Consider the following 52,131-nt stretch of genomic DNA (forward strand, 5'->3'; position numbering starts at 1 on the left):
TACGTAATGACATGGCAGATCTCTCATTCCACGGCATAAGCAGCTCCACTCAGAAGTACTCATACCTATGTTGTAAGTGTCTACCATGTCCCCGAACAAGTGTTCATGATGTCCTCGGTCTGTACACTCCCAAAGGGAGAGGGGACCGATCGAGTTCGTTGATTTCTCTGTGTAATACCCTGTCTTTACGTCACTTTCCGAAGCGGTACGAGCTAATCAAGGGCTCAGGGCAGCCCCCTCGCCCTTTGGGAGAGGGTTGGGGTGAGGGGAAACAGACGACTTTAGAGCTGGCCTTACAAGGGAATGATCAGAAGGAAGCAGAGATAAGCGCTGGAAAAATGGCAGAGTGCAAAATGGAGGATAAACAGCGCAACGACTTCTGGAGCATATCGGCATCATGCCGTTCTTGCCCCAGATAACCGTCGTTTTATTTCAGGCAGGCGTTACGACGGCAATCAGAGATTGATCGTGCCGAATGAGAAGTCTACGTTATTGAAAGCGGTGATGATTTTGTTGATCAGTTTCATAGTGGCAGTCCCCAGAGAGTCATTGATAGTGTGATTCATGTCACACAAATAGGCTACACTCGGCCGCCAAATCGATCAAGTATTTTGTGATGTATCTCACAAAAATATTAAACCAACGTTTTATTTTAACGTGAGTCGTTTTATCGAGCGGTTTTATCTTGGCAAACCCTACGAAATTTCAACCTGTCTCCTTTTGTCCTTTATGGGCATGCCTGTTGTCGTCAGTTTGAGACATTTAACCTGATGATTTTAATCAATAAAAAAGACTTCTCATTAACCCGTCGTTTTAAGGCGACAGGATCCGTAGAGGGGCAAATCGCAGCGAACAGGAGGGAAAAATCAGAGGGTTAATAGAGATAATTTTAAATCGTTTAAATTCAAAATGATGAGTTAAATTTTTGCCGGTTGACACTGAGGAATCAAAAGTTGGCACGCCAAGTGCAATATCTCTATCGTAGATGCTCATTCCACTTCTTATGTTCGCCTTAGGCCTCATAAACCCAGGAATGATGCAGAGCCGATTTTAGGGTGCCTATTGCCCACCTGAACGATGAAAGGGTTGCTTGCAACGGCTTCATCACACTCCGGGCAAAACGTTGAGTGAGGCACCACCCCAGTTGTCCTAGACCTGATTGCTTCTTTTATACACTTGTCTCGCGGCAAGTGTTTTTTTTTGCCCCAAGGAAAGTTTCAGGAAAAAAAAGGGCCCAGCACGGCATGCTGAGCCCTGACAAGCCAACCGGGGAAGTTACTCGCCGTTTTGCTTGAGCGTTAACATCAGCCCTTCACGGCGCATCTGTGTGGCTTCGTCGCTGCGGTGCAGCTTATCCAACGCATCTGCCAGCCAGGCGTAGTCATAGGCATCTGGCCGCTGTTGCAGTGCTGCATGGAACGCATCACTGGCTTGCTGCCATTCACCGTGCTTCATCAGTAACTGACCCAGTGTGCTGTTAAGCAACGGCGTCGCGCCATGCTGCTTGATCTGTTGGCGTAACGCTTTCTCCAACTGCTCCGGGTTGCCAGACTTGATACGTGGGATCAACAACACCAACCGCTCGTCGTATTGGCGCTTCAGACCGTCCAGCACAATGCTTTGTGCCAGTTCATGGTCATTACACTCAATAAGATGTTCCACCATCGCGACCTGTAGCGGGATTTCGTGGCGAATTTTACGGCTTTGATCTTTCCACCAGCGCTTCAACCCTTCACTGCCTTCATCGGCCATGGCCTGATTCATCAGGCCGATATAGGCCTGCTGCTGTAAAGCTTGTAGCTCTTCTTCGCTGTGCAGGTTGATTTTGCTCATCGAAGGCAGAATTTCCAGCAGTGAGGCATAAGCTCCGGTGCGCAGATAAGCCTGCTCCGCCAACCGCAGCACTTCCGGATGACGTGGTGCCTGGTTCAGCAAGCGATCGACGCCGTGCCGTGCCGCATGGGCTTCACCCTGCGCCAACTGAATACGCACGCGGGTAATGTCTACCGGCAACTGATCGGTATCGGCAGCTTCGGCGGCACGCTCCAGATACTGGTTGGTGCGGAAGCCATCGCCACGTTGCTGTGCAGCTTCCGCTGCCAGCAGGTAGTTCACCACCGGTTGCTCGGCATGATCGGCATTGCGGGTCAGCAGTTTCTCTACCTGCTTGTAATCCCCTTCCGCCAGTTTGATCAGCGCCTCTTTGGTTTGCTTACGGGCGCGGCTACGTTTGCGGCCAAGGAACCAGCCACGGGTGCGCGCGCCAGTGCGGAAGACGCGGCGCAGGATCCATTCGATGACAAACAGCACCAGGAACAGCAGTACTGCCATAATCACCAGACCGGTCACGCTGGTTTCGACGTTGTAATTGTCGGTCTGGATCAGCACATAGCCTTGGTGCCCGGCCAGCATCGGCCCCAGCACCAGGCTGGCAATCAGCACCAGAAACAGGAATAACACGCGTAACATGGCTTATCCCTCCTGGTGAGTGGCAGGGGCCTGGGCCAACAGATTACGTACCCGGGTCTGCATCAGTTTTTCCAGCATCGGCTGGCTTTTCAGCTGGCCCGGCACGTCCATGGAGATCGATTGCTGGCTCAGGTTGTCCAACTCTTCCAGGAATGCCTTGGTAGCCGGATCGGTGGTATCGAAGTAGGCGCGTACCCAGGTCGATACCGTTTCCAGCGACTGTTTATACACTTCGTTCTGATGACGAGGGATCGCCTGTGCGGCAACCAGCAGGCGCGAACGGATATTCTCACGCAGGTAGACATCCTGATTCGGCGCCAGCAGCGGTTCGGCACTGCTATCGCGACGGCGGACGGTAATAAAGTCCGCCATAAAGTTGTGCCAGCTCTTGGTCAGGTTTTGACGCCATTCGCTCAACGAACTGGACAGCTCGCCGTCGTCTTCATCCATTGGCCGTTCGTCACGGTTGTTATCCGCCAGACGCAGGTCGTCGACCTGGTTGGACAGTTGGTTGACCTTCAGGATGATGCCGTCAAAATCGATCTGCGCCACGGCGGAAAGGGTGCCGACATCTTCGGTGATGGCGCGGCGAATATCGATCAGGCTCGGATCGTTCATCTCTGCCAGGCTGGCGTCGGCGCTTTTCAGCAGCGCAGCCGCGGTGGTGACATCCTGATCGCTCCACAGCTTGCGGCCTGCCATTTTCACCAGAAAGTCCGCCTGTGCCAGCAGCCAGGTTTTGGCATCGCTGCCGGAAATGGTGGCAACCTTATCTTGCAGTTCATTGAGCTGACGCACCAGCGAGGTTTGCTCGCGATCGGTGGCCTCCAGCGTTTTCCCCTGCTGTTGCAGCAAGCCTTCCAGCGCGCTCTTTTCCTGCTGCTGGCTCTGCTTAAGCTCTGCCAACTGTTGCTGCAAGGCCTGGTTGGCGGCGATCAATGTCTGAGCCTGCTGGTGCGTGTGATAATAGCCGCCAGCACCCAGAGCGATGACCAGCACGATGGCAATCGCACCCAATACCGGGCCGGTGTTCTTACCTTTCCGGTGGTCAGCGGCTGGCTGCTGGGGGCTCTCAACCGCTGGGTTTGATTCTTCAACCGCGGCGGATGGAGTGTTTTGTTCCGTCATAGTGGCACATCCCATAGTCAGGTTATTGTAGCGCGCGGATCAGCGCGTCATTATCTGCGTTTTCAGCTACCCGAATCGTGCTCCAACCCAGCTCCTGGGCAAGGGTAGCAAGACGTTCACTGACGACTATCAGGCGGCAACGTAACAGCCACGAAGAGCGATAGTAATCAGGAACTAAAGTATAGAGCTGTTGTAACATTTCGCCGCTGGTCACTACCAGCGTATTGATACCGGCACGTTGCCAGTGGGCGCTTTGCTCACTGCCATCATAGTGCACCGGGCTGCGTTGATAACATTCATAATAGCTTACCACTGCACCCCGCTCAGCCAGCGTCTCGCCTAGCAGTTCGCGGCCGCCGTTGCCCCGCATGATCAACGCCCGTTTACCGGTGAGCTGTTGCAACGCGGGCAGCAGCAACAGCATTTCGCTGATTTCACGTTCACGCGGATAGTCTACCGGCAGGCTGCTGATGCGATGCATTGCCAGTGCGGTGGTGCGGCCAATAGCATAATAGGACAACTGGCCAGGCCATTGAAGCCCGGCACGATTGATGACCGAACTGGCATAGCTGACGGCGTGCTGCGATAGGGCAAACACCAAATCGCCCGCCTGCAACTCTGCCAGCCCCTGAGGTAAGCGGACAAGATCGTTACCGGGGGCGAAGTCGATCAGCGGCGCGTGAAAGGCAACCCGGCCAAGTGCGCGCAGGCGGCTCACCAGTTGTTCCCCGGCGGGAGAAGGGCGGGTTACCAGAATAGTCATGCAGGAGGATTTCCCTGATAAACGTCATGCAGGATCTCACGGGCACCGGCAGCCAACAGTTCTTCTGCCAGTTCTACACCCATTTGCTCAGCCTGTGCCGACGGGCCACGGCGTTCACCGCAGACCATCTGACTACCATCAGGGGCACCGACCAGCGCACGTAACCACAGTTCATCGCCTGTCAGCTCGGCATAGCTGCCGATGGGAACCTGGCAGCCCCCTTCCAGCCGGGTGTTCATCGCCCGTTCGGCGCGGACACGGATTTCTGTTTCGCGATGGTTGAGAGGGGCCAGCAAAGCGCGGGTGACGTCATCGTCAAGGCGGCATTCGATACCGACCGCACCCTGGCCGACGGCAGGCAAGGATTCTTCCGCGCTCAGTGGGCAGCGGATACGCTGTTCCAGGCCCAGACGTTTTAACCCGGCCACGGCCAGAATAATGGCGTCGTAATCGCCGTTATCCAGCTTACCCAACCTTGTGCCGACGTTGCCCCGTAGATCGCGCACGATCAGATCCGGGCGACGGCGACGCAGCTGGCATTGACGGCGCAGGCTGGAGGTACCTACCACGCTGCCTAGCGGCAGTTGATCGAGCGAGGCAAAGTTATTGGAGACGAAAGCGTCACGCGGGTCGTCACGTTCACAGATGGTGACCAGCCCCAAGCTGGCGGGGAAGTCGACGGGGACGTCTTTCATTGAGTGCACGGCAATGTCTGCCCGGCCTTCCAGCAGAGCCAGCTCAAGTTCTTTGACGAACAGGCCCTTACCGCCAACCTTGGCCAGCGGCGTATCCAGAATGATGTCGCCGCGCGTGACCATAGGCACCAGTTCCACCTGCAGGCCCGGATGGCTAGCCATCAGGCGCTGCTGAACATAGTGTGCTTGCCATAGGGCAAGTGGGCTCTGACGGGTGGCAATTCGAATAATTTTGTCTAACATGCTGGTTACCGTTTTTATAATTCGCCGTCCATCCTACCACTGAGGATCAAAACTGTCAGTGCAAGAAGCCACAGGCGGAGAAAGGACAACGGAATCAAAGGGGCGTGAGGGGAAGTTGGCGGCAGTTCACACTGCGGGTAAATCATTTATAGAAGCGCTAGGATAAGTGTGTCGCTTTACCTCCTTTACGGTCAATCAGCAAGGTGTTAGATTGATCACGTTTCCAGCAATAAGTCGTCAAAAATTCTTCTAAACTAAAGACGCAGCGGGAATACGGGTTTTTTTCAAGCATCGGGATAATCAGGCGAGACGTCTTGTACCTCTACATCGAGACACTGAAACAAAGACTGGATGCGATCAACCAACTACGTGTCGATCGTGCCCTGGCGGCCATGAAGCCCGCGTTCCAACGGGTCTACAGTCTGCTGCCTACCTTATTGCACCACCATCACCCACTGATGCCGGGCTACCTCAACGGTAACGTTCCCCATGGCATCTGTATCTACACGCCTGATGAAACCCAACAAACTTATCTCAATGATCTAGAAGACAAATGGGGCAGCCCGTTTGAAAAAATGGCCACGGGCGAACTGCCGATTACGGCGCTTTATTCCATGGGCAGCACCTCCTCGATCGGCCAGAGCTGCACCTCGGATCTGGATATCTGGGTCTGCCACCAATCCTGGCTAGACAACGAGGAACGCAGCCGCCTGCAGCAAAAATGCAGCCTGCTGGAGAAATGGGCGGCCTCGATGGGGGTGGAAGTCAGCTTCTTCCTGATCGACGAAAACCGCTTCCGCCACAACGAAAGCGGCAGCCTGGGCGGTGAAGACTGCGGCTCAACCCAACATATTCTGTTGCTCGATGAGTTCTACCGCACAGCCGTACGCCTGGCAGGGAAACGTATCCTGTGGAACATGGTGCCGGGCGAAGAGGAAGCGCATTACGATGAATATGTGCTTTCGCTCTATTCCCAGGGGGTATTAACCCCGAATGAGTGGCTGGATCTTGGCGGATTGAGCACGCTCTCTGCCGAAGAGTACTTCGGTGCCAGCCTGTGGCAGCTGTATAAGAGCATCGATTCGCCCTACAAGGCGGTGCTGAAAACCTTGCTGCTCGAAGCCTATTCATGGGAATACCCGAAAACGCAGTTGCTGGCGATGGGGATCAAGCATCGTCTGCACCAGGGGGAGATCGTCTGCTTCGGCCTCGATGCCTATTGCATGATGCTGGAGCGCGTCACCCACTACCTGACTGAAATCAACGACACCACCCGCCTTGACCTAGTTCGCCGCTGCTTCTATCTGAAGGTCTGCGAGAAGCTGTCGCAATCCAACAACGCCACCATCGGTTGGCGGCGGGAAATCCTCAGCCAACTGGTCAGTGAGTGGGGCTGGGACGAAGAGCGGTTGGAGATCCTCGATAACCGGGCTAACTGGAAGATCGAACGGGTGCGCGAAGCCCATAACGAACTGCTGGATGCGATGATGCAAAGCTATCGCAACCTGATCCGTTTCGCTCGCCGCAACAATCTCAGCGTCAGTGCCAGCCCGCAGGATATCGGAGTGTTGACCCGTAAACTGTACGCGGCCTTTGAGGCACTGCCGGGTAAGGTGACGCTGGTGAACCCGCAAATTTCACCAGACCTGTCAGAAAACGACCTGACCTTTATTCACGTGCCGATTGGCCGCGCCAACCGCACCGGCTGGTACCTGTACAATCAGGCACCGGAGATGAGCTCGATCGTCAGCCATCAGCCGCTGGAATATAACCGCTATCTCAACAAGTTGGTGGCCTGGGCTTACTTCAACGGCCTGCTCACCTCACGCACCCGTTTGCATATCAAGAGCGGTAATATCTGCGACACCGCCAAACTGCAGGAACTGGTTACCGACGTGTCGCACCATTTCCCGCTGCGCTTGGCCGCTCCGACGCCGAAAGCGCTCTACAGCCCGTGCGAAATCCGCCATCTGGCGATTATCGTCAACCTGGAAAACGACCCGACGGCGGCCTTCCGTAATCAGGTGGTGCATTTCGATTTCCGCAAGCTGGACGTGTTCAGCTTTGGCCAACAGCAGCAATGCTTGGTTGGCAGTATCGATCTGCTGTACCGCAACTCATGGAACGAAGTGCGTACCCTGCATTTCAGCGGTGAGCAGTCGGTGCTTGAAGCGTTGAAGACCATTCTGGGCAAGATGCATCAGGATGCTGCACCGCCGGAATCGGTGGAGGTATTCTGCTATAGCCAGCACCTGCGTGGCCTGATCCGTACCCGCATTCAACAACTGGTTTCCGAGTGTATCGAGCTGCGTCTTTCCAGCACTCGCCTGGAGCCGGGCCGGTTTAAAGCGGTGCGTGTGGCCGGGCAAACCTGGGGCCTGTTCTTCGAACGCCTGAGCGTGTCGGTGCAGAAGCTGGAAAACGCCGTGGAGTTCTATGGGGCTATCTCCAACAACAAACTGCATGGTCTGTCGATCAAGGTAGAAACCGATCAGGTGCATTTGCCACCGGTAGTCGATGGTTTTGCCAGTGAGGGGATTATCCAGTTCTTCTTTGAAGACACCACGGATGATAAAGGCTTCAACATTTACATTCTGGATGAGTCGAACCGGGTTGAGGTGTATCACCATTGTGAAGGGAGCAAAGAGGAGTTGGTGCGCGATGTCAGCCGCTTCTATTCCTCCTCACACGATCGCTTTACCTACGGCTCCAGCTTTATCAACTTCAACCTGCCGCAGTTTTATCAGATAGTCCATCTCGATGGGCGCACCCAGGTGATCCCATTCCGCAGCAATGCGTTGTCGAACCTGTGTATCACGGTCGCCGACGGCAATGTCGCACAGCCTCTGAAGCAACAGTTCCAACTGCATTAATGCTTGAGGGCGCAGTATTGCGCCCCATCAGCAGAACTCAGCTAAAGCTGACCGTCTCGCCGGACTGTGTGCTGGCCGCTTCACTCAGTAACTCATAAAATTCCCGGCCGCTGCGATCGCACTGCCAGCTCTCGTCACGATAGTTAAAGTGATAGCCTCCGGCCTTGGTGGCCAGCCACACCTGGTGCAACGGCTCCTGACGGTTGATCACAATCTTGCTGCCGTTTTCGAAGCTTAGCGTCATCACCCCGCCGTTGGTTTCGTAATCGATATCCGCATCACCATCAAAATCGTCCAGGGTCTGTTCAATATTCAGCATCAGTTGGTCGGCCAACTGGTGAAACTCGCTATCGTTCATATTCGATTCCTATTGCTTTTCATGATCCACCTGCGATTATAGTGAGCTTGGACGCATGAATTACAGGCATTAATGCAAATGAAAAAACAACTACGCTATGCGCTGATGGCCGTTTTGCTGGCCGGGCTCTCTGGCTGTGGCCTGAAGGGCCCGCTGTATTTTCCACCGAAGGACAAACCGGCAGAGCAACCGGTAACCAGTGCTGGTACCGTTAGCAAAAACCAACAAGAACCCGCTGGCACTCAGCAGCAACCGTCGATGATCAATCAGTAATGAGCCTTTATGGTGGTTGATGCCACCATAAGTATCAGACGGTACGTCGTCCAGATAGCGGAGTATGATATGCAGTTCTCCAAAATGCACGGTTTAGGCAACGACTTTATGGTGGTCGATGCCGTTACACAGAACGTCTACTTTTCACCTGAGCTGATCCGCCGTCTGGCCGACCGGCATCTGGGCGTGGGTTTTGACCAGATGCTGGTGGTAGAACCGCCGTACGATCCCGAACTCGATTTCCATTACCGTATTTTCAATGCTGACGGCAGTGAAGTGGCCCAGTGCGGTAACGGCGCCCGCTGCTTTGCCCGCTTTGTGCGCTTGAAAGGCTTGACCAACAAGCGTGATATCCGCGTCAGCACCCAGACCGGGCGCATGATCCTGAGCGTCACCGATGATGACCTGGTGTGCGTCAATATGGGCGAGCCGAATTTCGATCCGCAGATTGTACCGTTTCGCGCCACCAAAGCGGAAAAGACCTACATTATGCGCGCGGCGGAACATACGGTGCTGTGCGGCGTAGTCTCAATGGGTAACCCGCACTGTGTGTTGCAGGTGGACGACGTGAAAACTGCCAAGGTGGAGCTGTTGGGACCGGTGCTGGAAGGACACGATCGCTTCCCGGAACGTGCCAACATCGGCTTTATGCAGGTGGTGAGCCGTGAGCACATCAAACTGCGGGTTTATGAGCGCGGTGCCGGTGAAACTCAGGCCTGTGGCAGTGGTGCCTGTGCCGCCGTGGCGGTGGGCATTCAGCAAGAGCTGCTGGCGGAAGAGGTGCATGTCGAACTGCCCGGCGGTAGCCTGCATATCCGCTGGAAAGGGCCAGGAGAGCCGTTATTTATGACCGGCCCGGCCACCCATGTTTATGACGGATTTATTCACTTATGAAGCAGGTTGACGATCGAATAGCCACGGGCGTTGAGCTTGATGATGACTCGGTGATGCAATTTCTGATGCAGAATCCGGACTTCTTTATGCGCAATGCGCGGCTGGTTGAACAGATGCGAGTGCCTCACCCGGTGCGGGGCACGGTATCGTTGGTGGAGTGGCATCTGGCGCGTCAGCGCAACCAAATCACCCAGTTGGAAGAAGAGATCACCTTGCTGATGGAGCAGGCCAGCGCTAACGAATCGCTGTTTGGCAGCCTGCTGCATCTACAGGCCGACCTGGCCACCGCCAGCAGCCTGCAGGATATGCTCAACCGCTTACAGCGTTGGGCGCGCGGGTTTGGGTTGGCAGGGGCGAATATCCGCCTGTTTGCCGATCGCTGGAATATTGGCGCACCGTCGGACTTCACCCATCTTGGCCTGGCGCGCTCGGCGTTTGAGCCGCTGCGAATTCAACGCCTGGGGGATCGCTATCACTACCTCGGCAACCTTAATGGCCCCGAACTGCTGCTGTTGTTGCCGCAGGCCAAACAGGTTGGCTCCGTGGCGCTGTCGTTGTTGGGGGAGCAGGGCGATCTCGGCATGGTGATCTTCAGCAGCCGCGATACTCAACATTATCAACAGGGGATGGGCACCGTGATGCTCGGCCAACTGGCGCGTATGTTGCCAAAACTGTTGGAACGCTGGATAGAACGCGCATGACCGGCGTAGCGGCCAACCTGCAACCGCTGGTGGACGCTTTCCTGCGTTATTTAAAGGTGGAGAGGCAACTCAGCCCACTGACTCAGATCAGCTATTCGCGCCAGTTGCAGGCATTGATCGCCATGGCAGGCGAACTGGGCATCAGTGAATGGCCGATGCTGGATGCCGCCAGAGTGCGTCAGTTGGCAGCCCGCAGTAAGCGCGCCGGGTTACAGTCTTCAAGCCTGGCGTTGCGCCTTTCTGCATTACGCAGTTTTCTGGACTGGCTGGTCGGCCAGGGCGTGATAAGCGCCAACCCTGCCAAAGGCATCCGCACACCGCGCAGTGGCCGTCATTTGCCGAAGAATATCGACGTCGATGAAATGAACCAGCTGCTGAACATCGATCTTAACGATCCGCTGGCGGTTCGCGATCGCGCAATGCTGGAAGTGATGTACGGGGCCGGGCTGCGTCTGGCCGAGCTGGTGGGGCTGGATTGCCGCCATGTCGATCTGGGCGGCGGTGAGATCTGGGTGCTGGGGAAAGGCAGCAAAGAACGCAAATTGCCGATAGGCCGTACGGCGGTCACCTGGCTGGAACACTGGCTGGCGCTGCGCGATCTGTTCGCGCCGCAGGATGATGCCATGTTCCTCTCCAATCAGGGCAAGCGCATCTCGGCGCGCAACGTACAGAAACGTTTTGCCGAGTGGGGCGTCAAGCAGGGCGTCAACAGCCATATCCATCCGCACAAGCTGCGCCACTCCTTTGCCACCCATATGCTGGAATCGAGCGGCGATCTGCGCGCGGTGCAGGAGTTGCTGGGGCACGCCAACCTGACCACCACGCAAATTTATACCCACCTCGACTTTCAACATCTGGCGAACGTGTACGATGCCGCGCATCCACGCGCCAAACGAGGGAAATCCTGATGCACTTTTACCGTCCGTTACGCCCGCTGGCCGCACTGACTTTCGATCTGGACGATACGCTGTATGACAACCGTCCGGTGATCAAGCAGACCGAGCATGAGTCGGTGGCCTTTTTGCAGAACTACCATCCGGGATTGAGCCACTTCCAGTCGGCGGACTTCCACCGTTTACGGCAGGAACTGCGTGAACAGGATCCGGAGATTTACCACGACGTTACTCAATGGCGCTGGCGGGCGGTCCACCTGGCGTTGAGCCGTCAGGGGCTGCGCGATGCTGAAGCGTCCATCGGTGCGGATGCCGCCATGCAGAACTTTGCCCTTTGGCGTAGCCGGATCGATGTTCCGGAAGCCACTCACGCTACCTTGCGGGCGCTGGGGCAACGTTATCCGCTGGTGGCGATCACCAATGGCAATGCCGATCCGGCCCAGTGCGGCTTGGAGCAATACTTCGAGTTTGTACTGCGCTCCGGGCCAGATGGGCGCGCCAAGCCGTATCAGGATATGTATCAACTGGCGGTCGAAAGGTTGGGCGTGGCGCCAGAACACATTCTGCACGTCGGGGATGACCTGACCACCGACGTTGCTGGGGCGCTGCGTTCGGGCCTGCAAGCCTGCTGGATCAACGACCGTCAGCGCAGCCTGATGCAGGTGGCTGACAGCCGTCTGCTACCACATATTGAGATTTCGCAGTTGGCATCGCTGACAGCATTGTTATAATCCCAGCAGAACTCTGTATAAATTCCCAGTGGAAAGCGCGTGGAAGCGGGTTTTCCCTTTACCAATCAATGGTGCCTATGGACGTTTCCGACCTGCTCGACAGCATGAATGATAAACAACGCGAAGCCGTGGCTGCGCCACGCAGCAACCTGTTGGTGCTGGCCGGTGCAGGCAGCGGCAAGACCCGGGTGCTGGTGCATCGCATTGCCTGGCTACTGGCGGTGGAGAACTGCTCGCCGTACTCCATCATGGCGGTGACTTTCACCAACAAGGCGGCAGCAGAGATGCGCCACCGTATCGAACACCTGATTGGCACCAGCCAGGGCGGCATGTGGATCGGCACCTTCCACGGCTTGGCACACCGCCTGCTGCGCGCTCATCATATGGACGCCAACCTGCCGCAGGACTTCCAGATCCTGGATAGTGAAGATCAGCTGCGCCTGCTGAAACGCATCGTGCGGGCGCTGAACATTGACGAGAAGCAATGGCCGCCGCGCCAGGCGATGTGGTACATCAACGGCAAGAAGGACGACGGCCTGCGCCCGCAGCATATCGAAAGCTACGGTAACCCGGTGGAAGCCACCTGGCTGCGGATCTATCAGGCTTATCAAGAGGCTTGCGATCGTGCAGGGCTGGTCGATTTTGCCGAATTGCTGTTGCGCGCCCATGAGCTGTGGCTGAACAAGCCGCATATCCTCAATCATTATCGTGAGCGCTTCACCAATATCCTGGTGGACGAATTCCAGGACACCAACCGCATCCAGTACGCCTGGATCCACATGCTGGCCGGGGGCAAGGCCAACGTGATGATCGTGGGGGATGATGACCAGTCGATCTACGGCTGGCGTGGTGCACAGGTGGAAAACATCCAGCGTTTCCTGAAGGATTTCCCCGGTGCGGAAACGGTGCGTCTGGAGCAGAACTACCGCTCGACCAGCACCATCCTGAAGGCTGCCAACACCCTGATCGCCAATAACGACGGGCGCATGGGCAAAAACCTGTGGACCGAAGGGGCCGAAGGCGAGCCGATCTCGATTTACTGCGCATTCAACGAACTGGATGAAGCCCGCTTTGTGGTTAACCGCATCAAGGCCTGGCAGGACAACGGCGGCGCGCTGAACGACTGTGCCATCCTGTATCGCAGCAACGCCCAATCGCGCGTGCTGGAAGAGGCATTGTTGCAAACTGCCATGCCATACCGCATTTACGGTGGCATGCGCTTCTTCGAACGTCAGGAGATCAAGGATGCTCTGGCCTATCTGCGGCTGATCGCCAACCGTAACGATGATGCAGCCTTTGAGCGCGTCGTGAATACCCCAACGCGTGGCATTGGCGATCGTACCCTAGACGTAGTGCGCCAGGCGGCACGAGACCGCCAGCTGACGCTGTGGCAGGCTACGCGTGCGCTGCTGCAAGATAAGGTGCTGGCGGGCCGTGCAGCGTCCTCCCTGCAGCGTTTTCTGGAGTTGGTGGACTCATTGGCCCACGAAACCGCCGAAATGCCGTTGCATGTGCAAACCGACCGGGTGATCCGCGATTCCGGGCTGTTCATCATGTATGAGCAGGAAAAGGGCGAGAAGGGTCAGGCGCGTATCGAAAACCTTGAGGAACTGGTCACGGCCACGCGCCAATACAGCTACCAGGATGAAGATCAGGATCTGATGCCGTTGCAGGCCTTCCTGTCCCATGCCGCGCTGGAAGCGGGAGAAGGGCAGGCAGATGCTTATCAGGACGCGGTTCAACTGATGACCCTGCACTCGGCCAAAGGGTTGGAGTTCCGCCAGGTATTTATCGTCGGCATGGAAGAGGGCATGTTCCCAAGCCAGATGTCGCTGGATGAAGGTGGCCGCCTGGAAGAGGAACGCCGTCTGGCCTATGTTGGCCTGACCCGTGCGATGCAAAAGCTGACGCTGACCTATGCGGAAACCCGCCGCCTGTATGGTAAAGAGGTGTATCACCGGCCATCACGCTTTATCGGTGAGATCCCGGAAGACTGCGTGGAAGAGGTGCGCCTGCGGGCTAGCGTTTCCCGCTCGGTAAGCCACCGCCGGATGGGGACGCCGATCAGTGAAAACGACACTGGTTACAAGCTTGGGCAGCGCGTGCGCCATGCCAAGTTTGGCGAGGGCACCATCGTCAACCTGGAAGGCAGCGGTGAACACAGCCGGTTGCAGATCGCGTTTCAGGGTGAAGGCATCAAGTGGCTGGTAGCAGCTTACGCCAAGCTGGAAACGGTATAACATCCCCTCACCCCAACCCTCTTCCACAGGGAGAGGGCGCTCAAAGTCCCTGCTCTGTTGGAAGCAAGAAGATAATCTCAGCAAAAATTGAGTTTATCTTCACCTGAGGTGAGTCAACAAAAGTACATGATGTATCACCGTTTTTTTAGGCCAACTCGATCGGTCCCCTGTGGGAGAAGGTGAGGGGGCGATATTTAGTGAGCGAAACGGTCACCCACCTTTGCAGTGGCATACCAGCGCATCACCGCTTCGATCCCCTCGCCACCTTCCGGTGGAGCCCAATGCATACAATCGTCTTCACCGAGCGCCTGATAAGGGCCCTGCTTCACTTCAAACACCACGCCACCCGGATCGACAGATAGCACGGCATGCCAGGTAAACGCCGGCATCTCCAGCACCTTGGTTTCTTCGCCTAGCAGGGTGCGTTGGGTGACCACGCCTTCGTCATTGAACTGCAGCACCACGAAACGGCCACGCAGCGGGGTGAGTAACTCCCAGGTCTGCGGGTGGCGGTGTGGGCGAATATAGGTGCCGGGCTCCATGGCAATGGCCAGGCGTTGCACTGGATCGCTCAGCTCTTCATGTAAGGTACGGTGGGCACGCAGGCGTGGAAGTGTAGCTGCCTGTTCACTCATGGTCGTCAGGTCGTGGGCGGTAATCTGTTTCATGTCGTCAATCCGCAATATTTCTGTGCGCTAATCTTAGCAAGATTCGTGGCTGCGGTCAGAGATCGCGACGCGGTTTTCCATCAGGCATGGTCAAGGTTGCGGGAGTGTTACAAACTGGCCGCGAGCGTGCTGAATTGTTGCGCGATTATCCACCCTAACCGGTTGACAGGCTTTTTCTTCTCGGCGTAACATGCGCGCACGAATATCAATGAGGACACACGCCTTGGACACACCCAGTAGATACTGGCTCACAGACCTGGACACCAGGTACAACTTCTAAGGCTATCCCATTGCGCTGATACCCTTCGTGGTTGTCGGCGACCCTCCCCAGCGTCGCTCCGAGTCAGATCTCTTCATGGTCTGGAACGAGCCGGTATTGCATACTTCCCTCGCTTTCTGTGCTTCAATGCGTTGTCTACCCCGTTACCATTAGGGAGTTTTGGCACATGCTAAGCGCTTTTAAATTAGATAACAGCCGCTTATCCCGTCTGGAGTTGGATGACTCAGATGATTTGACCTCGTCGCTGTGGGTTGACCTGGTCGAGCCGGAGGAGGGCGAACGCGAGCGCGTGCAAAATGAGTTGGGCCAAAGCCTGGCGACACGCCCCGAACTGGATGATATCGAAGCCTCGGCCCGTTTCTTCGAAGACGATGACGGCCTGCATATCCACTCCTTTTTTTACTACGAAGACGCCGAGGATCACGCGGGCAACTCTACCGTGGCTTTCACCATCCGCGATGGCCGCCTGTATACCCTGCGTGAACGCGAACTGCCCGCTTTCCGGCTTTATCGGATGCGTGCGCGCAGCATAAGAATGGTGGACGGCAACGCCTACGAGCTGCTGCTGGATCTGTTTGAAACCAAAATTGAGCAGTTGGCCGACGAGATAGAAAACGTCTACAGCGATCTGGAAAAGCTCAGCCGGGTGATTATGGAAGGGCACCAGGGCGACGAATATGATGAAGCGCTGTCCACGCTGGCGGAGCTGGAAGATATTGGCTGGAAGGTACGCCTGTGTCTGATGGATACCCAACGCGCGCTGAATTTCCTGGTGCGCAAGGCGCGTTTGCCAACCAGCCAGTTGGAACAGGCGCGGGAAGTGCTGCGCGATATCGAATCCCTGCTGCCGCATAACGAATCGCTGTTCCAGAAGGTCAACTTCCTGATGCAGGCGGCGATGGGCTTTATCAATATTGAACAGAACCGCATCATCAAGATCTTCTCGGTGGTATCGGTGGTGTTCCTGCCACCGACGCTGGTGGCCTCAAGCTATGGGATGAACTTTGAGTTTATGCCTGAGCTGCGTTGGTCGTTCGGCTACCCGGGGGCGATTGCACTGATGATCGTGGCGGGGCTGGCACCTTATCTCTACTTCAAACGCAAGAACTGGCTTTAAATCCGGCTCTCGTACGCTTCGGGTGGTGGCCTACACCACCGCCCCATTTTATCTTCAATGATCCCCTCTTTCGCCCGTTAAACCGGGGTAGAATATCCCCACTGCTTATCGGCTCGTAAGGCATGCGTCTTAATGGAGAAGTTCCCGCGCGTCATTCAATGGCTGATCCTGCTGCTGGCTTCGCTGGTGTTGGGGTTTGGTCTACAGGCCTTCCATATTCCTGCCGCCTTGCTGCTGGGGCCGATGATTGTCGGCGTCGCGATGGGGCTGCTCGGCGCTTCGGTGCGCATCCCTGGCCCCTTATTTATTGCGGCACAGGCAATCTTGGGCTGCATGATTGCCCAAAGCCTTTCGCCCAATATTCTTACCCCCTTGTTGGATGACTGGCCGCTGGTGCTGTTGGTGCTGATCGCGACGCTGTTGGCGAGCGGCGTTTCCGGCTGGTGCCTGGTGCGTTTCAGTGGTCTGCCCGGCCCTACCGGTGCCTGGGGATCTTCCCCTGGCGGCGCATCGGCGATGGTAGCGATGGCGGGAGATTTCGGTGCAGATGTGCGGCTGGTGGCGTTTATGCAGTATCTTCGCGTGCTGTTTGTCGCGACGGCAGCAGCGGTCGTGGCGCGTATCGGCCTGGGAGATGAAGCTGGGCATGGGAGCGCCGCTCTGGAGTGGTTCCCCGCCCTCGACTGGCGCTTTGCCGGTACTTTGGCCGTAGCCGTTATTGGCTCCTGGTTAGGACCACGCCTGCGCATTCCTTCCGGTGCGCTAATGTTGCCAATGATCGCGGGGGCGGCATTACATTCTACCGGCACCATGACGTTACAGGTGCCCGAATGGCTGCTGGCGCTGGCCTACACGCTGATTGGCTGGAGCGTCGGGCTGCGTTTTACCCGGGCCATCTTCCTGCTGGCGTTGCGCACCTTGCCGCAGATGGTGGTATCGATTGTCGCGCTGATGCTGTTTTGCGGTGGGCTGGGGTGGATGTTGACCCAGTTCCTGCCGGTCGATCTGCTGACGGCCTATCTGGCCACCAGCCCAGGTGGATTGGATACCGTGGCGATCATCGCCGCAGGCAGCCGGGTTGATATGACCTTTGTGATGGCGATGCAGACGCTGCGGCTGTTTACTATTTTGCTGACCGGCCCGGCGATGGCCAGATTCATCTCTAACCACGCCCAGCCAGTGCAATCAACGTAGCTTTCGTTGCTGGTATAAGGCATCCAACAGGAACAACACCAACGCCGCCCAGATGAAGCCAAAGGTCACCAGCTTATCCTGGCCGATGGTCTCACCGTAGAAGGTGACCGCCAGCAGGAACATCAGCGTTGGCCCCAGATATTGGAAGAACCCGAGCGTAGACAGGCGCAGGCGGGTGGCCGCTGCGGTAAAGAACAGCAGTGGAACGGTGGTGACCACTCCGGCGGCAACCAGCAGTAAATTCAGCGACCAGGGGTTGGCACTCAGATGGCTGGTTGGGCTATCGGCAATCAGGAATAGGTAGATGGCGGCCACCGGTAGCAGCCACAGGGTTTCGATCAGCATGCCGGTTTGTGCATCAATGGCAATCTTCTTGCGCAGCAGGCCGTAGAAGGCAAAGCTGAAGGCCAGGCCAAGCCCGATGATCGGCAGCGAACCAAACTGCCACAGCTGCACCAGCACTCCGGTAAAGGCCAAGGCTACGGCCACCCATTGCATACGGCGGAAACGCTCTCCCAGGAACAGCATCCCCAGCAGCACGTTCACCAGCGGATTGATGAAATAGCCCAGGCTGGCCTCCAGCATATGGTGGTTATTCACCGCCCAGATAAACAGCAGCCAGTTCCCTCCCACCAGCAGCGCGGTAACGGCCAGCAGCAGTAGCCGCTTGCGGTTTTTACAGGCGGCCCGCACCTGCGGCCAGTTGCGGCCCAATGACACCAGCCCCAGCATAAAGAAGAACGACCAGATCACCCGGTGGGTGAGGATTTCATCGGCAGGGACTTGTTGGATCAGCTTGAAATAGGCGGGGGCGATACCCCAAATAAAATAGGCGGCCAGAGCAAAGAAAATGCCCTGCCGCGTTTGTTGTGCGTCCATGACGGTTACCGGGTGGGAAAGGGAGATGCGGTGATTTTACTGAAGATAACCGGCCGTGTCCCACAATTGTGTGGTTTATAGATCACAACCGGCTGGCACCGTTAGCCCACCAGGTAGGTGGCAGTGGCGCTGGCGATATGTAAGCCATCGTGGTTGTGCAGCTCAACGCGGGCTACCGCCACTTTATTACCGCTGCGCAGTACGCTGGCGGACGCAACAAAATGCTCACCACGGCCTGGGCGCAGATAGTCGACGCGCAGATCGATCGTCCCCATGCGCGATAGACGGGCCGCCAGCTCTTCTTCAATCAGCGGATCCTGGCGCATCAGCACGCTGCCCACGCACGCTAGCCCGGCGGCAACATCCAGTACGGATGCGATCACGCCGCCATGCAGGATTTTCTGGGCGGCATTGCCCACCAGTTTAGGCTGGTTGGTAAAGCTCAGTTCAACGAAGTCGTCCTCAAAGCGGCGTAGCTCCAGCCCCAACTCACGGTTAAACGGCATGTGGTAGACGAAGATTTCGCCTATTTTCTGGCGGGCGGCCTCGAGGGTCAAAGTTGTGTGTGACATAGTTCCTTTCTTCATGTGAGTTTTGCCAGCCGATGTACTGGTCAGTCCAGGTTAATGACTTGTGGATTTTATGCTTATCTTTTGTTGCTTTCCAGGCCTGACAGATAAATGTATTCACTAGTGCGGTAAATCCTGCAATGTGTGTAAAATGACCTGCTTTTATTTCTGGGTTTTTCCTTATCTTTCGAGAGTGAACTAAATTATGCGCGTTCTGTCTGGGATTGTGATGGCGATGCTGTTTACGCCAGTAGTGGTGCAGGCCGATGAGGCCACCGAGCAAAAAAATCTGAATAAACCGGCGGTTCGTGGCAGCATCATCGGCAACATGCTGCAACACTATGATAATCCGTTCACTCTGTATCCTTATGAAACGAACTACCTGATCTATACCGACACCAGCGATCTGAACAAAGAAGCGATCGAATCCTATAGCTGGGCGGAAAATGCCCGCAAGGATGAGGTGAAGTTCCAGCTCAGCCTGGCTTTCCCGATCTGGCGTGGCATTGCTGGCGAAAACTCGGTCCTGGGGGCGTCTTACACCCAGCGGTCCTGGTGGCAGCTTTCCAACCATGACGAATCCTCACCGTTTCGTGAAACCAACTACGAACCGCAAATTTTTGTCGGCTGGGCCACGGCGTATAAGTTTGCCGGCTGGACGCTGCGTGATATCGAAGTGGGGCTGAACCATGAGTCCAATGGCCGTGAAGATCCTACCTCACGTAGCTGGAACCGTGGTTATGCACGCCTGATGGCGCAGAACGGCGACTGGCAGGTCGAGGTCAAACCCTGGTTCCGCTTCTCGGAAAGAGACAGCAGCGACGATAACCCGGATATCACCAAGTATATGGGCTATTACCGCCTGACGGTGGGTTATGCCTTGGGGGAAAGCGTGTTCAGTGCAGAAGGCCAATACAACTGGAATAGCGGATATGGCGGCGCGCAGTTGGGCTGGAGCTACCCAATTACCAGCCATGTGCGTTTCTACACCCAGGTGTTCAGCGGCTATGGCGAATCGATGATTGATTACAACTTCAAGCAGACACGGCTGGGTGTTGGTGTCATGCTTAACGATATTATGTAGTTTAGGTAATAACGGTGTCAGTCAGGCACCGTGATAGCGATAAATGGGGAAGTGTGTGTCAACCGCAGCAGTGATAAACAGAGAGTTGCTGGCAGAGCAGGTATTACGCGATACCTTCGGCTACCAGCAGTTCCGTCCGGGTCAACAAACGATTATCAACGCAATTATCGGCGGCCAGGATTGCCTGGTGGTGATGCCGACCGGCGGAGGTAAATCGCTGTGCTATCAAATCCCGGCGCTGGTGATGGATGGACTGACGCTGGTGGTATCCCCACTGATTTCCTTGATGAAAGATCAGGTCGATCAGCTCTTGGCCTATGGTGTTTCCGCCGCCTGCTATAACTCGACGCAAACGCGGGAGCAGCAGTTGGAGGTGATGGCGGGCTGTCGCAGCGGCCAGATCAAGATGCTGTATATCGCCCCCGAACGGCTGATGATGGACAGCTTCCTCGAACTGTTGGATCACTGTCCGCCGGTGATGCTCGCGGTGGATGAGGCACACTGTATTTCCCAGTGGGGCCACGACTTCCGCCCGGAATACCGTGCACTGGGCCAACTGAAGCAACGTTTCCCGACCATGCCGGTAGTGGCATTGACGGCCACGGCCGATGAAGCCACGCGGGGAGATATTGTGCGTTTGTTGGCGCTAGACGAGCCGCTGATCCAGATCAGCAGCTTCGACCGGCCCAATATCCGCTACACGCTGGTGGAGAAGTTTAAACCGCTCGACCAACTTTGGCGCTTCGTGCAGGACCAGCGCGGTAAAAGCGGCATTATTTACTGCAATAGCCGCGCCAAGGTGGAAGACACCACCGCGCGTCTGCAAAGCCGTGGATTGAGCGTTGGGGCCTATCACGCAGGGCTGGACAACGAACGTCGCTCCCAGGTGCAGGAAGCTTTCCAGCGTGATGATTTACAGGTGGTGGTCGCCACCGTAGCCTTCGGCATGGGCATCAACAAACCCAACGTGCGTTTTGTGGTGCACTTCGATATTCCGCGCAACATCGAGTCCTATTATCAGGAGACTGGCCGCGCAGGGCGTGATGGCCTGCCAGCGGAAGCGATCCTGCTGTATGACCCGGCGGATATGGCCTGGTTACGCCGTTGCCTGGAAGAGAAACCGGCGGGGCAGCAGTTGGATATCGAACGCCATAAGCTCAACGCGATGGGAGCATTTGCCGAAGCGCAAACCTGTCGCCGCCTGGTGCTGTTGAACTACTTCGGTGAAGGCAAGCAGCAGGCCTGTGGCAACTGCGATATCTGCCTTGACCCGCCCAAGCGTTATGACGGCCTGGAGGATGCCCGCAAGGCACTGTCGGCGATTGGCCGCGTTGGGCAACGTTTCGGCATTGGCTATGTGGTGGAGGTGCTACGCGGCTCCAATAACCAGCGTATCCGGGAGTTTGGTCACGAAAAGCTGCCGGTGTACGGCATTGGCCGCGATCAGACCACCGAACACTGGACCAGCGTGCTGCGCCAACTGATCCATCTGGGCTTTATCACCCAGAACATTGCGATGCATTCGGCGCTGCAACTGACCGAGGCCGCGCGCCCGGTGCTGCGTGGCGAAGTGGTGCTACAGCTGGCGGTGCCGCGTATCCAGAGCTTCAAGGTACGCAGCAGCGCCAATCAGAAATCCTACGGCGGCAATTACGATCGCAAGCTGTTTGCCAAACTGCGCAAGCTGCGTAAATCGATTGCCGACGAAGAGAACATCCCACCGTACGTGGTGTTCAACGACGCAACCCTGCTGGAGATGGCCGAACAGATGCCGATCAGGGCCAGCGAGTTGTTGAGCGTCAACGGCGTGGGGCAGCGTAAGCTGGAACGTTTTGGTGCGCCATTTATGGCGATGATCCGCGCTCACCTCGACGGTGACGACGAATAAGGATAATCAATCATGCTGATGTTGTTTTTAACGGTGGCGATGGTGCATTTGATTGCGCTGATGAGCCCAGGGCCGGACTTCTTTTTTGTATCGCAAACCGCAGCCAGCCGTTCCCGTCGCGAGGCGATGATGGGCGTGGTGGGGATCTCCCTTGGCGTCATGGTCTGGGCCGGTGTGGCGCTGCTGGGGCTGAACCTGATCCTGCAAAAGATGGCCTGGCTGCACCAGATCATCATGGTGGGCGGTGGCCTGTATCTGTGCTGGATGGGCTGGCAACTGCTGCGTTCCGCCCGTAGCCAGAATGCGCAAACTGCTCCGGCAGAAGAGGTGAAGGTGGCGTTACCCAAGCCGGGCCGCAGCTTTATCCGTGGCTTGCTCACCAACCTTTCCAATCCCAAGGCCGTTATCTACTTTGGTAGTGTGTTCTCGCTGTTTGTCGGTGAGGATGTTGGTGCCGGAGCGCGCTGGGGATTGTTTGCTTTGATCACGGGTGAAACCTTTATCTGGTTTACCCTGGTGGCGATCATCTTCGCGTTACCCGCCATGCGCCGGGGCTATCAGCGGATGGCGAAATGGATCGACGGCTTGGCCGGGGTGTTGTTCACCGGTTTTGGCCTGCACCTGATTTTTACCCGTTAATAATCGTCGGGCCGAACGCTTCGGCCCAATCGTTCATGCCTTTCTTGCCGTTGCCAGTAATCCCGCCACCAGAATAAACAGCGAGCCAAAAATCCGGTTCAGCAGCTGCATTTGGCGCGGGGTCTTTAACCAACCGGCAATGCGCGTGGCCAGCGTGGCGTAACCAATCATCACCAGGATATCGATCACCACCGTGGTGACGCCGAGAATGACATACTGCTCGGCCTGGGGCTGGTTGGGCATGATGAACTGCGGGAACAGAGCTGCCAGAAACACGATGCTCTTGGGGTTGGTCAGATTTACCAGGACGGCGCGGCGAAACAGGCGGCGGCGTGGCATGGTGCCTGCCAGAGTGTGCAGATCCAACGCGCCTGCGGCGCGCCACTGCTGGATACCCAGCCACACCAGATAGGCCGCACCAAACCATTTCAGTAGTTCAAAGGCCAGCAGCGACTGGGAAACCACTGCGCCGAGGCCAATCCCCACCAGCACGATATGGATACTCAGGCCTACCTGTAGACCCGCAATCGACGCTGCCGCTCCGCGATAGCCGTGGCTGATGCCGGTACTCATGGTGTTGATGGCACCGGAACCGGGGGAAAGACTGAGAATAAGGGTTGTCAGCAGATAGGTTAACCACCAGTCTAAGGTCATCGCAATGCTCCCTGAATACACCAATTTGTCACCAATTTGTGCCACAATACGCTAGTATGATTTCCCGTGCCAGAGATCACATTTACCTCTCTGAACATCCCGTTAAAAGGTAGGCCATGTCGTCATTCACCCTTGATCCCGCGCAATGGTTAAACCGTGAAAAGCAGTTCTCTGCCTTCGCGACTGGGCCACTGCTGGATTTTTGGCGGCGACGTGAGGAAGGGGAGTTCACCGGCGTCGGGGGCGTACCGATCCGCTTTGTGCGTTTTGCTTCCCCGCTGCACCAGCGGGTAGTGGTGATCAGCCCGGGGCGCATCGAAAGCTATATCAAGTACCCGGAAGTGGCGTACGATCTGTTTCACAGCGGTTATGACGTGATGATCATCGATCATCGTGGTCAAGGGTTGTCCGGGCGGATGCTGGCAGATACGCACCGGGGGCATGTGGTAAACTTTGCCGACTACGTGGACGATTTTGCCCAGTTTTACCATCAGCAGGTCAAACCCTTGGGTTACCGGCAGCACGTCGCGCTGGCACACTCGATGGGGGGCGCGATACTGGCGCAGTTCCTGGCGCGTGAGCCACAGGCGTTTTCCGCCGTTGCACTCTGCGCACCGATGTTGGGCATTTATCTGCCGATGCCGGGCTGGATGGCCAACGGTATTTTGAACTGGACGGAAAAGCGCCCAGGGCTGCGTGACTATTACGCAGTTGGTACCGGGCATTGGCGGCCCTTGCCCTTTGTGGTCAATACGCTGACCCACAGCCGCGAGCGTTATCGCCGCAACCTGCGTTATTACGCCGATCATCCCGAGCTGCGGGTAGGTGGGCCAACCTATCACTGGGTCAAGGAAAGTATTCAGGCCGGGCAGCAGATCATTGCCCAGGCTGCTAACATCACTACGCCGATTTTATTATTGCAGGCCGGTGAGGATCGGGTGGTAGACAACCGTTCCCAGCGCGCTTTTTGTCAGGCACTGTCAGACGCGGGGCACCCTTGTGAAGGGGGAAAACCGTGGGTTATCAAAGGCGCTCGCCATGAGATCCTGTTCGAACGGGACGCGATGCGCGCCGAGGCACTGAACGCAATCCTGCGATTCTTTGCTCAGCACTTAGGCGGTACTGCTGCCGCCGAAAATTCCACTAGAGGTTAGAACATATCGCTATGTATCACGTCGTTGCTTCCGATTTAGATGGCACTCTGCTGTCCCCTGAGCACACCCTGACACCGTACGCCAAAGAAACGCTGCAGCTGCTGACGCAGCAGGGCGTGCACTTTGTTTTTGCTACCGGCCGCCACCATATCGACGTTTCCCAGATCCGCGATAATCTCGGCATCAGTGCTTTTATGATCACCTCCAACGGTGCGCGGGTACATAACACCGCCGGTGAGCTGATCTTCAGCCACAACCTGGATGAAGATATCGCCCGCGATCTGTACAACATGATGCACGATAACCAGGAAATCCTGACCAACGTCTACCGCAACGACGACTGGTTCATGAACCGTGAAAGCCCGGAGCAGGAAGAATTTTTCCAGGAATCGATCTTTAAATATGAGCTGTTTGAGCCGGGCTTGCTGGAAACCGATGGCGTGTGCAAGGTGTACTTCACCTGCGACGATCATGAAAAACTGCTGCCGCTGGAAGATGCCATCAACGCGCGCTGGGGCGATCGGGTCAACGTCAGCTTCTCGTTCCCAACCTGCCTGGAGGTGATGGCCGGTGGCGTCTCGAAAGGTCATGCGTTGGAAGAAGTCGCCAAGATCATCGGCTATTCGCTTAAAGAGTGCATCGCCTTTGGCGACGGCATGAACGATCTGGAAATGCTGTCGATGGCGGGGAAAGGCTGCATCATGCAGGATGCCCAGCAACGTCTGAAAGACAAGTTGCCGGAGCTCGAAGTGATTGGCTCCAACGTTGACGACGCCGTGCCTCATTACCTGCGTAAAATGTACTCGATTTAACTGATTGGGGCGCAGTCTTCACCGGCTGCGCCACCGAGCGACCTGGCTCACAATTCATCAATAGTAGGCATTCCGTGCCACACCATGATTTATCGTTGGGTTCCGTGCTATGCACCTGAGATGGAAAAACGTCTGCGTTGGTACGGGCGTCAGCCGACAGATCTGTGCTGGCTGTTGATAGCCACGGCACATCATTACAGATAAAGCATGGCCTATGGCAGAGCACTCGCGTTATTGAACCAGGAAGGCAAATGCCCGCCAGACGTAGTGCACCGTCAGGTGAACGACGTCTTCAGTCTCTAAGGGGGTAGCCTAAGGGAACTGTTTTTCCTAACCCGAATTAAATCATCTGGCTGAAGTTCATTTGAGCCATCAGTTTGTAATTGTCAGCATAATCTACCGGGATTGCCACTACCACCGGCCCCTGAATTTCCATAGCCTTACGCAACATAGGCCGCAACTCCTCCACTGATTGCACCGCAAACCCGACCGCACCGCATGCCTCTGCATAGGCTTTGAAATCAATCGGGCCAAACTCTACACCAGACTTGCGTTGATATTTACTCACCTCCTGCATTTCCACCATGTTGTAGGCATTATCCACCCAAATCACATGCACAATATTGGCTTTCAGCCGCACCGCAGTTTCCAACTCCATGCTCGACTGCATAAATCCCCCATCGCCGGAGATGGATAACACTTTGTCTCCCGGCCGGACCAGCGCCGCACCAATGGCCCACGGCAGGGCAACCCCCATGGTCTGCTGGCCATTGGAGATCAGGAGTTGGCGGGCGCGGAAGCTATACAGATAGCGAGCGATCCAGATATGGAAGCTCCCCATATCCACACATAGCGTCACGTCATCGCTGACGATATCCTGCAGTTCCTTGACGATGCGCAACGGATGAATCGGCATACCGCCACGGCGTGCAGCACGCTCTGCCAGCTCCGCGCGCTGCAGGCCGAGATCGGATAAGATCAGTTCCACCTCGGCAGGCATACCGATCACATTGCTGAAACCTTCGGTCAGCAAATTGATAGTGGCGTTGATATTACCGACCAGCTCCACATCTGGGCGGTAACAGGTATCAATTTCGGCCGGTTGTACATCGATATGTACCAGCATCAACCGCCTTTGGCTGTTCCACATGCAGGGGTCGTATTCGATCGGGCTATAACCCACACTGACCACCAGATCGGCTTTTTGCAACAGTTGGTCGGCAGGCTGATTGTTGAATAATCCGACACGGCCAGCAAAGCGGGAAAAATCATTAGCATCAATCACTCCCGCGGCCTGATAGGTTCCTACCACCGGCATATGCGTACGCTGTAACAAATGGCGTATTGCGGCACTGTTTTCCGGGCGGCTGGCTTGCAGCCCCAGCAACAGTACCGGACATTTCGCCTGCTGGATAAGTTTAAGCGCTTCGTGAATGTCCTCAGTTGAAGCGGCCCCCAGACGGAGGGAGCGGCCTCCGGTCAGCACCGGTGCCGTCACCGGTTCATTGATGATATCCATCGGCAAGCTGATAAACGCAGCCCCAGGACGGCCAAATTCAGCACTGCGGAACGCATTGGCCATCACTTCTGAAATGGCGGAACCGGTATGTACTTCGGCACAATATTTGGTTACTGGCCGGAACATGCTGACGGTATCCATGCTCTGGTGTGTTTGTTTAAGATTGTCAGCACGTTTCACCGCACCGCCCAAGGCCACCACCGCATCCCCTTCGGAGGTAGCGGTGGCCAGCCCGGTGATCAGGTTAGAACTGCCCGGCCCGGAGGTCACCAGTGCGACTCCTGCCTTGCCGGTCAAGCGGCCAACTGCCGCTGCCATAAATGCCGCGTTGGCTTCGTGACGTACTACCACGGTTTTTATCTCGGGTTCATCTTCCAACGCATCGAACACGCGATCTATTTTAGCCCCGGGAATACCAAATACCTGTTTCACGCCCTGCGCGTGCAGATTTTTAACCACCAAATCTGCACCACACCGCCAGTGATTGTCTGAACCAACCATAATCCACCTCCTGAAAAAACGACGCCGATTAACCCTCGGCAGAACGAATGGCGCAATCCAAATCCTCTGGACAGAGGTCGGCGCACAGGAAATCCGCATCGTGCGGCAATTGAAGATTGAGACGAGCGATCACGCCAAACTGCAGACGGCCATGATCGAGCTGATAATCCAGGACATGGCCCCCACCGATGCGATCGTCAGTGATAAAGTGTTCGTGGTAACCCGCAACACTGATGCCCTGCATATAATCAGGTGAGCGGAATCCCACCAATGTGCCGCTGCGTTGCTGAAATGCAAAGGTCGGCTGCGCTTCGATCGCTTCCAGCATCGGTTTGTAGGGCCGCTCTTGCCGCGGTACGGTCCGGGTTTCCACATGGCTGAACAGACCATCAACCCGTAACGCACAGAACAGATTAGGTGAAGCTACCTGCTGGTCGATGCACCGGTGCAGGTCGGCTTTGCAGATCGGTTTTTCAATCTTTAGCGTCACACTAGGCTGAAAAAAAGTGACCACCGCGAACGGCGTTCTTTGTTGCAGACTGGCCGCACGGGCGCTGCCATCTGCACGCAACTGATGAACTTCCCGATCAAAAGCGATCAGTTCTCCATCAAGATGGTTGAAGGTCCCCAAGCCGAAGTTACCGTGTTTGAGCAACTCGGCGATAGTGACATCCCCTTCGTAAACACCATCAAGCAAGGCGCTCATCAATGAGGTCTGATAAATTTCCCCCTGACCACAATCCAGCGCTTGCTTGGCAAAACCTTGCGCCAGCTGCTGCGCACATGAACAGCCATGATTTTCATTCATTACCACCTCCTCCACCCGCACGGCACCTAAGGTGCGATGCGTTTAAATGCTCAAGAACATGAGCAAACCTGCCGCTGCTAAAGTGCTCACTTAGAACCCCTCAGCTGGCAACGGCAAAAAACAGTGATACAAACAGGCAACGCGCCGGACTCAACCAGAGTCTAGGTAAAACAAAGGCCTGCTAATGATTTTAACCGCGCCACACCACGTTTACGATTAATGTGGTATTGATTTTAAAATGCATGAAGCAGATGAATTCACTATCTAATTTCAAATTTTAAGTTTTATAAAAATAAATTAAGGTTTTTTATATTGATAATTGAATATTATTAGCACGATATCGCTGATTCACTCTGGAAGTAGAGTAGCGCTAACTCAGTCGCTAGAGAACTGAGTATTCATAAGCAATGCTTTTGCATATAATGCAAAGATGAATGACGCACGCTATGCCGAACATTTGCCGATCTTTCTCGATGTTGCACAATTGGGTAGCTTCTCTGCTGCCGCACGCAAACTGGGTATGGTGCCTTCTTCATTGGTGCGGCATATCGATACGCTGGAAGGTGAACTTGGCGTCATGCTGTTTGTGCGCTCAACACGCGGCCTGGTGCTGACCGATGCTGGTGAAATACTGAGAAAGCGCGCCTCACTGTTGCTGACGCAAATCATCGACATCCGCGCCGAACTGGCAGCACAAAACGAGACTCCGCAAGGCGTGCTGCGTATCAGTTGCTTGCCCACCTTCGGCAAAACCTATCTGTTGCCGCTGTTACCGGTGCTAATCCAGCGTTATCCAAGGCTGGTAGTTGAGTTGGATCTCACCGAACGCCAGACCGATCCGAAACAAGAATTGCTGGACGCCGCCATCCGTATCGGCGAGCAGAAAGACAGTTCACTGTATGCAAACCGCATCGCCACACAGCGCTGGTTCATGTGTGCCAGCCCGGACTATATCGTTCACAATGGGATACCGGCCAACCTACAGGAGTTACGTGATCATCAGTTGATCGCCCGCTATCACAAACAGCAACCCGCTTGCTGGGCGCAAATCCTCAGTGAACCTCTGATGAATCAGTGCAAGATGGTGCTGCGCTGTGATGATTTCTCGGCACAGCGGCAAGCGGCATTACTCGGTTTAGGCATCACTTTCTTGCCTAACTGGGTGGTGGGGCCGGATATTCAGTCTGGAAGTTTGTTACCTCTGCTGGCAGATCCTCGTGGCGAGGAACAAGGGATCTATCTGTTGCGCCCAGTAGCCAGAATCTCGGCCAAATTGAGCGTTTTTATAAGTTTGCTTACTGAGCGTATTGGTCAGCCTCCAAGCTGGCAATGACGTGGCTCAATCGAGCTTTTCAATCCCGGTTCAGCCTCTGGCATAGGCATTTATGTGAGTGCTTTGCTGTTACGGCAGGCTTGGTTCTGATCCCCACCGGGGTAACCCGGTGGGGGAGTCGTCGTTACTTATGTTGCCCCTGCTTTTGCAGGAACTGTACGCCCTTGTCCGGGAAGTCGGTAAACACGCCGTCAACGCCCGCCTGATTGTAAATCGCGTCGAACAGTTGGTTCACGTCGGTGACGTATTTCGGCAGCTTATCGGCACGAATGGTGTAAGGGTGCACCGCCATATTGCTGGCATGAGCGTCCTTGACCATATCGGTCAACACGATCTGGTTCGGTTTGGATTTTTCTTCGACGATCAGCATGTGATAGTCAGGCCCGATGCCGTCGGCATACTGGGCGATCTTTTTCATCGCACCCGGTTTGAACATCCAGTCGTAGTCATAGTTGACCCACTTGCCGTCGGCCTTCTGCTCGTAGGTTTCGTTCCAGTCGGTGTAGGCAATCAGCTGCACCAGCTTCAGATCCATCCCCATCTTGGGTTCCAGCTGATCCTTGATGCGTTTCAGCTCGTTGGCATCAAAACACTGCAGATAGACGTTGTCGCTCTTGCTGGTGTAGCCGTATTGCTTAAGAACTTCCAGCACCCTGGTGGAGATGTCTTTTCCTTCCTGCTGATGGAACCAGGGGGCCTTGATTTCCGGGTAAAGACCGATGTTCTTGCCGGTTGAATGGTTGAGACCCTGTACGAACTCGATCTCTTCCTGGAAGGTGTGGACGCGGAAGTCGGATTTGCCCATCGGGAAGCGGCCAGGGTAGCTTTGCACCTGCTTACCATCTTTGATATCGAAGCCTTCGGTGAACTTCAGCGATTTGATCTCAGGCAGCGTAAAGTCGATGGCGTAGTAGCGGCCATCTTTACGCGCCCGGTCCGGGAAGCGCTCGGCAACGTCGGTGACGCGATCCAGATAGTGGTCGTGCAACACCACCAGCTCGTTGTCTTTGGTCATCACCAGATCTTGCTCAAGGAAGTCGGCACCCTGTGCGTAGGCCATCGCCTTGGCCGGTAACGTATGCTCCGGCAGATAGCCGCTGGCACCGCGGTGAGCGATAACCACTTTATCCGCAGCCTGGGCGGCACTGAGCATTGAAGTGGCAAGAATGATCCCTGTGAGCAGGGCTTTGGTTTGAGTCCGCATTCTGTGTTGCTCCATGTTGTAGAGGTAAGAAAAAGGCCGCAGCGCGGCCTTAGATTGACGATAAAGGGTAGGTAGGGGCGCTGCATGCTGCGCCCGCTTGGCTTTTAACCGCGTTTGGCCGCGATTTCTGCGTGGTGTTTCTTCTCGCTGATCATGGTCAGCACCAGCAGGATCACCGCACCGATGCTGCCGCCGATCATCACCATAAAGCCGCCGTCCCAACCGAAGTAGTCAACGGTATAGCCGACGATGGCGCTGGCTGCGACCGAACCGCCCAGGTAACCGAACAGGCCGGTAAAGCCTGCGGCGGTACCTGCCGCTTTCTTCGGTGCCAGTTCCAGCGCGTGCAGGCCGATCAGCATGACTGGGCCATAGATCAGGAAGCCGATGGTGATCATACAGGCCATATCGATGCCTGGGTTACCCACCGGGTTCAGCCAGTAAACGATGGTGGCGATGGTCACCAGAACCATGAAGAACACCCCAGTGGCGCCACGGTTGCCTTTAAACACCTTGTCCGACATCCAGCCGCACAGCAGGGTGCCTGGGATACCGGCGTATTCGTACAGGAAGTAGGCCCAGGAGGACTTATCCAGCGCGAAGTGTTTCACTTCTTTCAGGTAGGTTGGTGACCAGTCCAGGATGCCGTAGCGCAGCAGATACACGAACACGTTGGCGATCGCGATGTACCACAGCAGTTTGTTTGGCAGCACGTACTGCATGAAGATCTGCTTGGCTGTCAGCTCTTCTTCTGCTTCTTCGCTGTAATCATCCGGATAGTCGTTTTTGTATTCTTCAATCGGTGGCAAACCAACAGATTGCGGGGTGTCACGCATCAAGGCGAAGGCGATCAGAGCCACCAGGATCGCACCGAAGGCAGGCATATACAGCGCCGCATGCCAGTCGTTAAACCAGGCCATACCCAGTAGGAACAGCAGTGGAGGCAGGCCACCACCGACGTTGTGCGCACAGTTCCATACCGAAACAATACCGCCACGCTCTTTCTGTGACCACCAGTGCACCATGGTACGGCCACAAGGCGGCCAACCCATACCCTGGAACCAACCACACAGGAACAGCAGCACGAACATCACGGCAATGCTGGAGGTAGCCCAAGGCACAAAGCCCATAAACAGCATGACGGCAGCGGCCAGGATCAGGCCGGCGGGTAGGAATACACGCGGGTTGGAACGGTCAGAAACCGACCCCATGATGAACTTGGAGAAACCGTAAGCGATGGAAATCCCTGACAGCGCAAAGCCCAGGTCACCACGGCTGAAGCCCTGATCGATCAGATACGGCATCGCCAGGGTGAAGTTTTTACGCACCAGATAGTAGGCGGCGTAACCGAAAAAGATCCCCATAAAAATCTGCCAGCGCAGCTTACGGTAGAGCGGGTCTACCTTGTCGACTGGCACACGAGAAATGTGTGCAGCTGGCTTAAAAATACTCAACATGAGCGCCTCCGATGGCTTTATCTGTTTATTGCCTCAACAGGAAACGGCTGTCCTGAAGATGAGCTTGCGGATACCTGAAGTGTTGTTAAATGTTCCATAACGAGCGCAATGCTAGAGAAAACCCCCCGGTCACACCGTGATGGATGGCTCATTTGTTACACTTTTATGAAACTGTGGCGAATTTTGAGTGATCGGTTAACATTTTGGAATGACTAAATAGCACAAATACGTGATATTGGTCACATTCATGGCTTTTTATGGCCATATTATTTTCGTTTTCTGTTCGTTATTGTTCCTTATCAAACAAAAACCCTACTGACTGTGGCTAAATAAACGCATAACTACAGGCTCAGGGGGCGTGATGAGCAACAACTCACCAATCACCGAAACGGACGTGATCATCATTGGCGGCGGCGCTACCGGCGCGGGGATTGCCCGTGACTGCGCGCGGCGCGGTCTGCGTTGCGTTTTACTGGAAAGGCATGACATCGCCACTGGCGCGACTGGCCGCAACCACGGGTTGTTGCACAGCGGGGCGCGCTATTCGGTCACCGACGGCGAATCGGCACGCGAATGTATTGAAGAAAACCGCATCCTCAAGCGTATTGCCCACCACTGTATCGAACGTACCGACGGCCTGTTCATTACCTTGCCTCAGGACTCATTGGCCTTTCAGCAGCAGTTTATTACCGCCTGTCGCAGCGCTGGCATTGAGGCCGAAGCCATTGACCCCGCGCTGGCATTACGCCTGGAGCCTGCGGCTAACCCGGCGCTGATCGGCGCGGTGCGAGTGCCAGATGGCACCGTCGATCCTTTCCGCTTAACGGCGGCCAACATGCTTGATGCGCGTGAACATGGTGCACAAATCCTTACCTATCATCAGGTCACCGGTTTGTTGCGTACCGGCGATCGCGTGACGGGCGTGCGCGTTTTCGATCATCAGGCCGCACAGCAGTACGATATCCATGCTCAGGTGGTAGTCAACGCCGCCGGGATCTGGGGCCAGCAAATTGCCGAGTATGCCGATCTGCGCATCCGCATGTTCCCTGCCAAAGGGGCATTGCTGATCCTGGGCCATCGCATCAATAACATGGTGATTAACCGCTGCCGTAAACCGGCGGATGCCGACATTCTGGTACCTGGCGATACCATCTCGCTGATTGGTACCACCTCAACTCATATCGAGTATGACCAGATTGACAACATGGTGGTGACGCCACAGGAAGTGGATATATTAATCCGCGAAGGCACGCTGCTGGCCCCGAAACTGGCGCAAACGCGCATTCTGCGTGCCTATGCGGGCGTACGGCCGCTGGTTGCCAGCGACGACGATCCTTCTGGGCGCAACGTCAGCCGCGGCATCGTGCTGCTCGACCATGCGGCGCGTGACGGGTTGGAGGGCTTTATTACCATTACCGGCGGCAAGCTGATGACTTACCGGCTGATGGCTGAATGGACCACCGACCTGGTCTGCGCCAAGCTGGGCATCGACAGCCCTTGCACCACGGCGGAAGTGGCGTTGCCCGGCTCCCGCCAGAGCGCCGAAGAGACGGTGCGCAGCGTGGTTTCACTGCCTGCCAGCATCCGGGGCTCGGCGGTGTACCGTCATGGCGATCGTGCCAGCCTGGTCCCTTCTGGCAACCGGCTGGACAACAGCCTGGTGTGTGAGTGTGAAGCGGTGACCGCCGGTGAGGTACGTTACGCGGTGGATTCTCTGACCGTCAACAATCTGGTCGATCTGCGCCGCCGTACCCGCGTTGGTATGGGGACCTGCCAAGGGGAGCTGTGTGCCTGCCGTGCCGCAGGTTTGTTGACGCGGTTTAACGTGGTGACGCCGCAGCAATCCATCACCCAACTGTCCCATTTCCTCAATGAACGCTGGAAAGGCGTGCGGCCTATCGCCTGGGGCGATGCCCTGCGGGAGAGCGAATTCACCAGTTGGGTATATCAAGGGTTATGCGGGTTAGATGCGCAGGGTGACGCTAAGCAGGAGGCGGATGATGCAATTTGATGCGGTGGTGATTGGTGGTGGCTTGGCCGGGTTGAGCTGTGCTATCCGTTTAGCCGAGCATGGCAAACGCTGCGCAATAGTTAGTTCCGGCCAAAGCGCGCTCTATTTTTCTTCCGGCTCGCTCGATCTGCTGGCCCATCTGCCCGATGGTACGCCGGTGGCGTCGCCTCTGTCTGCCTTGCACGAACTGGCGCAACAGGCTCCACAGCATCCGTATAGCCTGATGGGGGCCACACAGGTGGCCGCGCTGGCAACGCAAGCCGAGCAATTGCTACAGCGTTGCGGGTGGCAGATGCAGGGCGATAGCAGCCAAAACCATCTACGCGTGACCCCCCTCGGGACCCGCCGTGCCACCTGGCTCAGCCCCCTGGCGATCCCTGTCTCTCCCTTGGATGGGAAGTTGCCGTGGCGGAATATCGCCGTACTGGGGATTGAAGGCTTTCTGGATTTCCAACCGCAGATGGCGGCCAGCTCATTGATTCAGGAGCAGGGCTTCAAGGCAGAAGTGGCATTCTTGCATCTGCCAGTGTTGGATCGCTTACGTAATAATCCTAGCGAGTTCCGCGCGGTGAATATCGCCCGCGTACTGGATCTGCCAGAACATCTAGCCCTGCTGGCGGAAGAGATCACACGCCAGGCAGGTGAGGCAGAGGCTATCTTGCTGCCAGCCTGCCTGGGGTTAGAGGATGATGAACCGTTGATGACGTTGCGCCGGTTGGTCGGTAAGCCCGTTTATCTGTTACCCACGCTGCCACCTTCCGTGCTCGGTATGCGGCTGCATCAAGCATTGCGCCAGCGCTTGCAGCAACTGGGTGGGGTGTTTATGCCGGGGGATAGCGTGTTGCGTGCCAGCTGCGACGGGCAGCGCGTCACCGGTCTGTATACCCGCAATCACACCGATATTCCGCTGCGGGCACAGCAGGTGATACTGGCCAGCGGCAGCTTCTTCAGCAACGGCCTGGTGGCCGCTTTTGACGGCATTCGTGAGCCGGTATTTGGCCTCGACGTGTACAGCAAAGCCGAACGCGCCGACTGGAGCGATGCCAATCTGTTTGCTCCGCAGCCGTACCTGCAATTTGGGGTTCAGACCGATACCGCGCTGCGGGCGTTAAAACAGGGGAAGGCGATGACCAATCTGTATGCTATCGGTGCCGTGGCTGGCGGTTACGATCCGTTGCAGCAGGGCTGTGGCGCTGGGGTTTCGCTGCTCGGTGCGCTGCACGTTGCCCAACAGATTTTGGCACAGGAGGTTTCAGCATGAGTCTGTTACCAGACAACAGCTTCGAGAGCTGCATCAAATGCACCGTCTGCACCACCTATTGTCCGGTCGCGAAGGCTAATCCGCTCTATCCAGGACCAAAACAGGCCGGGCCGGATGGGGAACGCCTGCGGCTGAAAGATCCGGCGCTTTACGACGAAGCACTGAAGTATTGTACTAACTGTAAGCGGTGCGAAGTGGCTTGCCCTTCAGACGTTAAAATCGGCGATATTATCCAACGTGCCCGGGCCAATTTCAGCCAAAGCAAACCTACGCTGCGCGATGCCATCCTCAGCCATACCGACATCATGGGCACCCTATCGACGCCGTTTGCGCCGATCGTTAACGCGACTACCGGCCTGAAGCCGGTGCGCAAGCTGTTGGATAAGGCGCTGAAGATCGACCATCGGCGTGAACTGCCGAAATACTCGTTTGGCACCTTCCGCCGTTGGTATCGCCAGCAGGCAGAGCAGCAACAGCGCTATGCCGAGCAGGTCGCGTTTTTCCACGGTTGCTTTGTTAACTACAACCATCCGCAGCTTGGCAAAGACCTGATCAAGGTGTTTAACGCCATGGATATCGGCGTGCAACTGCTCAAGCGTGAGAAATGCTGCGGCGTACCGCTGATCGCCAACGGCTTTATTGCGCAGGCGAAGAAGCAGGCCAAAGTGAATGCGGAATCACTGCATGATGCGGTCCTGACCAAAGGCATACCGGTGGTGGCTACTTCGTCGAGCTGCACGTTTACCCTGCGTGATGAGTACCCGCATTTGCTGGAGGTGGATACCTCGGCGGTGCGTGAACGGGTTGAGCTGGCTACGCGTTATCTCTATCGTCTGATCAGCCAAGGGCGCACCTTGCCGCTCAAACAGACGCCGCTGCGGGTGGCTTACCACACGCCGTGTCATATGGAGAAAATGGGCTGGACGGCCTATACGCTGGAGCTATTGCGGCAGATCCCAGGGCTGGAGCTGGTGGTGCTGGACTCGCAGTGCTGCGGTATCGCCGGGACTTACGGCTTCAAGTCGGAAAACTATGAAACCTCGCAAGGCATTGGCGCCTCGCTATTTCGCCAGATTGAAGCGAGCGGGGTGGACATGGTGATCACTGACTGCGAAACCTGCAAATGGCAGATCGAGATGTCCACCAGCAAGCGCTGTGAACATCCGATCACCCTGTTAGCACAGGCATTGGCGTAACGCATTAAATCGGGCCAGCATGCTGGCCCACTACGATTACTGCTTGATCTTCACCGTATTGAACACGCCAGCCGCTACGCTTTGAGACTGCTGCTGGTTATCCGCTGGCAGCGTGATTTGCAAGGTCAGTTGCTTACCGTCTGGCAGCATAGCGAGCAGTACGCCAGAGTAGGCTTTCTGGCCAGCCACGGTGATCACGGTATCCAGTTGGCGCATTGGCGTGCCGTTAATTTCAACCGCTTTATTGGTAATGACCTGCAGGTTGGCATCGCGGGAGCGTTGCTGCTCTTCCATGCGCTTGGCCAGAGTGTCCAGATCGCCCGCTGCCTTGTCAGCAACGATCACGATTACCGCACGCTGGTTGCTGCTGTCGGCATAAATGTGCACGTTAGTTGGCTGGTTGGTCAGCTTATCGCTCTGATCGGCCAAACCGTTAGGCAGGGTAAAGGTCAGCTTGCCATCCAATAAACTTACCTGTTGTCCGCTTGGGACGCTGGCTGCTGCGCTGCCTGCGGGGGCATTAGTGTCTTTGGTGGCGCTATCACAGGCCGCCAGGCCGAGCACTAGCAGGCCGATACCCATCAATTTTGTTACTTTACGCATCTGATGTTCCTTATTCCTTTGCAGATAGAGTTGGTTGACCGTATGGCTAGATGTCACAGGTTTTTTTAAGTAATAGACGATACTCGTCTACTTCGCCTTTCTTTTCTAGAGTGAAAATCTGATATTCGTGGCTAATGAGCATTATTAGCATGGCGAGTGGTTAAGCGCATGGGCAGCCCCCATCCATAACGTCAGGCTGCCCAGTATAAACCAGAAGGCGGGTTAACTCAGTTGCAACCGGCTGGTGGGTTGGCGCTCTGCCAGGCGTTTGAGCAGCATATTGAGCAGTACCCCGTACATCGGCAGGAAGAACACTAGGCAGATCAGCACTTTGAAGCTGTAGTCCACCAGCGCGATCTCCACCCAGTTGGCGGCCATAAAGGGGTCGCTGCTTTTGTAGAAGGCGATAAAGAAGAAGGCCAGGGTATCGCTGATATTGCCCAGGAACATGGCCGCGGCGGGAGCAACCCACCAGGCGCTGCGTTGGCGTAGGCGGTTGAATACCTGCACGTCCAGGATCTGGCCCAGCACGTAGGCCATAAAGCTGGCGGCGGCGATACGCGCCACAAACAGGTTGAAGCTGGTCAAGGCGGCAAAGCCCTGCCACTCACCCTGGAAAGTGACGGTGGAGATCACATAGGAGATAAACAACGCCGGGACCATCACGGCAAGGATAATCCTGCGTGCCAGTGGGGCACCGAAGATCCGCACGGTCAGGTCAGTGGCCAGGAAGATAAACGGAAAAGTGAAGGCACCCCAGGTGGTGTGAAAGCCGAAAATACTGATCGGCAACTGCACCAGGTAGTTGCTGGAAGTAATGATGGCGATGTGGAATAGCGATAGCCAAACCAACGCGATTAAGCGTTGTCGATCGGTAAACGAATACATAATGTAGCCTTTTTGAGTGTGGGGTGAGGGAACCCATTGTTAACTGCGCGGCGACATGGTACGCGTTTGGGCATTCAATGCAATGGTTAAATTTAACGCAAACGTTAACGTATCTTGCGCAGAAAAACTACCGGCGTAAACTAGCGGGTAATCAGATCCGGCGAGGGTTCGCCGATCGTTTTAGATCGAGAGAGATGTATGACTGACATTTTTGCCCAGGCAGACCAGACGCTAGACGCTCTGGGGCTGCGCTGTCCGGAACCGGTCATGATGGTGCGCAAAACCGTGCGCCATATGGATAACGGTAAAACCTTGCTGATTATCGCCGACGATCCGGCCACCACCCGCGACATCCCGGGTTTTTGCCGCTTTATGGAACATACGCTGGTGGCCCAGGAAACCGAGCAGGCCCCGTATCGCTATCTGCTGCGCAAAGGGCTCGAGAGTTAATCACCCAGCGGTTGCTTAACGTTTCTGCAGTGCGTCCTGTACGCTCGCGTGTAACGCCAACCCACTAAAATCCTCCGGGCGATAATAATGCGCCGGGGCTGGCAAGTTGTGCATGGAATCCCCAGGCCAGAGTTGCAGCTCCGCCAGTTTCGCCAGCGTTAATCCCTCAATCTGTAGCGGCAACGTCAGGCGTTGCGGAGCGGCATACTCGAAGGGGGGTTGATTGGGCAGACGATTGTTGCTGGTGGTGTAATCCCGTTTTAAGACTAAAAATTTCTCCGGTACTCGGCGGTGGCTGTCCCACCAGTCGCCGTCAATGCCGTCAAACTGCCGCTGGGTTTCGGCAATCGAAACTGCGCCAAGCTGGTGCAATGCCTCGGGTAGCAGCGTCTCCATTGCGCTGTTGTAACTGGCAACGGATATCGCGCGCCCTTGCAAGATAGCGTCGATCGCCAACCTTGCCCCTAGCAGGTTGGAATACAAATCCTCTGGCGTAAATGCAGAAATCTCTTCAGGAAATCCGGGCACCGATTGGTAGCCGTACCACTGTGCCACTTCATGCCATGCCGCCATCTGGAAGGCGAGCTCCCCGGCCAAGTAAGCCGCTAACGTATAGCGCTGAGCAGCCTCTTGCGGTGGGGTGAAGGCGTTCAGCTGTATACGACGCTTTGCTAATTCCGGGCCAAGATCGAGTGTCCATTGCTGGCCCAGCTTAGGCAACAGCTGGCTGAACAGGAACAGGGTGTTGTCGGCGGTATCACGAACGTGAGCGATGTCGATAAATCCCCCACGATAGGTGTAGACCAACCCCAATTGCTCACTGCCCAACCCCATCAAGTTGCCGACGGCATTGAAAGCGCTGTCATTATAGTGATGTGCGCCAAGCCGATCGGCGTCTACGACGTTACCCAATTGATAAAACGGCACCGGGATGCCTAACGCCTGTACTTTGAGGTTATAGCCAAAGGCACAGCAAGGGCGCAAACCATTCGGTGGCGAGAGTGGCTCAGTCACCGGCCAGGCAAGAGGGCTCTCACGGGTAGGTTGCGAGGTGATCAGCGTTTCCAGGGCCTTGGCGGGCAGTAAGGGGCTAAGCAGCAAAAATATCAGCGCAACAAAACGCATTAAAAAGCTTCTCCTACCTGAAAATAAAACCCGCTGCTTTCACGCCCGACCCCAAAATCGAGCCGTACGTTCATCCGCGGTTTGAATTCAAAACGGTAGCCAACCCCCACCGTCGGCAACCAAGGCCCTTGGCCCAGATCACCGGTTTTGCGGTTTAGGGTTCCGGCTCCAGCCCAGAGAACATAACCGTGCCGCCAGTTCAATTTGCGGCGATATTCAACCTGGCCGCTGAACGTATTCCTGTCGCGATAACGTCCTTGGTAATAGCCCCGCATCCGTTTGTCGTCGCCCAGTTCAGACAACCTGTCCCAGGGGACATCGCCAGTGGTCAGACGGCTGTAGACATCGAGTGCCAATACGCTCTTCTCACTCAGACTGTAATAGGCGTTGTATTGGCCTTCAAGGGTATTGAAGCGGCTATCGCCGCCCAATTCTGGCGCGAAATAGGTGTCGCTCAGGCTGAGAAACTGGCCACGGCTGGCATTAGAAACGAAATCACGCGTATCGTAGCTTAACGAGCCACTGATCCCTGAACTGATCGATGAGGTGCCAGCTGCTTGAGCTTTGAACAGGCTGCTATCTCCCCTGTCGGGATCGCTGGCGTGCGTCGAAGAAAAATCCCAGCCAGCTCCCGCGTAGGTGGCATTGGTAATACGATACAGCAGCTGTGGCGCTATCTGGAACGATTGCTGGGTGTATTTTTCCTTATTGCCGTCGTGACGCCCGGCTTGATAACCGGTGCCCCAGAAATAGGTGGGCATATTATTGAGGGAGCCGCTGGCAAAGAAGCGCCATTGGTCGTTAGCGAAAAAGCTGTAGTTTTCAAAGCCAACGCCGAAGGCACCGGTACTGCTGAAAAAGCCTTTTAGCGCCAGCGTCGAATTTTGGCTGACGCTATCAAGGCTGTCTGGCCGGTACATGCCCACGACAGCGGTGCCGATGCCAAGACCGAGTTCTGGGGTATAAAACGGGCCGGGCAACACACCCCAATCGATGGTTTTACTGCTGTCGAAATGATTGTCTGAACCCAGAGGGGCTAGCATCCCATCAACTTGCTGACGTGACAGCAAAGCGGCATGGGCACAGGACAGCAGAGCGAGCAGGGGCAACGTCAGGTAGCGGAGCGGCATCGCCATCAGAAGCGATATTCACCCGAGACCATAAAGCTGTTGCGTTGGCTAAAGCCAAATTCGGTCAACAGGTTGAAATGCCGCGTGATCTCATATTGTGCACCCAGCAGCACATTCCAAGGTGATTGCAGATGCTGCTTCACGTCGAAACGGCCTTCTCCTTTCTGATTGGCGATGGCGATCAGGGGCTGAAGCGCTGCGGGCATCTGCAAATCAGACAGGCTGCCTCTGAACTCCTGCTGCACATCCTGGTACATGCTGCCGACCCACAGGTTCAGATTGCTTTGGCCTTGGATACCGGGCACCTGGAAGCGGTAGCCGACACGGGGTGTCACCGTCAGCGCGGAAATTTGTCCGTCAAGGATATTGAAGCTGGTACGGGTATAGTTGGTATCGAGCGTAGTGAACCAGTTCTCATAGCCCCCGGCTAGCGTGACACCTGCGCCGTAAGTGGTGCCTTTGAAATCGAGCTTGAAGTCCAGATCGCGCAGTTGCCCGCTTTGGTTCAGACTGTGCACGGCAGACGCGATGATACGATCCAATCCTTTGTATTTACTGGGATCGGCGTCCACAGAGACCTGAGACAACGAGCTGCCTTTGGTATGGCCAACAATGCCGTAAACGTTGAGGAATGGGAGCAGCCAAGTGTCCAGACGCATGGTTTCCGTTTTGCTCTGTTCGCGGGTTTTGCCAACGCCGATGTTGAACAAATCCGACGGAATGGCGAGCGATCCCAAGCCTAGTCCGGAAAAATTAATACTGTCGACATTGATATTCTGCCGCATGTTCATGTAGTTGACGCCAATACCGAATGGCTCTGGCAGCTCATAGCCGCGGGCTCGAGCCTCATCCCCCCAAATTGGCAACATACGATGTTCTGGCTGAGGCGCTGTCGTTGGTGCGTTGTGTTGGACGGTTGGCATCGCCGCACCTTGGGTAAATGGTGGACGTTTTGCTTCATCAATGAGTTGTGCGGTAGCGGCGGCATCAGGCTGTTGCGCCAGAGCCAGGGAAGGAATGAAGGTAATAACGATCAGATTCAGGATGTTATAAGAATGCAGTGGTTTCATTAACTCGACCATTACCCTGATAAATTCATAGAATTTATAGGTATGTAGTGTAAAGGTGCTTGGAGAGTATATTAAAGTCCTGTGACTTATAGGGGCATTAAGTGCGTCTTGGTCGTGCTATTTTTCAGGTAAGGGCGTCAGGGCACAGTGGGTTGCGCCCTGACGATAGAATGGTATTACTGACGTTTTTTCAACAGCCGTAAGGCGTTGGCGGTCACCAGCGCGGTTGCCCCAGAGTCTGCCAATACGGCTAGCCACAGGCCAGTCATCCCCAGCAGGGTGGTGACCAGGAAAATCGCTTTCAGCCCAAGCGCAATGGTAATGTTCTGGCGAATATTGGCGTGTGTAGCGCGGGAGATGCGGATCATCTCGGCAACGCCGGTCAACCGGTTGTGCGTCAGCGCGGCATCGGCCGTTTCCAATGCCACGTCGGTACCGCTCCCCATCGCAATGCCAATGCTGGCGGCCTTCATCGCCGGGGCATCGTTGATACCATCGCCGATCATGGCGGTAGGTTGCAACTTGCTCAGCTCGGTTACTGCGTTCACTTTGTCTTCCGGCATTAACCCGGCGCGGTAATCGATCCCCAATTCATTGGCAATAGCGGCCGCAGCGCGCGGGTTATCACCGGTGAGCATCACGCCACGAACGCCTAACTGCGCCAACTCGGCAATCGCCTGTTTAGCGTCGCTACGCAAGGTGTCACGCAACGCCAGCAAACCGATAGGCTGCCCGTCCTCTAACACCACCACTGCGGTTTTACCCGCTGTTTCCAGCTTCTCTACCTGGCTGCGCCATTCGCTGCTCAACTGATTTTCCGTCAACTTGCCCGGTGCGCTGATCAGGATAGTTTTACCGTCAACCTTCCCCTCAACCCCAATACCCGCCAACGCACGGCGGTTCTCGGCCAGTGGCAACGCATCCCCGTTTTGTGCTGCGCGGTTGACGATAGCTTGCGCCAAGGGGTGGTGTGAGCCCGTCTCGACTGCTGCTGCGATGGCCAGCAGTTGCTGCTCGCTAAGCCCGTCTACAGGCAGCACGTCGGTCACAGTCGGTTTGCCTTCGGTCAGCGTGCCGGTTTTGTCGAACGCGATGGTTTGCACTTGGCCCAACTGTTCCAACGCTGCACCGCCTTTAATCAGTGCGCCCCGGCGTGTAGCCGCCGCAAGACCAGAGGTGATGGCCGCTGGTGTAGAGATGACCAAGGCACAAGGACAACCAATCAGCAGCAAGGTCAGACCCCGGTAGATCCACATCTCCCAAGGTTCGGCAAACAGCAGCGGTGGCACCAGGATCACCGCCACGGCCAGCAGCATGATCGCCGGAGTGTAGTAACGGCTGAAGCGATCGAGGAAGCGCTCAATTGGTGCGCGGCGCTCTTCGGCCTCTTCAATCAGTTGCAGGATACGGTCGATGGCATTTTTGCCTGGCTCGGAAGTGACTTTCATCTGCGCAGCCTGATCGACGGACAGGCTGCCAGCGGCCACTTTCTGACCTTGTTGGCGTTCTACCGGCACGGATTCACCGGTTAAAGCGCTTTCGTCAAAGCTGGCGAATGGGTTTAGCAACTCGGCATCGGCAGGCAAGCGGCCACCGGGCGCGATCTCTATCACGTCACCGGGGCGCAGGCTGGCCACCGGTACGCGTTTACGTACGCTGCCCTGGATAAGCAGAGCATCTTCCGGCACCAATTCCATCAATGCTTTCACGCCACGGCGTGCACGATTGGCCGCGTAGGATTCCAGCAGTTCCCCCACCATAAACAGCAACAGCACCATGGCCGCTTCGGCGGTGGCACCGATAAACAACGCACCGATGGCGGCAACGCTCATCAGGGTTTCTATGGCAAACGGTGTGCCTGAACGGATCAGGCGCACGGCTTTGCTGGCAATCGGCACCAAGCCGACCAAGGTGGTAGCGATAAAGGCAATTTCACCCAGACGTGGGTTGAAGAAATCGAGAACCCAACTGAGCACCATCAGCGCGGAGAGCAGCAGCAGGGGGCCGTACTCACCAAACCGCGAGGCTTTCGGTTCATCGCCAATTGCCGCCGGGGTAGTCCCCAGCAGGGTAAAGCCAGCCTGTTTTACCGCGTCCTGGATCCGCACGCTGACGTCGGATTGGGCATCCACCACCAGTTTTTCCGTGGCAAACAGCACGCGAGCGCTGTCGACGCCGGGGATCGACGTTACGGCATTTTCGATTTTCTTGGCACAGCTCGGGCAATCCATGCCGGTGACTTTCCAACTGAAACGCTGGCTGCCGGAAGGGGGAACGGCAGCCAGTCTGTCGCTTTCCTCATCCGGGTCTTCGGGGCCATCGCTACTGCAACAGCTGGCACCGTGCTCGTGGGCCGCTTGATGGTCATGGGCAGCGGTTGCTCCCACCGGGGTTTTTTCACTGCTACAGCCATGCTGGGTTTTGGCGTGGTCATGACTACAGCCGCAGCTGTGATCGTGATTATGTTCTTGATGCTGATGCTCTTGGTGATTATGTGGTTTATGAGTCTGCATAGCGCCCCCTTCAGGCAATCCAATATCATCTCAACAAGCACTCTACACCTTGGAGCTGACTCCAGAGTCAAGCGCGATATGAGAATTATTGTTAATTGCAGGGGTGCTACGGATCCGGTTGCCCGAACCCGTAGCCTGCCATTACAGATATAACGAGCGGACGATGAGGAAATGCCCGGAGAAGTAGCAGAAGGCAACCACGGCATCTGCCGCGCGGAAGGTAAAGCGGTAGCGGTTCAGCAGCCAGACGATATTCGCCAACAGCAGCAGCGAGGTACCCGCCAGCAATGAGAAGCCAAAGTCGGTACTGCGCAGGAAATATTGTTCCCCCGCCAGCCACACCATCAGCAGCGTCATGGCAACCAGTGTGGCGATTGGCCAGCGCATTTCTTCCAACCGGCTCCAGATGATGGCCAGCAGTAGCGCGCCAATCACCAGCAGCACCAGCGGCAAGGGCCAGAACAGGCTGAAGGTCATCTGGCTGGCAAAGCTCAGGGTATAAAGCAGGTGTGAGAGGAAGAAAGCCCCGATGGCGTACAGCACCCGCTCACGCGGCAACAGCAGCAAGGCATCACCCGCCAGCGTTGCCAACAGGCCCAAAACGATCAGGTAACCCGCGGGGCCCAATACCGGAGCCTGCCAGGCCAATAACAGCAACAGCAGCAAGGTGACCGGTTTAAACACCCAGCGCTGCCAGCGCGGGCCGCGATAGGAGGCATCAACGAACAACCAACCGGAAAAAAATACGGCAAGGAACGGCCAACTCATATGTCTTCCTTATTTATGATAGGAGCCGGGATAACCAACCCCAGGTTGTCACTTTCTCAGTGTAAGCAGCGCGCGTGGGTTCGACAATGCTTTCTTCTGAATGCTATGTTTACGCGGTTTTAGGCATGAATGAAATTCGCCGGGTAAAAAAAGGAAAACCGTCAATGAGTAAGCCACCGTTGTTCTTTGTTGCCGTGATCGCGCTGATTGCGGTGCTGGCGACCCGCCAATACCTCAACAAACGCCGCCAGGATGCGGATAATGACCGCCAGCCGGTGCGTACATTGCAGGTGGAAGTCAGTGCCAAGCGGGAGTTCCCCTCGCCGAATCGTCGTTCGCGGCAGCGGGAAAACATCGTGGTGGAAGATATGCGTTACGAAGTGTACTTCCGTCCGTTGACGGGCGGCAGCGAGATCAAAATACCGTTGCCGCAGCAGCAATATAATCAGATAGATAAAGGCGCGCAGGGTACGCTGAGCCTGCAGGGAACCCGCTTTATCTCCTTCACGGCGCAGAAATCGTAGGGGCGTTAATTGCTGGTTGCTGACAGCTTGCGTTGCACTGAGAGCAGAGTACGGCGTCTTATCCAGCCGCTAGCAGGCCGAATAAGCGCCCAGTAGCAGGCAAATAGCGCTTTGACCCGTGGCGTAGGGCACCAGACGAAGGTTTCTGTTCGCAGCCGGGTATGTCCAGCGTTGTCTTGTATGACCATAAAACGCAGCACCAGCTTGGCGGCCGCGGGATCGGTAAAATGGTGAAACTCGTCGGCACTTTCCAGCTTGTGCACGCCCAATTCCGGCCGCCAGAATCGACCAGCCAATCCAAAAGAAACGTCATGGCTATTTTGCTGCAGCAGGGTAAAGGTGTCGAAACCAAAGGCTGCCGGGGGAGTTTGCCTGGTGCCGAAGTAGCGTTGGCGTAACCTGCCGGGCAATTGACGCAGCATCAGCAAGCGTCGGATGAAGGGATCTTCCTCCATATCCAGAGCGAGCACCGCCTGGATAATGGCTTCAGGCGAGGCATCAATGGGATGAGACTGATGTTTCTCATAAAAGCTGAAGGCGGGAAGATAAGGGGGCGCGCCTTGCCAGCGCCGACACTCCTGTTCATTAACGAATCCCAATAATGCCATCATCCGTTCCTTAGGTTTAAAGGAATTCCCGGCTAGCAACGGGGCGCGGTAGGCTGCGCCCGCTAAAAGGCTATTTTTTCTTCAGCGGCGGCTGCTTTTTCTGCCAGTCCAACAGCTCAAACACGCCAAAAATAAAGATCTTGGTTTCCAGCCAGCGGCTGATGGGCTGATCTTTCGGCTGGGTGGATTTCAGTAGCACCAGCTGTAGCCCGTGCATCACCACCATAAAGAACAAGGCTACGTTGATGAAGTAGGTCAACGGCTTGGGGTACGGGTGAAACAGGTTGGTGAGCAGAAAGCCCCACACGCACAGCATCAGCAGACGGCCCAGATTAATCAGCATGTTCGGTTTTCTCTTCAAGGGTACGGAGGTAAAGGCGATAGGCTACCTGGCCGGCGACCTTCTCGCGGTGTAGTGTCCAGGTCGCAGGAACATCGGTGGCGGCGCTTTCGGCTTCGGCCTCAACGTAAATCCAGGCCTCGTTCGCTAACCAGCCCTGTTGTTCCAACAGCGTGATGGTTTCGGCCAGCAGCCCTTTGCGGAACGGGGGATCGAGAAACACCACGTCAAAAGGTTGCCCGTTGCCTGCCAACCAGGTCAACGCGTTGGTATTAACGACGTTGCCATTGCCTTGCAACAGCGCCAGGTTTTTCCCCAGCTGCTGGGCTACTGGCCGTTCGTATTCCAGCAGCGTGGCGCTTTCGGCATAGCGCGACAGCGCTTCCAACCCCAACGCACCGCTACCTGCGAAGCAGTCCAGACAGCGAGCGCCGCGGATCACCGGGGCTAACCAGTTGAACAAGGTTTCGCGTACGCGGTCGGTGGTTGGTCGCAGCCCTTCGCTGTTGGGCACCGGCAGTTTGCGCCCGCGCCATTGGCCGCCGATGATGCGGATCTGGCCAGCGGAGGCCGTCTGCGGCTTTTTGAGCGCGCCGCGCGGTGGTTGTTTTGCCATAAAGAGTCTTAATCAGTTGCGGGGTTAACGAAAAGTTACCGCTATTCTATACCCAATCGTTAATAAGTTGCAGCCCGGAGGCGATGGGGCGCAGTACAGGCAGGGGGGGCAGTAAAACTACCTCTATGAAAGCATTGCCGATGCGTGTTGCTGTGCCAGGGAAAGTGATAGACTCGGCGAATTAATTTTTCGCATTTGCAAGCCATTGGTACGGAGTAGGGTCAGAACATGGCAAAAGATAAAAAACGTGGGTTTTTCTCCTGGCTGGGCTTCGGCCAGAAGGAAGAAGAGCAGCAACAACCTGAATCTGCCGTAGAACAGGCGGAACAGCAGGCCGCAGAAACCCCGGCTGCCCCCAAACTGGACGATAAGCTTCCTACCCAGGAATCTGCTCCAGCCGCCACCAAAGATACCCCAGGGGAGTGGGATAGCAGCCTTAGCGGCGAGCCTATCACCGAAAATATCCTGCCGCTAGATGAACACCACGCTGAGCCGGTGGCGATCGAAGAAGTTACCGTAGCGCAACAGCCTGAGGCGCAAGTAGAAGAATCCGAGCTGATTGAAGCGCCTGCCGAGATTATTGAACCTGAGCCAGAGGTGATTGAAGCGGTTATCGAAGCGCCTGCCGAGATTATCGAGCCTGAGCCAGAGGTGATTGAAGCGGTTATCGAGGCGCCTGCTGAGATTATCGAACCTGAGCCAGAGCTGGTTGAAGCGGTTATCGAGGCGCCTGCCGAGATTATTGAACCTGAACCAGAGGTAATTGAAGCGGTTATCGAAGTGCCTGTTGAGATTATCGAGCCTGAGCCAGAGCTGATTGATGAGGTTATCGAGCCAGAACGGGAACCTGAACAGCCTGAACTGCTGGCTCCGGCGGTAACGCAAGAGCAAGAGCGTCCTAGCAAAGAAGGCTTCTTCGCCCGTCTTAAACGCAGCCTGCTGAAAACCAAGCAGAACCTTGGCTCCGGTTTTATCGGCCTGTTCCGCGGCAAGAAGATCGACGACGATCTCTTCGAAGAGCTGGAAGAACAGCTGTTAATCGCCGACGTTGGCGTAGAAACCACTCGTAAAATCATTGAGTCTCTTACTCTGCACGCCAGCCGTAAGCAGCTGAAAGACGCCGAATCGCTGTATGGCAAACTGAAAGAAGAGATGGCGGAAATTCTCGCCAAGGTGGATCAGCCACTGGATGTCGGCGGCAAAACGCCGTTCGTGATCCTGATGGTTGGCGTCAACGGCGTGGGTAAAACTACCACCATCGGCAAGCTGGCGCGTCAGTTCCAGGCTGAAGGTAAATCGGTGATGCTGGCCGCAGGCGACACTTTCCGCGCCGCCGCGGTTGAGCAGTTGCAGGTCTGGGGCGAACGTAACCGCATTCCGGTCATCGCTCAGCATACCGGTGCCGACTCTGCTTCGGTGATCTTCGACGCGGTGCAGGCGGCTAAAGCCCGCAATATTGATGTGCTGATCGCCGACACCGCCGGTCGCCTGCAGAACAAGGCTCACCTGATGGAAGAGCTGAAGAAGATCGTGCGGGTGATGAAAAAACTGGACGAGCAGGCCCCTCATGAGGTTATGCTGACTCTGGATGCCAGCACCGGACAAAATGCGGTTAACCAGGCAAAATTATTTAATGAAGCCGTGGGCCTGACCGGCATAACGCTGACTAAACTGGACGGTACCGCCAAAGGCGGGGTGATCTTCTCCATCGCCGATCAGTTTACTATCCCGATCCGTTACATCGGCGTTGGTGAAGGCATCGAAGATTTGCGGCCGTTTAAGGCTGATGACTTTATTGAGGCACTTTTTGCCCGAGAGGATTGATACGGATGATTCGCTTTGAACAGGTCAGTAAAGCTTATCTGGGCGGACGGCAAGCCCTGCAGGGGGTAGATTTTCATCTGCGTCCGGCGGAGATGGCGTTTCTGACCGGCCATTCCGGCGCGGGGAAAAGTACCCTGCTGAAACTGATTTGTGGGATTGAGCGGCCAAGCGCCGGTCATATCTGGTTTGGCGGGCATGACATCAGCCGGTTGAAAAACCGCGAGGTGCCTTTCCTGCGCCGCCAGATCGGCATGATTTTCCAGGATCACCATCTGCTGCTGGATCGTACGGTGTATGACAACGTGGCAATGCCGCTGGTCATCGCCGGAGCCAGTACCGAAGATATCCGTCGCCGCGTTTCGGCTGCGCTGGACAAGGTTGGGCTGCTGGATAAAGCGAAGAACTTCCCTATTCAGCTTTCCGGTGGTGAGCAGCAACGCGTTGGCATTGCCCGCGCGGTGGTGAACAAGCCAGCGGTACTGTTGGCAGACGAACCGACCGGTAACCTGGACGACGCCCTGTCGGAAGGGATCCTGCGCCTGTTTGAAGAATTTAACCGCGTTGGGGTGACGGTGCTGATGGCAACCCACGACACCGGGCTGATCGCCCGGCGCAATTACCGCATCCTGACGCTGAGCCAGGGCCGTATGGTAGGGGGTGCACAGCATGGCGAATAATGCAAAAACCGCCAAGAGCAAGGCACTGCGCGGTGGCTGGCGTGAACAGTGGCGCTACGCCTGGATGAACGCCATTGCCGATATGCTGCGCCAACCGCTGGCAACGCTGCTGACCGTCATGGTCATCGCCATCTCCCTGACGCTGCCGAGCGTTTGCTACATCGTTTGGAAGAACGTCAGTACCGCGGCGACACAGTGGTACCCAACGCCACAGCTGACGGTGTATCTGGATAAATCCCTCGACGATGACGCGGCGGTCAAAGTGCTGGATGCCATCAAGGCCGAGGCCGGGGTGGAGAAGGTGAACTACCTGTCGCGTGAAGAGGCGCGGGGCGAGTTCCGCAACTGGTCTGGTTTTGGTGGCGCGCTGGATATGCTGGAAGAAAACCCGCTGCCAGCCGTGGCGATCGTTACGCCGCAGATGAGTTTCCAGAGTTCCGATACGCTCACCACCCTGCGCGATCGCGTGGCGGCGGTGCAGGGTGTGGATGAAGTCAGGATGGACGACAGCTGGTTTGCCCGCCTGGCGGCGCTGACCGGGTTGGTGGGCCAGGTGGCCTTGATGATCGGCATACTGATGGTGGTGGCGGTGTTCCTGGTAATTGGTAACAGCGTGCGTCTGAGCATCTTCAGCCGTCGCGATACCATCAACGTGATGAAGCTGATCGGTGCTACCGACGGCTTTATCCTGCGGCCGTTCCTTAATGGTGGTGCAATGCTCGGCTTCTTTGGCGCGCTGTTGTCGCTGGTTCTGTCTGGCGCGCTGGTGTGGAAGCTGGAGTCGGTAGTGACCAACGTGGCGAAGGTATTTGGCACCACCTTTACCCTGCACGGCCTGGGTTGGGATGAGGCGCTGTTGCTGCTGCTGATCTCGGCGATGATTGGCTGGATTGCCGCCTGGTTGGCCACCGTGCAACATTTACGCCGATTTACACCACAATAGTGAATTTTTGGTATACTCTTCTCCTGCTGCGGCCCGGTTGCCGTGCTGCGGGAGAAGAGTTGCCAGACCTCAACATCTCCGATCTCTTCTCAAACGCACAAATTCCCAATCAACCTGAGCTTGCATGACGTATTGTCGTGTGCACTGTGTGTGAAAAACGGTGAACTTTTGGGGTTGAGCACGGTCCAAATCTGCAGCAAATGTTTAGGTGCCCGGCGTGTGGAACCGCTTTTGCAACAGCAACTGCCGTAAGATCACTAACTCCCCCGCCGTGAAATCACCTGCATGACCAGTTTTATCAAGAGAGGGTTTTGAATGACCAAAGAAATGCGCACTTTAGCCTTAGTCCCACAGGGCAGCTTGGAAGCCTACCTGCGGGCAGCCAACACCTATCCGATGCTGACGGCAGAGGAAGAGCGGGAACTGGCTGAACGGCTGCATTATCAGGGCGATCTGGAAGCAGCTAAGCAGCTCATCCTGTCTCACCTGCGCTTTGTCGCTCATATTGCCCGTAACTATTCAGGGTACGGTTTGCCGGTGGCAGATCTTATCCAGGAAGGTAATATCGGCCTGATGAAGGCCGTGCGTCGCTTCAACCCAGAGGTTGGCGTACGTCTGGTGTCCTTTGCAGTGCATTGGATCAAGGCAGAAATTCACGAGTACGTACTGCGCAACTGGCGTATCGTCAAAGTGGCGACCACCAAGGCACAGCGCAAGCTGTTCTTCAACCTGCGTAAAACCAAGCAGCGTTTGGGCTGGTTCAACCAGGATGAAGTGGAGCTGGTCGCGCGCGAGCTGGGTGTCACCAGCAAAGACGTGCGTGAGATGGAGTCGCGCATGGCGGCACAGGACATGACCTTTGACCCAACGCCGGAAGACGAAGGGCGTGACGGTCATGCCATGGCCCCAATGCTCTATCTGCAAGATAAAAGCTCGGACTTTGCCGAAGGGATCGAAGAAGATAACTGGGAAAGCAACGCCGCAGACAAACTGGCCTACGCGCTGGAAGGTCTGGACGAGCGTAGCCAGCATATCATCCGCGCCCGCTGGTTGGACGACGACAACAAGTCCACCCTGCAAGAGCTGGCCGATCAGTACGGCGTCTCTGCTGAGCGTGTGCGTCAGCTTGAAAAGAACGCCATGAAGAAACTGAAGATGGCGATCGAAGCCTGATACCGATATAGCGCTTAACGCTCGAAAAGCCCGGCTTGCCGGGCTTTTCTGTTTTTATCACACGGCTTACTTACCTGCTCGCTACATAGTTAGGTGGGCTGCATGCTGCGTTCGCTTAGCATTATTACCCTTCACCCTAGCCCTCTCCCACTGTATGCCTGAGGGCGTTATAAACACTTGTTTGGGAGAGAGGGATCTAGCCCGAAGCCGCAGTTGGATGCAGGGGATAACTTAGGACGCGGATGGTCCCCTCTCCCTTCGGGATGTACAGACCGAGGACATCATGAACACTTGTTCGGGGACATGGTAGACACTTACAACATAGGTATGAGTACTTCTGAGTGGAGCTGCTTATGCCGTGGAATGAGAGATCTGCCATGTCATTACGTA

47 protein-coding genes and 2 pseudogenes are annotated in these 52,131 nt (G+C 56.0%); 25 read left to right on the forward strand and 24 right to left on the reverse strand.

Features of this window, described 5'->3' with window-relative positions; all coding sequences use genetic code 11:
* Positions 1-1,275: 1,275 nt before the first annotated feature.
* The 4 genes from hemY to hemC are packed head-to-tail and all read right to left on the reverse strand — an operon-like array spanning position 1,276 to position 5,298.
* Entirely contained in the window at positions 1,276-2,469 is a 1,194-nt protein-coding gene (gene hemY / locus A6U95_RS13545) for a protoheme IX biogenesis protein HemY (RefSeq protein WP_024529529.1), read from the reverse strand.
* Positions 2,470-2,472: 3 nt separating this feature from the next.
* Complete coding sequence (gene hemX, locus A6U95_RS13550) at positions 2,473-3,597, reverse strand: uroporphyrinogen-III C-methyltransferase (RefSeq protein ID WP_024529530.1); 1,125 nt, start codon at positions 3,595-3,597, stop codon at positions 2,473-2,475.
* Positions 3,598-3,619: 22 nt separating this feature from the next.
* A complete protein-coding gene (gene hemD / locus A6U95_RS13555; protein WP_024529531.1) occupies positions 3,620-4,360 on the reverse strand; it encodes a uroporphyrinogen-III synthase in 741 nt (246 codons plus the stop codon).
* Positions 4,357-5,298 (reverse strand): hydroxymethylbilane synthase, encoded by a 942-nt coding sequence (hemC, locus tag A6U95_RS13560; protein WP_065684865.1) that lies wholly within the window; start codon positions 5,296-5,298, stop codon positions 4,357-4,359. The genes hemD and hemC overlap by 4 nt, the downstream gene beginning before the upstream one ends.
* Positions 5,299-5,612: 314 nt before the next feature.
* Between hemC and A6U95_RS13565 the strand changes: the two genes are divergently transcribed.
* Positions 5,613-8,171 (forward strand): class I adenylate cyclase, encoded by a 2,559-nt coding sequence (locus tag A6U95_RS13565; RefSeq protein ID WP_065684866.1) that lies wholly within the window; start codon positions 5,613-5,615, stop codon positions 8,169-8,171.
* Between the two features lie 37 nt (positions 8,172-8,208).
* Here A6U95_RS13565 and cyaY read toward each other — a convergent pair whose 3' ends face one another.
* The gene (gene cyaY / locus A6U95_RS13570) at positions 8,209-8,529 is read right to left on the reverse strand and encodes an iron donor protein CyaY (protein ID WP_024529533.1); all 321 of its coding nucleotides are present in this window, start codon (positions 8,527-8,529) and stop codon (positions 8,209-8,211) included.
* A 78-nt stretch (positions 8,530-8,607) separates the two neighbouring features.
* Here cyaY and A6U95_RS13575 point away from each other — a divergent pair, with 78 nt between their 5' ends.
* The 6 genes from A6U95_RS13575 (at position 8,608) to uvrD (ending at position 14,261) form a co-directional block, all read left to right on the forward strand.
* Complete coding sequence (locus A6U95_RS13575; RefSeq protein WP_282440812.1) at positions 8,608-8,802, forward strand: lipoprotein; 195 nt, start codon at positions 8,608-8,610, stop codon at positions 8,800-8,802.
* Positions 8,803-8,871: 69 nt separating this feature from the next.
* Complete coding sequence (gene dapF / locus A6U95_RS13580) at positions 8,872-9,696, forward strand: diaminopimelate epimerase (RefSeq protein ID WP_021181537.1); 825 nt, start codon at positions 8,872-8,874, stop codon at positions 9,694-9,696.
* Positions 9,693-10,397, forward strand: a complete 705-nt coding sequence (locus A6U95_RS13585; RefSeq protein ID WP_024529535.1) for a DUF484 domain-containing protein — start codon at positions 9,693-9,695, stop codon at positions 10,395-10,397. The genes dapF and A6U95_RS13585 overlap by 4 nt, the downstream gene beginning before the upstream one ends.
* Complete coding sequence (gene xerC / locus A6U95_RS13590) at positions 10,394-11,305, forward strand: tyrosine recombinase XerC (RefSeq protein WP_065684867.1); 912 nt, start codon at positions 10,394-10,396, stop codon at positions 11,303-11,305. Before A6U95_RS13585 ends, xerC begins: the two co-directional genes overlap by 4 nt.
* Positions 11,305-12,021 (forward strand): 5-amino-6-(5-phospho-D-ribitylamino)uracil phosphatase YigB, encoded by a 717-nt coding sequence (yigB, locus tag A6U95_RS13595; protein WP_065684868.1) that lies wholly within the window; start codon positions 11,305-11,307, stop codon positions 12,019-12,021. Before xerC ends, yigB begins: the two co-directional genes overlap by 1 nt.
* A 77-nt stretch (positions 12,022-12,098) precedes the next feature.
* On the forward strand, positions 12,099-14,261 hold the full coding sequence (gene uvrD, locus A6U95_RS13600) for a DNA helicase II (protein ID WP_021181533.1): 2,163 nt from the start codon (positions 12,099-12,101) through the stop codon (positions 14,259-14,261).
* A 194-nt stretch (positions 14,262-14,455) separates the two neighbouring features.
* On the opposite strand, the gene A6U95_RS13605 is transcribed toward uvrD, so the two are convergent.
* Positions 14,456-14,929: a WbuC family cupin fold metalloprotein gene (locus A6U95_RS13605; RefSeq protein ID WP_065684869.1), complete on the reverse strand. Its 474-nt coding sequence runs from the start codon at positions 14,927-14,929 to the stop codon at positions 14,456-14,458.
* A gap of 446 nt (positions 14,930-15,375) precedes the next feature.
* Here A6U95_RS13605 and corA point away from each other — a divergent pair, with 446 nt between their 5' ends.
* The gene (gene corA / locus A6U95_RS13610; RefSeq protein WP_024484663.1) at positions 15,376-16,326 is read left to right on the forward strand and encodes a magnesium/cobalt transporter CorA; all 951 of its coding nucleotides are present in this window, start codon (positions 15,376-15,378) and stop codon (positions 16,324-16,326) included.
* Positions 16,327-16,458: 132 nt separating this feature from the next.
* The gene (locus A6U95_RS13615; protein WP_065684870.1) at positions 16,459-17,520 is read left to right on the forward strand and encodes an AbrB family transcriptional regulator; all 1,062 of its coding nucleotides are present in this window, start codon (positions 16,459-16,461) and stop codon (positions 17,518-17,520) included.
* On the opposite strand, the gene rarD is transcribed toward A6U95_RS13615, so the two are convergent.
* On the reverse strand, positions 17,512-18,399 hold the full coding sequence (gene rarD / locus A6U95_RS13620) for an EamA family transporter RarD (protein ID WP_021807769.1): 888 nt from the start codon (positions 18,397-18,399) through the stop codon (positions 17,512-17,514). The genes A6U95_RS13615 and rarD overlap by 9 nt on opposite strands.
* Before the next feature lie 101 nt (positions 18,400-18,500).
* On the reverse strand, positions 18,501-18,971 hold the full coding sequence (locus tag A6U95_RS13625; RefSeq protein ID WP_065684871.1) for a thioesterase family protein: 471 nt from the start codon (positions 18,969-18,971) through the stop codon (positions 18,501-18,503).
* Between the two features lie 202 nt (positions 18,972-19,173).
* Here A6U95_RS13625 and pldA point away from each other — a divergent pair, with 202 nt between their 5' ends.
* From pldA to rhtC, 3 genes are read left to right on the forward strand one after another with little or no spacing between them, the layout of a single operon-like run.
* Positions 19,174-20,052, forward strand: a complete 879-nt coding sequence (gene pldA / locus A6U95_RS13630; protein ID WP_065684872.1) for a phospholipase A — start codon at positions 19,174-19,176, stop codon at positions 20,050-20,052.
* A 55-nt stretch (positions 20,053-20,107) separates the two neighbouring features.
* On the forward strand, positions 20,108-21,940 hold the full coding sequence (gene recQ / locus A6U95_RS13635) for an ATP-dependent DNA helicase RecQ (protein WP_024484660.1): 1,833 nt from the start codon (positions 20,108-20,110) through the stop codon (positions 21,938-21,940).
* Between the two features lie 12 nt (positions 21,941-21,952).
* Entirely contained in the window at positions 21,953-22,579 is a 627-nt protein-coding gene (rhtC, locus tag A6U95_RS13640; protein WP_024529543.1) for a threonine export protein RhtC, read from the forward strand.
* A 33-nt stretch (positions 22,580-22,612) separates the two neighbouring features.
* On the opposite strand, the gene rhtB is transcribed toward rhtC, so the two are convergent.
* Complete coding sequence (gene rhtB / locus A6U95_RS13645; RefSeq protein WP_021181524.1) at positions 22,613-23,233, reverse strand: homoserine/homoserine lactone efflux protein; 621 nt, start codon at positions 23,231-23,233, stop codon at positions 22,613-22,615.
* Between the two features lie 116 nt (positions 23,234-23,349).
* Between rhtB and pldB the strand changes: the two genes are divergently transcribed.
* The 3 genes and pseudogenes from pldB to A6U95_RS31465 form a co-directional block, all read left to right on the forward strand.
* On the forward strand, positions 23,350-24,387 hold the full coding sequence (gene pldB, locus A6U95_RS13650) for a lysophospholipase L2 (RefSeq protein WP_065684873.1): 1,038 nt from the start codon (positions 23,350-23,352) through the stop codon (positions 24,385-24,387).
* Positions 24,388-24,398: 11 nt separating this feature from the next.
* Positions 24,399-25,199, forward strand: coding sequence for a sugar/pyridoxal phosphate phosphatase YigL (gene yigL, locus A6U95_RS13655; RefSeq protein WP_065684874.1), 801 nt, complete (start codon positions 24,399-24,401; stop codon positions 25,197-25,199).
* 78 nt (positions 25,200-25,277) lie between these two features.
* Positions 25,278-25,481 (forward strand): annotated as a pseudogene (locus A6U95_RS31465) (hypothetical protein); the annotation flags it as partial.
* A 58-nt stretch (positions 25,482-25,539) separates the two neighbouring features.
* Here A6U95_RS31465 and alsS read toward each other — a convergent pair.
* Together alsS and budA are read right to left on the reverse strand one after the other, a co-directional pair.
* Positions 25,540-27,219: an acetolactate synthase AlsS gene (gene alsS, locus A6U95_RS13660; protein WP_065684875.1), complete on the reverse strand. Its 1,680-nt coding sequence runs from the start codon at positions 27,217-27,219 to the stop codon at positions 25,540-25,542.
* 28 nt (positions 27,220-27,247) lie between these two features.
* Entirely contained in the window at positions 27,248-28,027 is a 780-nt protein-coding gene (budA, locus tag A6U95_RS13665; RefSeq protein ID WP_065684876.1) for an acetolactate decarboxylase, read from the reverse strand.
* 430 nt (positions 28,028-28,457) lie between these two features.
* On the opposite strand from budA, the gene A6U95_RS13670 reads away from it, so the two are divergent.
* Positions 28,458-29,360 carry a LysR family transcriptional regulator gene (locus A6U95_RS13670; protein ID WP_065684877.1) on the forward strand — a complete coding sequence of 301 codons (903 nt, stop codon included), beginning with the start codon at positions 28,458-28,460 and terminating at the stop codon, positions 29,358-29,360.
* 124 nt (positions 29,361-29,484) lie between these two features.
* Here A6U95_RS13670 and glpQ read toward each other — a convergent pair whose 3' ends face one another.
* On the reverse strand, positions 29,485-30,564 hold the full coding sequence (gene glpQ, locus A6U95_RS13675; RefSeq protein WP_024529558.1) for a glycerophosphodiester phosphodiesterase: 1,080 nt from the start codon (positions 30,562-30,564) through the stop codon (positions 29,485-29,487).
* A 104-nt stretch (positions 30,565-30,668) separates the two neighbouring features.
* Complete coding sequence (gene glpT, locus A6U95_RS13680; protein ID WP_024484654.1) at positions 30,669-32,021, reverse strand: glycerol-3-phosphate transporter; 1,353 nt, start codon at positions 32,019-32,021, stop codon at positions 30,669-30,671.
* Between the two features lie 361 nt (positions 32,022-32,382).
* On the opposite strand from glpT, the gene glpA reads away from it, so the two are divergent.
* The 3 genes from glpA to glpC are packed head-to-tail and all read left to right on the forward strand — an operon-like array spanning position 32,383 to position 36,489.
* Positions 32,383-34,032, forward strand: a complete 1,650-nt coding sequence (gene glpA / locus A6U95_RS13685) for an anaerobic glycerol-3-phosphate dehydrogenase subunit A (protein ID WP_065684878.1) — start codon at positions 32,383-32,385, stop codon at positions 34,030-34,032.
* Positions 34,022-35,293 (forward strand): glycerol-3-phosphate dehydrogenase subunit GlpB, encoded by a 1,272-nt coding sequence (gene glpB / locus A6U95_RS13690; protein ID WP_065684879.1) that lies wholly within the window; start codon positions 34,022-34,024, stop codon positions 35,291-35,293. The genes glpA and glpB overlap by 11 nt, the downstream gene beginning before the upstream one ends.
* Positions 35,290-36,489: an anaerobic glycerol-3-phosphate dehydrogenase subunit GlpC gene (gene glpC, locus A6U95_RS13695; RefSeq protein WP_021181516.1), complete on the forward strand. Its 1,200-nt coding sequence runs from the start codon at positions 35,290-35,292 to the stop codon at positions 36,487-36,489. The genes glpB and glpC overlap by 4 nt, the downstream gene beginning before the upstream one ends.
* Positions 36,490-36,525: 36 nt before the next feature.
* Here the strand turns inward: glpC and A6U95_RS13700 are convergent, their stop codons facing one another.
* The 3 genes and pseudogenes from A6U95_RS13700 to A6U95_RS13705 form a co-directional block, all read right to left on the reverse strand.
* On the reverse strand, positions 36,526-37,092 hold the full coding sequence (locus tag A6U95_RS13700) for a DcrB family lipoprotein (RefSeq protein ID WP_065684880.1): 567 nt from the start codon (positions 37,090-37,092) through the stop codon (positions 36,526-36,528).
* Between the two features lie 46 nt (positions 37,093-37,138).
* A pseudogene (locus tag A6U95_RS31470) lies at positions 37,139-37,246 on the reverse strand (GNAT family N-acetyltransferase); the annotation flags it as partial.
* A gap of 68 nt (positions 37,247-37,314) precedes the next feature.
* Complete coding sequence (locus A6U95_RS13705) at positions 37,315-37,980, reverse strand: 7-cyano-7-deazaguanine/7-aminomethyl-7-deazaguanine transporter (RefSeq protein WP_024529563.1); 666 nt, start codon at positions 37,978-37,980, stop codon at positions 37,315-37,317.
* Between the two features lie 198 nt (positions 37,981-38,178).
* Here A6U95_RS13705 and tusA point away from each other — a divergent pair, with 198 nt between their 5' ends.
* Complete coding sequence (tusA, locus tag A6U95_RS13710) at positions 38,179-38,430, forward strand: sulfurtransferase TusA (protein ID WP_024484647.1); 252 nt, start codon at positions 38,179-38,181, stop codon at positions 38,428-38,430.
* Positions 38,431-38,445: 15 nt separating this feature from the next.
* On the opposite strand, the gene A6U95_RS13715 is transcribed toward tusA, so the two are convergent.
* The 5 genes from A6U95_RS13715 to A6U95_RS13735 all read right to left on the reverse strand — a co-directional run bounded on the left by A6U95_RS13715 (position 38,446) and on the right by A6U95_RS13735 (position 45,036).
* Positions 38,446-39,555 (reverse strand): DUF4056 domain-containing protein, encoded by a 1,110-nt coding sequence (locus A6U95_RS13715; RefSeq protein WP_065684881.1) that lies wholly within the window; start codon positions 39,553-39,555, stop codon positions 38,446-38,448.
* Positions 39,555-40,691: a BamA/TamA family outer membrane protein gene (locus tag A6U95_RS13720; protein WP_065684882.1), complete on the reverse strand. Its 1,137-nt coding sequence runs from the start codon at positions 40,689-40,691 to the stop codon at positions 39,555-39,557. Before A6U95_RS13720 ends, A6U95_RS13715 begins: the two co-directional genes overlap by 1 nt.
* Positions 40,691-41,608 (reverse strand): hypothetical protein, encoded by a 918-nt coding sequence (locus A6U95_RS13725; protein WP_241810656.1) that lies wholly within the window; start codon positions 41,606-41,608, stop codon positions 40,691-40,693. The genes A6U95_RS13720 and A6U95_RS13725 overlap by 1 nt, the downstream gene beginning before the upstream one ends.
* A 323-nt stretch (positions 41,609-41,931) precedes the next feature.
* The gene (locus A6U95_RS13730) at positions 41,932-44,268 is read right to left on the reverse strand and encodes a zinc/cadmium/mercury/lead-transporting ATPase (RefSeq protein ID WP_065684884.1); all 2,337 of its coding nucleotides are present in this window, start codon (positions 44,266-44,268) and stop codon (positions 41,932-41,934) included.
* A 141-nt stretch (positions 44,269-44,409) separates the two neighbouring features.
* Positions 44,410-45,036, reverse strand: a complete 627-nt coding sequence (locus tag A6U95_RS13735; protein WP_021181510.1) for a lysoplasmalogenase — start codon at positions 45,034-45,036, stop codon at positions 44,410-44,412.
* Between the two features lie 164 nt (positions 45,037-45,200).
* Here A6U95_RS13735 and A6U95_RS13740 point away from each other — a divergent pair, with 164 nt between their 5' ends.
* A complete protein-coding gene (locus A6U95_RS13740) occupies positions 45,201-45,560 on the forward strand; it encodes a DUF2500 domain-containing protein (protein WP_021181509.1) in 360 nt (119 codons plus the stop codon).
* 5 nt (positions 45,561-45,565) lie between these two features.
* Here A6U95_RS13740 and A6U95_RS13745 read toward each other — a convergent pair whose 3' ends face one another.
* The 3 genes from A6U95_RS13745 to rsmD all read right to left on the reverse strand — a co-directional run bounded on the left by A6U95_RS13745 (position 45,566) and on the right by rsmD (position 47,124).
* Positions 45,566-46,171: a hypothetical protein gene (locus A6U95_RS13745; RefSeq protein ID WP_241810655.1), complete on the reverse strand. Its 606-nt coding sequence runs from the start codon at positions 46,169-46,171 to the stop codon at positions 45,566-45,568.
* A 67-nt stretch (positions 46,172-46,238) separates the two neighbouring features.
* The gene (locus tag A6U95_RS13750; RefSeq protein WP_021181508.1) at positions 46,239-46,511 is read right to left on the reverse strand and encodes a DUF1145 family protein; all 273 of its coding nucleotides are present in this window, start codon (positions 46,509-46,511) and stop codon (positions 46,239-46,241) included.
* Positions 46,501-47,124 (reverse strand): 16S rRNA (guanine(966)-N(2))-methyltransferase, encoded by a 624-nt coding sequence (gene rsmD, locus A6U95_RS13755; RefSeq protein ID WP_065684886.1) that lies wholly within the window; start codon positions 47,122-47,124, stop codon positions 46,501-46,503. The genes A6U95_RS13750 and rsmD overlap by 11 nt, the downstream gene beginning before the upstream one ends.
* A gap of 228 nt (positions 47,125-47,352) precedes the next feature.
* On the opposite strand from rsmD, the gene ftsY reads away from it, so the two are divergent.
* From ftsY to rpoH, 4 genes are all read left to right on the forward strand, one after another.
* Complete coding sequence (gene ftsY, locus A6U95_RS13760; RefSeq protein WP_065684887.1) at positions 47,353-48,948, forward strand: signal recognition particle-docking protein FtsY; 1,596 nt, start codon at positions 47,353-47,355, stop codon at positions 48,946-48,948.
* 5 nt (positions 48,949-48,953) lie between these two features.
* Positions 48,954-49,625 carry a cell division ATP-binding protein FtsE gene (gene ftsE / locus A6U95_RS13765; RefSeq protein WP_021181505.1) on the forward strand — a complete coding sequence of 224 codons (672 nt, stop codon included), beginning with the start codon at positions 48,954-48,956 and terminating at the stop codon, positions 49,623-49,625.
* On the forward strand, positions 49,615-50,568 hold the full coding sequence (gene ftsX / locus A6U95_RS13770) for a permease-like cell division protein FtsX (RefSeq protein WP_024484638.1): 954 nt from the start codon (positions 49,615-49,617) through the stop codon (positions 50,566-50,568). The genes ftsE and ftsX overlap by 11 nt, the downstream gene beginning before the upstream one ends.
* A gap of 315 nt (positions 50,569-50,883) precedes the next feature.
* Complete coding sequence (gene rpoH / locus A6U95_RS13775; protein ID WP_021181503.1) at positions 50,884-51,741, forward strand: RNA polymerase sigma factor RpoH; 858 nt, start codon at positions 50,884-50,886, stop codon at positions 51,739-51,741.
* Positions 51,742-52,131 lie beyond the last annotated feature (390 nt).

This window comes from Serratia sp. 14-2641, from assembly GCF_001692375.1.
GTDB lineage: Bacteria > Pseudomonadota > Gammaproteobacteria > Enterobacterales > Enterobacteriaceae > Chania > Chania fonticola_C.

Coding starts and splice junctions, on each gene's coding strand:
- ftsE (WP_021181505.1), top strand. CDS start 48,954: ATGATTCGCTTTGAACAGGTCAGTAAAGCTTATCTGGGCGGACGGCAA.
- A6U95_RS13730 (WP_065684884.1), bottom strand. CDS start 44,268: ATGCAGACTCATAAACCACATAATCACCAAGAGCATCAGCATCAAGAA.
- dapF (WP_021181537.1), top strand. CDS start 8,872: ATGCAGTTCTCCAAAATGCACGGTTTAGGCAACGACTTTATGGTGGTC.
- pldA (WP_065684872.1), top strand. CDS start 19,174: ATGCGCGTTCTGTCTGGGATTGTGATGGCGATGCTGTTTACGCCAGTA.
- A6U95_RS13605 (WP_065684869.1), bottom strand. CDS start 14,929: ATGAAACAGATTACCGCCCACGACCTGACGACCATGAGTGAACAGGCA.
- alsS (WP_065684875.1), bottom strand. CDS start 27,219: ATGGTTGGTTCAGACAATCACTGGCGGTGTGGTGCAGATTTGGTGGTT.
- A6U95_RS13720 (WP_065684882.1), bottom strand. CDS start 40,691: ATGGCGATGCCGCTCCGCTACCTGACGTTGCCCCTGCTCGCTCTGCTG.
- A6U95_RS13700 (WP_065684880.1), bottom strand. CDS start 37,092: ATGCGTAAAGTAACAAAATTGATGGGTATCGGCCTGCTAGTGCTCGGC.
- rhtC (WP_024529543.1), top strand. CDS start 21,953: ATGCTGATGTTGTTTTTAACGGTGGCGATGGTGCATTTGATTGCGCTG.
- uvrD (WP_021181533.1), top strand. CDS start 12,099: ATGGACGTTTCCGACCTGCTCGACAGCATGAATGATAAACAACGCGAA.
- corA (WP_024484663.1), top strand. CDS start 15,376: ATGCTAAGCGCTTTTAAATTAGATAACAGCCGCTTATCCCGTCTGGAG.
- A6U95_RS13575 (WP_282440812.1), top strand. CDS start 8,608: ATGAAAAAACAACTACGCTATGCGCTGATGGCCGTTTTGCTGGCCGGG.
- yigB (WP_065684868.1), top strand. CDS start 11,305: ATGCACTTTTACCGTCCGTTACGCCCGCTGGCCGCACTGACTTTCGAT.
- hemY (WP_024529529.1), bottom strand. CDS start 2,469: ATGTTACGCGTGTTATTCCTGTTTCTGGTGCTGATTGCCAGCCTGGTG.
- A6U95_RS13750 (WP_021181508.1), bottom strand. CDS start 46,511: ATGCTGATTAATCTGGGCCGTCTGCTGATGCTGTGCGTGTGGGGCTTT.
- hemX (WP_024529530.1), bottom strand. CDS start 3,597: ATGACGGAACAAAACACTCCATCCGCCGCGGTTGAAGAATCAAACCCA.
- glpA (WP_065684878.1), top strand. CDS start 32,383: ATGAGCAACAACTCACCAATCACCGAAACGGACGTGATCATCATTGGC.
- A6U95_RS13705 (WP_024529563.1), bottom strand. CDS start 37,980: ATGTATTCGTTTACCGATCGACAACGCTTAATCGCGTTGGTTTGGCTA.
- rsmD (WP_065684886.1), bottom strand. CDS start 47,124: ATGGCAAAACAACCACCGCGCGGCGCGCTCAAAAAGCCGCAGACGGCC.
- tusA (WP_024484647.1), top strand. CDS start 38,179: ATGACTGACATTTTTGCCCAGGCAGACCAGACGCTAGACGCTCTGGGG.
- A6U95_RS13615 (WP_065684870.1), top strand. CDS start 16,459: ATGGAGAAGTTCCCGCGCGTCATTCAATGGCTGATCCTGCTGCTGGCT.
- rhtB (WP_021181524.1), bottom strand. CDS start 23,233: ATGACCTTAGACTGGTGGTTAACCTATCTGCTGACAACCCTTATTCTC.
- glpT (WP_024484654.1), bottom strand. CDS start 32,021: ATGTTGAGTATTTTTAAGCCAGCTGCACACATTTCTCGTGTGCCAGTC.
- ftsY (WP_065684887.1), top strand. CDS start 47,353: ATGGCAAAAGATAAAAAACGTGGGTTTTTCTCCTGGCTGGGCTTCGGC.
- cyaY (WP_024529533.1), bottom strand. CDS start 8,529: ATGAACGATAGCGAGTTTCACCAGTTGGCCGACCAACTGATGCTGAAT.
- A6U95_RS13715 (WP_065684881.1), bottom strand. CDS start 39,555: ATGCGTTTTGTTGCGCTGATATTTTTGCTGCTTAGCCCCTTACTGCCC.
- xerC (WP_065684867.1), top strand. CDS start 10,394: ATGACCGGCGTAGCGGCCAACCTGCAACCGCTGGTGGACGCTTTCCTG.
- A6U95_RS13670 (WP_065684877.1), top strand. CDS start 28,458: ATGAATGACGCACGCTATGCCGAACATTTGCCGATCTTTCTCGATGTT.
- rpoH (WP_021181503.1), top strand. CDS start 50,884: ATGACCAAAGAAATGCGCACTTTAGCCTTAGTCCCACAGGGCAGCTTG.
- rarD (WP_021807769.1), bottom strand. CDS start 18,399: ATGGACGCACAACAAACGCGGCAGGGCATTTTCTTTGCTCTGGCCGCC.
- A6U95_RS13735 (WP_021181510.1), bottom strand. CDS start 45,036: ATGAGTTGGCCGTTCCTTGCCGTATTTTTTTCCGGTTGGTTGTTCGTT.
- A6U95_RS13745 (WP_241810655.1), bottom strand. CDS start 46,171: ATGATGGCATTATTGGGATTCGTTAATGAACAGGAGTGTCGGCGCTGG.
- glpB (WP_065684879.1), top strand. CDS start 34,022: ATGCAATTTGATGCGGTGGTGATTGGTGGTGGCTTGGCCGGGTTGAGC.
- hemC (WP_065684865.1), bottom strand. CDS start 5,298: ATGTTAGACAAAATTATTCGAATTGCCACCCGTCAGAGCCCACTTGCC.
- A6U95_RS13585 (WP_024529535.1), top strand. CDS start 9,693: ATGAAGCAGGTTGACGATCGAATAGCCACGGGCGTTGAGCTTGATGAT.
- hemD (WP_024529531.1), bottom strand. CDS start 4,360: ATGACTATTCTGGTAACCCGCCCTTCTCCCGCCGGGGAACAACTGGTG.
- glpC (WP_021181516.1), top strand. CDS start 35,290: ATGAGTCTGTTACCAGACAACAGCTTCGAGAGCTGCATCAAATGCACC.
- pldB (WP_065684873.1), top strand. CDS start 23,350: ATGTCGTCATTCACCCTTGATCCCGCGCAATGGTTAAACCGTGAAAAG.
- A6U95_RS13625 (WP_065684871.1), bottom strand. CDS start 18,971: ATGTCACACACAACTTTGACCCTCGAGGCCGCCCGCCAGAAAATAGGC.
- A6U95_RS13740 (WP_021181509.1), top strand. CDS start 45,201: ATGAGTAAGCCACCGTTGTTCTTTGTTGCCGTGATCGCGCTGATTGCG.
- A6U95_RS13725 (WP_241810656.1), bottom strand. CDS start 41,608: ATGCCAACCGTCCAACACAACGCACCAACGACAGCGCCTCAGCCAGAA.
- budA (WP_065684876.1), bottom strand. CDS start 28,027: ATGAATGAAAATCATGGCTGTTCATGTGCGCAGCAGCTGGCGCAAGGT.
- yigL (WP_065684874.1), top strand. CDS start 24,399: ATGTATCACGTCGTTGCTTCCGATTTAGATGGCACTCTGCTGTCCCCT.
- glpQ (WP_024529558.1), bottom strand. CDS start 30,564: ATGCGGACTCAAACCAAAGCCCTGCTCACAGGGATCATTCTTGCCACT.
- ftsX (WP_024484638.1), top strand. CDS start 49,615: ATGGCGAATAATGCAAAAACCGCCAAGAGCAAGGCACTGCGCGGTGGC.